Genomic DNA, 55,656 nt, shown 5'->3' with positions numbered 1-55,656 from the left:
AGCCACACGGCGACCTCGTCGGCGATGGGCTGTCCCGTCTCCAGCTCGATGAAGCCGAACTGGCCTCCCTGGTTGCACTCCAGGAACCACCAGATGCCGTCCGCGTCCTCGGCGAAGTCGAAAGCCGCGTAGGCGAGTCCGGTGAAGGCGAGATAGTCGTGGACCGAGCGGGCGATGCCCTGGGGCACCGGTGTGGGTTCCCAGCCGTTCTCCGTCTCACCGAACCGGCCGTCGACCTGCCCCGGCTCGGCGGCCTTGCGGGCGGCGAACAGCCGGGTCCCGATCCCGGTGAGCCGGATGTCGGCGCGTTTGGGGATGTAGCGCTGGAGCAGCGCGGGACCGGCCGCCACTCCGGAGAAGTCCGTGCCGGGTCCGACCAGTGTGGTGGGCAGGGCCGCCGGAGGCTGGCCCGGCGGCGGCCCGGAGGCCGATTTCACCACCACGTCCCCGTGTTCCTGGACGAACTGCTGAGCCACCCGGGGAGCGGTCGTGATGACGGTGGGCGGCACGGCGAATCTGCTGGTGTGGGCCACCCGCAGCTGCCAGGGCTTGTGCCGGGCCTGTTCGGCGCGGCGCGGGTGGTTCATCCAGCGGGTCGAGGCGGAGTAGAGCATGCCGAACAGGGCCTGCCTGGTCTCGGCGGTGAGCCAGGCCGAGGGTTCGGCGGCATGGGCCGCCGGCTCGCCCGGTCTGCGCACCCACACGGAGCGCAGGCCCCCCATGCTGAGCACATGGCCGTTGACCGACAGATAGCCGTCGAAGTCGCCGTGGGCGTAGTCGGCTGACAGCACCGCCTTGCCGGGCAGGTCGGCGGGATCGAGGCGCACCATGGGCACGCCCCGATCGTGCAGTCGCGCGACCACCATGTCGGCGGTGACGTCCTGTTCGGCCGTGAGTATGAGAACCGTCATGCGCGCGGCATCCGTCAGTCGTCGAAGTGCGTCTGGGAACCGGCGGTCGACGTCGTGGTGCCGGTCGCCATCAGCAGCGCGCGATCACTGACGGCCGGTCTGCCGTCCGGCAGCACGTTCAGTTGCAGGGACACGTCGAAGTGGTACGGGGGTATTGCGGCCGACTGCCCTGACGGCCGGGCGTAGTTGAGAGTGAACGGTCGCACGAAAGATCCTCCCGCGGTCGCGCGATGGCCAATACACACCCGTACGTGACACGGCCGTAAGGAATTCATCACTTTCTGCCACATCGGGGTGAAGGTCATCACATCGCGTCGTTTCTGAGCTTGCACATTTCGGATTTACTGGGGTGTCCGCTTGGTTCGCGGTCTCCGCGTGTCTCCTTGATTCCACGCAGACCTTAGGCCATAGCTTCATCCTCTGTGACATCAACGCCCCACCATCCCAGGAGAGTTCCCGGTGACCGCAGCCATCACCTCGTCCGAAGAATCCGCCGTACGGGCCGACGCGCAGGCCCTCGTCGCACGCGACGCACGGGACTTCGGCGCCTACGCACGCAACGGCGGCTGGGCCTTCGCGCTCAAGGTGGCGCGCAGCGTCCGCCCCGGCGGGCAGTCCGCGGACGAGACGGAGAAGGTGTCCGCGAAGGAGTTCGCGGAGCTGGCCGGATGCTCGCCGGAGCGGGTGATGCGCTACTACAAGGCCTGGGACAGGGCCGCGGACGACGGACTGGTTCCCCATTTCGAGACCCTGATGCCCGGCGCGGACGTCGAACTCCCGGACGGGGACGGCTGGTCGGCCTACTACGCCTCACGTTCGAGCGCCGCGTCCGAGCGCGGCGCCGCCATCTCGGAGGCGGCCGAGGCCGAGGGAATCCGCCCCACCAAGGCCCTGGAGGTGGCCGAGAACCCGACCGCGCTGCGGGCCGCGATCCTCGCCGACCCCTCCACGGCGAAGGCCGCGCGGGCCGCCCTGCTCGACCGCGTGAAGGAAGACCCGGCGCTCCAGACCGAGTTGGCCCGTGACATCGCCCGCACGGACGAACTGAAGAAGGCGGTCGCCACCGAGAACAGGGCGGCCGACCGCATCGGCTATGTGCGCCAGATCGCGGAGAAGGGGCAGATCAGGACGCCGGCCGGGCAGACCCTCGACGCCCCGGCCGAGCTGCGTTCCGAGGCCGAGCGGCATCTGTCCCTCCTCGACGAGCTCGACGAGGGCGAGGACGCGGGCGAGTGGGCCACGGAGGCGTACGACACGATGAAGAACCTCGTCGTCGAGACGGTGGAGGCCGACCCCGAACTGCGCGTCCAGGAACGCCGGACGAAGTTCTACAGCAGCCTCCAGAAGGCCACGAAGGTGTTCGAGGAGCTGACCTTCGACGACGCCGACGACATCTACGAGGACGACATGGTGCAGCGCCTGGAGGAGCTCCAGCAGGCGATCGGCACGGCCATCGCGGCACTGCGCGGGGCGGCCGGACGAGAGTGAGCCCGCCGGACGGATGTGCGAGGGCCCGGCTGAGTACCCGTACTCATGTCACCGCCCACGGGGTGCACCACGATGGGGCCCACCTGGACCAAGGAGGCCGCCATGCCCGGATCAGCCCTCGCACCGCACGGCCGGATCCACACGCCCTCGAAGCGCGCCCCGGGCGGGGCCCTTCCGGCCGCGCTCCTCGCGGTGGTCGTCGCGGGCATGGCACTCTCCGCGTGGCACGCCAAGGACGGGACGACCTGGCTGCTGGAGACCGTGTGGGTGCTGGTCGGGCTGCCGCTGGTGGTACTCGGCAGACGGCGGTTCCCGCTGACGAGCCTGCTGTACTGCCTGCTCGCGGCGCACGCGCTGGTGCTCGCGGTGGGCGGCCACTACACGTACGCGCAGGTGCCGTTGGGCGACTGGGTGCGCGACACGTTCGGGCTCGACCGCAATCCGTACGACCGGTTCGGGCATCTCATGCAGGGCTTCGTACCGGCCGTCCTGGTGCGGGAGGTGCTGAGCAGGACGTCACCGCTGCGCGGAAGCAGGTGGCTGGCTCCGCTCACGGTGTGCGCGTGCCTCGCCTTCAGCGCCCTGTTCGAGATGTTCGAGTGGGCGGCAGCCGTGATCGGCGGCCATGGCGCCGACGCCTTCCTGGCCACCCAGGGCGATGTGTGGGACACCCAGTGGGACATGTTCTGCGCCCTGATCGGCGCGACCGTCTCGGTGCTGGTGCTCGGCCGGGTGCACGACCGGCAGCTCGACGCGCTCGCGGCGCCGCGGCCCTCCGGGAACTGAGGGCCGTCGGCGCCGCGGGACGGCGGGGGCACGGTGAGGACCGGACGACGCGGGCACGGCGGGGCCGGACGGCCTGGGTCCAGCGGGGGGCCGGACGGCGCGGGATCCGGCGAGGGGGCCGGACGGCGTGGGGTCCGGTGGGGGCCGGACGGCCTGGGTCCGTTGGGGGGGGGCCGGACGGCGCGGGTCCGGCCCGCTGTCACCAGCGGCTCTCGACCTGCTCCTTGATCCGGCGGTCGTAGAGCTCGTCGATGGCGTCCAGCGTCGCGCGGGACAGCTCCGGCAGCTTCGCGGCCTCCGCGTTGGCGTGGGCCTGCTGGGGCGACCTGGCTCCGGGGATGACCGTGGTCACGCCGGGCTGCGCGATGATCCACCGCAGCGCCAGCTGGGCCGGCGTGTACCCCTCGGGAGCCAGGGCGGAGAACTCGGCCGCGGCCTCGACGCCCGTCGCGAAGTCGACACCGGAGAAGGTCTCGCCCTGGTCGAAGGCCTCGCCGTGGCGGTTGTACGTCCGGTGGTCGTCGGCGGCGAAGACGGTGTCCTTGGTGTACTTGCCGGAGAGCAGCCCGGAGGCCAGCGGCACGCGCGCGATGATGCCGACGCCCGCCTCCCGGGCGGCCGGCAGCACCTGGCGCAGGGGCTTCATACGGAAGGGGTTGAGGATGATCTGGACGCTCGCCACGTTCGGGCGGGCGATGGCGGCCAGGGCCTCGTCACAGGTCTCGACGCTCACGCCGTACGCCGCGATCCGCTCCTCCTCGACCATCGTGTCGAGGGCGTCGTACACCGCGTCCGAGGAGTAGACGGAGGTCGGCGGACAGTGCAGCTGCACCAGGTCGAGGCGGTCGACGCCGAGGTTGCGGCGTGAACGGTCGTTCCAGGCACGGAAGTTGTCCAGGACGTAGTTCTCCGGGACCTGGTCGGCACGGCGGCCCATCTTGGTGGCGACCATGACGTGCAGGTCCGGCCGCCCGCGCAGGAAGCCCGCGATGGTCTCCTCGCTCCGCCCGTCGCCGTACACGTCGGCGGTGTCGAAGAAGGTCACTCCCGACTCGGCCGCCGTCTCCAGCACGGCCAAGGCGTCCTTGTCGCTCACGTCGCCCCAGTCGGCTCCCAGTTGCCAGGTGCCGAGACCGATGACGGAAGCATGCTGGCCCGACCTGTCGAATGCGCGCTCGTCCATGGCGCCAGTCTGCCACCTCCCCCGGACCGAACCGGACGTCCTCGCTCCGCGCGCCCTCGCGGGCCGGTGCCCTCACCCGCGGACCCGGCCGCGTTCGCGGCTGCCCGCCATGCGCCAGACGGCCCGCTGGCCCCGCAGCGTGAGCGCGCCCACCACGATCAACACGGTCACGTTGATGAGGAGTTGGACGAACGACCCGCGCGCCTCGGTCCAGCTGCCGAAGGCGGCGGAGACGCTGAGGTCGGCCGCGGCCGGGATGGTGGTGACGGAGATGAAGACACCCAGCAGGGCGCTCGTCCTGGCCTCGCTCAGGGAGACGACGCCGACGATGCCGGCCAGCGTGGCGACCGCGAACGAGAAGAAGTCCGGTGTGGAGATGAGACGCGAGACCGGGCGTACGTTCAGGTCGAACGCCCTGGACTCCAGACCGAAGCCGCGGATCATCAGGGCGAAGAGGAACGTGACGGCGATCGCCAGCGCGAACCCGGCCGCCAGGGCGGTCAGCCCTTCGCGGACCCGCCTCCCCGAGCGCCGGTCGATGCCGAGCGCGACGCTCACGATGGCACCGTACTCGGGTCCGACGACCATCGCCGCGACGATGAGGATCTGGGAGTTGGTGACGATGCCGACCGCTCCGATGAGACCCGCGACCACCAGGTAGAGGTAGAAGCTCGGCGCGTACGTGCCCTGCGCGCGGATCCGGGCCTCGACCTCCTCCCAGACCGGCGCCCGGGACAGCACCCCGAGCCGCTCGGCGCCCGCCCGCCTGGCGTGGCCGGTGAACGCCATGTCCACGGGCTCGATGACGACGGAGCCCACCTCGTCGAGGCGCAGCTCCCGCAGTCCGCGCAGGACGTTGTTCGCCCCTCCGGTCAGCACGTCGCAGGCGAGGGCGTCGCCGTCCGGCTTCCGGGCGGCGCCGGGCTGCACCACGAGGTTCACGACACAGGGGTCGGCCGCGAGCAGGGCGGTCACGGCGCCGGTCAGCGCGGCGGGACTCACCATGCGCACATGGATCAGGTCCATGCGGGTACCTTCTGTCGCTGATCACGGCCGCCGTCCCACCCGGCGAGGCACTCGGGCGGGGGCGCCCGGGCGGTTGCGCCGCCGGTACGGCCCGAGGTCGTGTCCGGCTACACCCGCGCCCCGTGCACGTGCTTCGGCTCGGCCAGCAGCCCGTAGATGACCAGCAGGGACACGAGCATCGTGAACAGCGACCACCACGGGTAGACCGGCAGGAAGATCATCTGCGCGACCAGACAGAACGCGGCCAGGCAGACACCCGCCAGCCGCGCGCCCCTGGAGCCCACGAGCACACCGAGGCTCAGCACCGCCATGACGATGCCGATGGCGACGAAGATCCAGCCCCAGGCGGTGTAGTTGAGGATCAGCAACCGGTTGCCCCCGGAGTACACCTTCGAGTAGTAGCCGTGGTTGAAGACCGCCACGAAGCCGGTGAGGAGGTTGAACAGAGCACTGACCATCAGCAGGACTCCGGCGAAGGCCACCCAGTGCGAGCGCTCCATCGGCGGTACGAGGTCGTCTGGCTCGGAATCTTGTCGCTGCATGACAACCATGAGATCCAGCCGGAGGGCGGAGCGCAATCCACGCTCGACCGTTGGTGTCGTACGAGGCCGGCGGGGCCGTCGGGGTGCGGGCCGCGCCGCACACCGTCAGCCCGGCCGCACGGGCTCCGGTGTCCGGGCCGGACCGAGCAGGATCGCGGTGTCACGCGGCCCCGGCCGCGGGGTACGGGTGTCGGTGACGGGGTCGAGCCGCCCGTCGGGGCGTACGAGGAACAGCAGCGTGTGTCCGTCCGGAAGGCCGGCCCCGGTGGACCGGGAGACGATCCGGGCGCCGTTCGCGTAGCGGCGGGCCAGTTCGAGTCTGCTCAGCCCGGCCCCGAACAGGGTGTCACCGCTCGTGTAGGGGGCGACCACGCCGTGGCTGAGACCGGGCGGCCCCAGCCGGTGGACGAAGCCGTCGACCGTGCCGCGCAGGGTCTCCGAGGCCAGCGCGTTGAAGTCGTCCTCCTCGGTGAGCAGCAGAACGCCGGTGATCCCCTCCAGCTCCGCCCCCTCGCCGGTGGCCGCGGCGAGCAGCTCACCCGGGGCCAGGCCGAGCCCCGCGTCCCTGATCCGGTCGCGCTGCTCCTCCCGTCCGGCCCACATCAGCACGTCGAGACCGGCGGAGCGCAGCGCGCGGCCCAGGTCGACCGCCCAGGGGTCGCCGCCCACGAGCAGCGGGCGGGCCCGCGCGGGGCGCAGCACGCCGAGGCGCCGGGCGACGGGGTGCGCGCTCAGCCCGTACAGCGTCACCGTGGCGACGATCACCAGGAAGGTGGCGGGCAGGATCTTCTGGGCGCCGCCCACGTGATCGGCCACGAGCGTGGCCGAGAAGGTCGAGGCGGTGGACGCGGCGACGATGCCGCGCGGGGCCATCCAGCCGATGAACGCCCGCTCGCCGCGCGGCAGATCGGTCCGGACGGTAGACAGCAGGGCGACCAGGGGTCTGACCACCAGGACCAGGGCGGCGACGAGACCGAGCGTGGGCAGGATGATGTGGCGCAGGGACGCGGGGGTGACCGTGGCCGAGATCGAGATGAACAGCAGCCCGATGATCAGCGAGACCAGGGTCTCCAGGAAGGGGCGGCGCGCCGGGAGGGCGACACCCGGCAGATTGGCGAGGGCCATCCCCATCACGATCGCGGCGATGAGCCCGGTGTCGTCCCGGATCGCGTCGCACAGGGCCGCCACGCCGACCGCGGCGGCGAGTTGCGCCGTGGTGCCCAGGACCTCGCCCAGGTGCAGCCGGGTCAGGAGGAGCCACAGGACGGCGGCGCCCACCGCTCCCCCGATCAGTCCGACGGCCGAACTCGCCACGAACTGGCCGATCTTGCCCCGCACGTCGCTGCTGCCGCTCGCGACGACGGCGTGGAAGACGAGGGCGCCGAGGATGCCGCCGACCGGATCGATCAGCGAGCCCTCCCAGATCAGGATCCGCTGGAGGCGTTCGGTCGGGCGCACGAAGTGGAGCAGGGGGCCGACGACGGTGGGTCCCGAGACGACGAGGATCACGCCGAGCATGACCGCCGAGCTCTTCGACAGGCCCAGCAGCGGTACCGCGAGCACGGCGGTGACGGCCCAGGTGATCAGGACGCCGATCCAGATGAGCCGGGCCACGACCCGGTGCATATGTCCGTGCAGTCTGCTGACGTCCAGGCCGAGTCCGGCTTCGTAGAGGATCACGGCGACGGCGAGGGAGACCATCGGGGAGAAGGCGTCTCCCAGCAGTTTGTCGGGGTTGACGATGTCGGTGAGCGCGCCCGCGGTGAAGCCGACCGGCAGCAGGACGATCAGGGCCGGGATGCGCAGCCGGCTCGCCACGAGCTGGGAGCCGACGGCCAGGACGGCGATCAGCCCGAGGCCCTGGAGGATCTGGTTCTCCGTCATGGCTGCCTCCCTGCCGCTGGTTTCGGCCGGCGGTCGGTTCGCCGCGGTCCGTTGTCCGGGAGTCCGTCCCGGGGCGAATGAAGGAGGACCGTACGAGTCGCCGCGCTGTCCGTCCGCTGTCCGCTGTCCGCTGTCCGCTGTCCGGGGAGGCTTCGGGTGCGGCGGCCCCGCACCCGAGGCAATCACTCCCGCCGGGGGTCGGCGACGGCCAACTCGCCCCGCTCGGCCGTTGGGAGTAGCCGGGTCCCTCAGGCGGAGCAACGGCCCGGCGTCGGGACCCCGCCGCCCCGGCGGTCCTCGCCTCGGCCCGGCACGCACGGCGCCCCGGAAGTGATCCGGGGCGCTGTTCCGCGGCAGCCGCTTCCCTCGCCGCGGGACACGAACCGGCGGTGCCGGTCGGCGCGGTGGCCGGCGGTTTCCGTGTCTCTCCAGGACAGGAGTCACCGACCCGGAACCAGAGTGCCCCCTGATGCGGGCGGGGCGGGTGTGGTTCGCCATCACGTCATCACCATGTAAGGAACCACACACCCGACGCCGGACCGCGAACGCCTCATACGCCTCATACGCGTCATACGCGTCATACGCGTCAACACCACGGACAGGAAGCCGAGTTCAGAGTGACGACCGTCCTGATTGTTTCAACTCATCGTGCTTACAGGCCAATTGACGGGGTTCTTTGCTTCACATCTTGACGTCTTTGGTGCAGACCTTTAGGTTCACCCATCACCACGGCCCCATGGATGAGTTTGACGTTCACGGACGTGAACCCCCCACCAGCTCAGGAGTGTCCCGCATGTCCAGATTCCCCCTGCCCGGATCCCGAAGAGGGCCCCGGCGCCGTCGAACGGCCAGGCTGCTGGCGGTGACCGCGCTCGTGACGACGACGGCATCGGGCCTGACGGCCGCCTCGCCGAACGCCACCGCGCAGACCGCGCAGACCGCCGCGATTCCGGCCGACTGGGCCACCGTCGTCAACGCGGGCAGCGGCAAGTGCGTCGACGCCCGCGCCGCGGCGACGGCCGACGGCACGGCGGTGCAGCAGTACACCTGCAACGGCAGCCAGGCACAGCAGTGGCGGTTCTCCGCCACCTCGGGCGGGTACTCCCAGGTCGGCAACCGGGGCGACGGCACCAGGACCTGGGACGTCACCGGTGTCTCGACCGCGGACGGCGCGCCCGTGCAGCTGTGGGCGTACGGCGGCGGCGCGAACCAGCAGTGGCAGGCCGTGGCGGAGACCGGCGGCGCCTACCACTTCGTGAACCGGAACAGCGGCAAGTGCCTCGACGTCCCGAGCGCCTCCACCTCCGACAGCACCCAGCTCCAGCAGTACACGTGCAACGGCACGGCGGCCCAGTCCTTCTACGTGAACGCGGCCGACGCACAACAGCCTCCCGGAACACCGGACCTGGGCCCGAACGTCACCGTCTTCGACCCGTCGACGCCGGCCGCGACCATCCAGAGCAGCCTCGACTCGGCGTTCGCCCAGCAGGAGACCAATCAGTTCGGCACCGCCCGCAAGGCGTTCCTCTTCAAGCCCGGCACCTACAGCGCCGACGCGAACGTCGGCTTCTACACCCAGGTCGCGGGCCTCGGCCTGTCCCCCGACGACGTCGACATCCGCGGCGCGGTGCACGCCGAGGCCGACTGGTTCCAGGGCAACGCGACCCAGAACTTCTGGCGTTCGGCGGAGAACCTGTCGGTGACCCCCACCTCCGGCTCGGACCGCTGGGCGGTGTCGCAGGCGGCGCCGTACCGGCGTATGCATCTGCGCGGCAACCTGGCGCTGGACGACGGCGGCTGGTCGAGCGGCGGCTACATGGCCGACACGAAGATCGACGGTCAGGTGAACTCCGGCTCGCAGCAGCAGTGGCTGTCGCGCAACACCGAGTGGTCGAACTGGACCGGGTCCAACTGGAACATGGTGTTCGTCGGCGCGCGGAACGCCCCCGCGAACAGCTTCCCGAACCCCCCGTACACGACGGTGGGCCAGACGCCGGTCTCCCGCGAGAAGCCCTTCCTGTACGTCGACACGGCGGGCGCCTGGAAGGTCCTCGTGCCGTCCGTACGCACCGACTCCACCGGAACCAGCTGGAGTTCGGGCACCCCCGCGGGTACGTCCCTGCCGCTGTCCGACTTCTTCGTGGTGAAGCCCGGAGCGACGGCGGCGCAGATGAACGACGCGCTGGCCCAGGGGAAGAACCTGCTGGTGACGCCCGGGGTCTACCACCTCGACCAGACGCTCAGGGTCACCAGGGCCGACACCGTGGTGCTCGGACTCGGTCTGGCCACCCTCGTCCCCGACAACGGCCTGACCGCCATGACGGTCGCGGACGTGAACGGCGTCCAGCTCGCCGGGCTGCTGATCGACGCGGGCACCACCAACTCCGCGCAGCTGCTGGAGATGGGACCGAGCGGCTCCTCCGCGGACCACAGTGCCGACCCGAGCTCCCTGCACGACGTGTTCTTCCGTATCGGCGGCGCGGGCGTCGGCAGGGCGACCACCAGCCTGACCGTCAACAGCGACGACGTCATCGGCGACCATCTGTGGCTGTGGCGCGCGGACCACGGCAGCGGGGTCGGCTGGACGAGCAACACGGCCGACACCGGGCTGGTCGTGAACGGCGACGACGTGACCATGTACGGCCTGTTCGTCGAGCACTACCAGAAGTACCAGACCGTGTGGAACGGCAACGGCGGCCGCACGTACTTCTACCAGAACGAGATGCCCTACGACCCGCCCAACCAGGCCGCGTGGATGAGCGGTTCGACGCAGGGCTACGCGGCCTACAAGGTCGCCCCCTCCGTGACGAGCCATCAGGTGTACGGCTTCGGCAGCTACTGCTACTTCAACGTCAACCCGGCCGTCGCCGCGGAGCACGCCGTCGAGGCGCCCGTCACCGCGAACGTCCGCTTCAAGGACCTGGTGACCGTGTCCCTGGGCGGTACCGGAACCATCCGCCACGTCGTCAACGACCGGGGCGGACCGTCCAACTCCTCCACCAACGTCGCCGACCTCGTCAGCTACCCGTGACCACCCCTGACACGTACGGGAAGGAGAACCGGATGCGCCTCAGCGAATCCGTACCGGCGCGCGATGTCCGGCGGGTCCCGGTCCCACGGGTCCTCGTCCTGCGGGTGCTCGTCCTGCTGGCGGCCCTGCTCGGCCTCGCGTCGCCACCGGCCGCGCGCGCGAACACCACGGCGGCCCCGTTCAAGGTGCTCGCCCTCTACAACGGCACCTACGACGCGGCCCACATCAGCTTCGTCCACGAGGCCGACGACTGGTTCCCCAGGCAGGCCGCCGCCAACGGCTTCACCTACACGGCCAGCAACGACTGGGACCTGCTCGCCAATGGGGGCGTGAAGGCGTACCAAGTCGTCCTGTTCCTCGACGACCTGCCGCAGACCGCGGCCCAACGCGCGGGATTCGAGCAGTACATGCGCGGGGGCGGCGGCTGGATGGGCTTCCACGTCTCCGCCTTCACCACCGACGCCCAGAGCTGGTCCTGGTACCACGACCAGTTCCTCGGCAGCGGGAACTTCAGGTCCAACACCTGGGGACCGACCACGGCCGTCCTGAAGGTCGAGGACCGCACGCATCCCTCCACCGTGAACCTGCCCGCCACCTTCACCTCGTCGGTCAGCGAGTGGTACAGCTGGTCCAACGACCTGCGGCAGAACCCGGACATCCGGATCCTCGCCTCGGTCGACCCGAGCAGCTTCCCGCTGGGCACGGACCCGAACCAGTCGTGGAACAGCGGGTACTACCCGATCCTGTGGACCAACACGAAGTACCGGATGCTGTACGCGAACTTCGGCCACAACGCGATGGACTACGCGACGAACACCACGCTGTCGTCGACGTTCGCGAGCACGACCCAGAACCGGTTCCTGCTGGACGGGCTCAAGTGGCTCGGCGGAGCGGACACGTCCGTGCCCCCGGCGGACCCGATCCCGGAGACCACCTGGTACTCCGCGGCCGGCACGGGCAACGGCACCTGCTTGGACGCCCGTTCGGCCGGCACCGCGAACGGGACCGTGGTCCAGCAGTACGCGTGCAACGGCACCGGGGCCCAGCAGTTCCAGTTCCGTCCGACGGACAGCGGCTACACACGGATCGCGCTGCGGCCGGCTCCGCAGCAGGTCGTCGATGTCACCGACCGCTCGGCGGCCGACAACGCGCCGCTCCAGCTGTGGAGTTGGTCCGGCGGCCAGAACCAGCAGTGGCTTCCGGTGAGGGAGGGCCCGGGGCGCTATCACTTCGTCGCCCGCCACAGCGGCAGATGCCTGAGCGCGGCGGCCTCCGCGGCGAACGGCGTCCAGCTCACCCAGCGCGGGTGCGACGGATCGGCCGCCCAGAGCTTCACGCTCACCGCTCAGCCCTGACGGACGCGCGGGGGGTGGCTCCGCCGCATCGGCGGCGGAGCCACCCCCCGCGACACCCCTCGGTCAGGTCGGCCGGCGGCGTGGGCTCACACCCTGCGCCACCGTGCCATCGCGAACGAGAACAGTCCGAACAGGACGAGACCGGCCGCGACGCAGGTCAGCAGCCACGGGCCCATCGGCGCTCCGGCGAAGGACCGCAGTGTGCCGTCCATCCCCTTGGCCTGGTCGGGCCGGTAGTCGACGGCGGCGCGGACCGCGAAGGCTCCCGCCCCCGCGAACACCACACCCCGCGCGGCGCCGCCGCCCACGCCCGCCGTGTCCACGGCCCGGCGGACCCGCCGTGACATCTCGCCGAGCTTGAGGTGCTTGTGATACTTGCGCATCACGGCCCGTACCGCGATCCAGCCACCCGCGACGACCAGGCCCACCCCGGCGGCACCGACGATCCACTGGCCGCCGGGCATCCCCAGCGCCTTGGCCGTGACGTCACGGGACTGCCGGTCGCCCGAGCCGCTGCCGCGCGCGCCGGCCGCGAAGGCCAGCACGGAGTAGGCGACGAACCCGTAGAACACGCAGCGAGCGGCCGCCATCAGGCGTTTTCCCGCCTTGCCGCCGTCCTGTCCCGCGCCCCCGAACACCGCCTCGGACAGCCGCCACAGCGCCATGCCGACGAGCCCGGCGCCGAGGGCCCACAGCAGAACCGAACCGAACGGCTTCGTGGCGATCTCCTGAAGGGCACCGCTCCGGTCGGCCTGCCGGCCGCCGCTGTCGCCGAAGGCGATGCGCAGGGCCAGCAGGCCGACCAGGACGTAGATCACCCCCCGGGCGATCAGCCCGGCGCGGGCCGCGCCGTCACGTGCCGAGCCCGTCGCCGCGCGGCGGACACCGACGTCCCCGCCCCGGGCCATCGCCCCGGCGTTCACACGGACCGCGTCTCGTGCGCCGTACCCGAATCCAGCCGCAGCTTCATCTGAACCTCCTGGTCACCGGCCTCCGTGCCCAGTTCGTGCACGGTGAAGGCGGCACCGAGGGCCTCCCGCAGCCGCTGTGTCGCCCGGGGACCGCCCTGTGCCTCCACAGTCGGCTGCCCCGAAAGTTCCACGACAGGCCCGGCGGGACCACCGGGATCACCCGCGGTGTCGAACAGCACGGTCCACACCGTCGGCCGGCCGCCCACGGACTCGTGCGGCTCGTCCGCCCTCTCCCGGTCCGCGGTGAAGCGGCCGCACAGGACGCCGAGCACCGCTTTGGCGTCGGTCGCGGAACAGTCCCCGAGCATCACGTGGACCGTTGACGCGGGCAGTTGTTGCACGCTCATGAAAACCCTCTCCCTCGCGTCTGCGAACAGACGGGCACGCCCACGGACGGGCCCGCCGTGACGCTTGTCCGAGTACCCCTCGAACACGCGTGAAACGAGGAACGCAGGCATTGCTTGCGCCAATACCGGCCCAGGTCAGAAGGGTCGGTGAGCTATGTTGAGTTCTCGTGGGACATGAAGGAGGACGCGCACCGGTGCCATCGCCGCAGCAGGCACGCGCACAGGCATCCGCGATCACCTCGGGAAAGACGGCGCCCGAGGCCGACGTGGCGCCCACGTCCCAGCTCAGGGAGCTGTTCGACGGCCCGCGGCTCTCTCCGGGCCAGCGGCGCATCGCCCAGTATCTGATCGAGCACATCACCGAAGCCGCTTTCCTGTCGATCACCGACCTCGCCGAGCGGGTCGGCGTGAGCCAGCCCTCCGTGACCCGTTTCGCGGCGGCCGTCGGCTTCAGCGGCTACCCCGCGCTGCGCGAGAGCCTCCAGGCCATCGCGCTCAGCACCCTGGGCAGCACTCCGGGCACCCCGGCCGAGGTCACGAGCAACGAGCTCCAGGCCGCGGTGGACGCCGAGATCGAGAACCTGGAGAACCTCAGGCGGGACTTCACCGACCCGGACCAGATCATCCGCGTCGGCCGGGCGCTGTCGCAGTCGGCGCCGCTGACGGTCCTCGGGCTGCGGATCTCCGGCTCGCTGGCCGAGTACTTCGCGTACGCGGCCCGTCGCATCCACCCGGACGTGCGGGTGGTGACGCGCGGCGGCTCGGTCGCGTACGACGCGCTGCTCCAGTCGCGCGAGGCGGGCGGCACCTGGGTCCTGGCCTTCGGGATGCCCCGGCACGCCCACGAGACGCTCACGGCGATGCGGGTCGCGCGCAGCGCCGGCCTCCAGGTGGCCCTGGTCACCGACCTCGGCCTCGGCCCGCTGGCCGACGAGGCGGACGTCACGTTCGCCACCGGCACCGGTTCCCGGCTCGTCTTCGACTCGTACGCCGCCCCCGTGGTGCTGTCCGCCGCACTGCTCCAGGCCATGACCGACGCCGATCCGGAGCGCACCCAGGCGCGCCTGGAGGAGTACGAGCAGGTCGCCGAGCAGCACCAGTTCTTCCTGCGCGACTGACACCGTCCCGTCCCACATCCGGCCCCGGCCGCATCACGGGATCATTCACAACAAAGCACGCATGAATGTTTTCATGCCCTTGCGCTTACGGCGGCATATATAAATACTTCTTTCGGATCGTGCCCCGGAGGCTTCCTGGTCACGACCCATGAGCACTCGGGGCCCTCCGCTCCTACCCGCATCGGGTCCCGGGTGTTCGAGCGGGTCTCGCCTGCGAGACCCGTGGTGGCGGCCCCGGTACCCCTATGCCGGGGCCGCCCCCAGAGTCCCCCGCCGACGTACCCCGGAAGCGATGAACATGGCCCTGACGTATTCACCGATCACCTCGGACTGGCCGTGCCAGGTCAAGACCCCCGGCAGCTTCGACTGGGAGCGCTCGGCGGTGAAATGGCTGCGCGAGCTCGTACCGAGCCGTTACGCGAGCTACCCCGTCCTGCACAAGCACCCCGTCCTGCTCGCCCGCCACGCGCACCTCCAGGTGCAGCAGGAGATACGGGTGGCCCGCACGGCACTCCAGACCGCCCGCTCCGAGCTGCCCGGCCTGGGCCTCCAGGAGGGCGTGATCGAGCACTCCATCAAGATGTACGCCGCCGAGGTGATGCAGCTCCAGCACATCGCCCGCAGCATCCGTACGGTGTCCCAGGCGCTCGTGGACCACGCCCACCAGCGAAACTGATCTCCGGGCCCCTGCCGAGGCCCGGCAGGACCGAGCCCAGGGAGACGGCGTGGACAGTGCAGGCAAGCGGACCGACGGCGTTCGCGGAGGCGGTGGAGCCCCGGCGGCCGCGCCGCTCGACGTGCGGTGGATCCACGGCTCGCCCTCGGCCAAGCACAACACGGACCCCGACATCCAGGTCCACGCCTACGACGAGAACACGGTCGTCCTGCGCCAGAACATGGCGGTCGACTACGAGGCGCCCTTCATGTTCCTGCTGTTCGGGACCGCGCGGGCCGTCCTGATCGACACGGGCGCCACGGCCGCCGCCGACCACTTCCCGCTGCGCCGGGTCGTCGACGAGGTGATGGAGTCCTGGCTGGCCGTGCACCCCCGTGACGACTACGGGCTGCTGGTCCTGCACACCCATCCGCACGGCGACCACATCGCCGGGGACGGCCAGTTCACCGGCCGTCCCGGAACCGAGGTCGTGGACGCCTCCCTCGACAGCGCCTGGGACTTCTTCGGGTTCCACGACGATCCCGACGCCGTCGCCCGGGTCGACCTCGGCGGCCGGGTGCTGGAATGCCTGGCCACGCCCGGGCACCACGAGGCAGCGGTCACGTTCTACGACCCCTGGACCGGGATCCTGTTCACCGGCGACACGGTCTACCCCGGACGTCTGTACGTCGAGGACTGGCCGGCCTTCACCCGTACCGTCGACCGGCTGATCGACCTGTGCGAACGGCGCCCCGTCACCCATGTACTGGGCTGCCACATCGAGATGACCCGGGAACCGGGGCGTGACTACCCGGTGCGCACGACGTACCAGCCCGACGAGCCACCGCTCGAGATGACCACGGAGCAGCTGCTGGACCTTCGCCGGGCCGTCGAAACCGTCGGCACGCGGCCCGGCAGGCACGTCTTCGACGACTTCGTCATCTGCCGCCGCGACACCCGGGAGTGAGGGAAGCAACGCCCGGACGGCCCTGCCGGAGCGGTAACCGGGGCAGGAGCGGGCACACGGGTGGGGAAGGCCACCCGACGACTCTCTGGACGGACGCATGGACTCGACCTCGTGGACCCTGGTCCTCGTCATCGGCGCGGTACTCGCGGCCGCCGCGCTCGCGGTGGCGCTCGTACTCCTGCGCCGGCTCGTGCGCACCCGCCGTGATCTGCGGCGGGCCGGACTGCCGACCGGACCCCGCTGGGTGTTCTGGGGCGCCGTCGTCTATCTCGTCCTGCCGACCGATCTGCTGCCCGACCCCATATACCTGGACGACATCGGCGTCATGCTGCTCGCCCTGCGCTCCCTGCGCGCCGCGGCACCCCCTGTACCCCTGCGGGCGACGGCCTCCGCCCTGCGCGGCTCCGGCCGCCCGATCACACGCCGGTCGCGGGAACCGTAGGACACGGGCGGTCCGTTGAGCGGTCGACGGCCCGTGTCCTGCGCCCCTGGCGGGAGGGCACGGATCACGACATCGACGGGCGGCGGCATGAGCGAGCTGGTTCCCGGGGGCAACACACCCCTGCCGGACGGGGTCCTGACCTTCAGCGTCCCGGGCCCCTTCGACCTGTCCGCGCTGATCACCGACGACGGCGGCAAGGTGCGCGGCGACGGCGACTTCGTCTTCTACAACCAGCCGGCCGCGCCCGGCGTCCGGCTCGAAGGCGACCGTCTCACCGTCGATCCCCCGCGGCTGCGGCCCGGAGCGACGCGGGTCACCCTCCTCGTCAGTCCCGCGGATCTCACCACCGCCCTCGGCCGGCTGCCCGCACCCACGGTTCACATCACCGCGTCGGACGGCCGCTCCCTCGCCCGGTTCACGCCGCCCCGGCCGCAGCGGGAGACCCTGCTGCTCCTCGCCGAGCTCTACCGGCGCGGTACGGCCTGGAAGGTCCGTGCGCTCGGGCAGGGCTACGCCGACGGACTCGCGGGCATCGCCCGGGATTTCGGCGTCGATGTCACCGAGGACGGCCCGCCGTCGGCCGGCGTACCGGAATCCGGCGTGCCGGGAGCCGGGTCCGTCGCGGCCGCGCGGGGCGGGTCTCCGCGAGCTTCCCGGGGCCACCGCGGCGCGGGCACGGGCCCCGGCTCGGGCTCGGGCCCACGCCCCGACCCTGGAACCGAGGATTTCCTGGGTCCGGTGAACTCCGCTCGTGCCGCCGCCGGTTGCCCGCCCGTCCGCCTCGACGACCGGCTGACCGCCGCCGCGCGGGACCACGCGGGTGCCATGGCGGCCCGCGGCTCGCTCGGAGTGGAGAGCCCGGACGGCGTCAGCGTCTACCACCGGGTCGTCTCGGCCGGTTACCCGTACCTGACCATCGGCGAGCATCTGGTGTCCGGGCCGCGCTCCCCGCGGGAGTTCGTCGAGTACTGCCTGTCCGCCGACCAGCCACGGCGCACGCTGTGCGATCCCGCCTTCGACCAGGCGGGGATCGCCCGCGTCCCCGACCCCCGCACGGGCGACGTGTACTGGACGGCTTTGTGGGCGCGGCCGTTCAGCCCCGCGGGCCTGGAGCGGACGGCACGCGAGGTCGTCGCGCTCACCAACACCGAGCGGGCGGCGGCCGGGCTGCCGCCCCTCGGCACCGATCCGACGCTCACCATCGCCGCCCAGGCCCACAGCGCCGACATGGTGGCCCGCGACTTCTACGCGCACGTCTCCCCCGAGGGGAGCCAACCGTGGGACCGCGCCGCCGCGGCGGGGTGTACCCGGGGTGCCATCGGCGAGAACATCGCCTGTGGACAGCGCTCCCCCGCCGAGGTCGTCCGGGGCTGGATGGACAGTCCCGGTCATCGCGCCAACATCCTCAAGCCGGACTTCACCCACATAGGCATCGGCCTGGCCGGGGGCAGCAGGGCGGGCACGTACTGGACCCAGCTCTTCGGCGGCTGAGCCGACGTCGGCCCTCGGTCTCCCGGACGGGCGAGTCGAGCCCGTCCTCGACGGGTGGGTGTGGCGGGGCGGCCCCGGTGCGGCTGCTTTCCGCCAATTCGCCGATTCCGGCCCGCCGTTTCCGCTCCATCCCCCGGCAATGCGACAGGTGGGCCGCTTCAGCGCGTACAGATGGTGCCGTCGCCCGCGTCCGCGGCGCGGTCCGGGCCGGGACGCGAGCCGGCAGATGGCACTCGGGAGAAAGCACATGGTCTCAGCAACGGCGGTTACGGGGACGGCGCTGGGCGCGGTCATGGTGTCCCTGCTGGCGGCCCCGGCACAGGCCGGGACGCCCACGGGCGCGGGGCACGCCCGCACCGGACGGACCGCGGTGGCCGCCGCCGCGCCGGACGACGCGGGTCTGCGGGCGATCCTGCGGACGGCACTCGCCCAGGGGGCACCCGGCGCGATGGCCAGGATCGACGACAACGGCACGGTGCACCGGCTGGTCGCGGGGGTCGACGACCGGGCCACCGGGCGGACCATCAGCACGAACGACCGGTTCCGCGTCGGCAGCGTCACCAAGTCCTTCTCCACCGTGGTGCTGCTCCAGCTGGTCGACGAGGGCAGGCTCGAACTCGACAAGCCGGTCGACACCTATCTGCCGGGACTGCTGCCCGACGACCGGATCACCGTGCGGCACGTACTGAGCCACCGCAGCGGTCTGTACGACTACACGAACGACATGTTCGCCCGGTCGGTCTCCGGCTTCGAGGCGGTCCGCAACAAGGTGTTCGGCTACCGCGACCTGGTGAGACTGTCGTTGCAGAAGCCGCGCACCAACGCGCCGGGTGCCGCCTACTCCTACTCGAACACCAACTTCGTCGTCGCCGGCATGCTGATCGAGAAGCTGACCGGACACACCGTCGCCACCGAGTACCAGAAGCGCATCTTCACCCCGCTGAACCTGAACGACACGTTCTACGTCCATCCCTCGACCACGATCCCGGGCCGCCACGCCAACGGGTACCTCACGTCCGACACGGCGGGGGCGCCCCCGGTGGACGCGACGAAGCAGACGGTCTCCTGGGCCCAGAGCGCGGGTGCCATCATCTCCACGCCGCACGACCTGGACACCTTCTTCTCCGCCCTGCTGCGCGGCAGGCTCATGTCCGCCGCCCGGCTCACCGAGATGACGAAGTGGACCCGGGTCAACAGCACCACGTCCTACGGACTCGGGCTGCGCCGCCGTGACCTGTCGTGCGGGATCTCCGTGTACGGGCACACCGGCACCGTGCAGGGCTACTACACGTACGCCTTCACCACGAAGGACGGCAGGCGCAGCCTCACCGCGCTGGCCAACACCTCCAACAACACGGCCGTGCTCAACACCATGTACCGCACCCTGGAGCCCGCGTTCTGCGGCACGTCCGCGGCCAGGTCCGCCGCGCGCAGTGCCGTCCCCGGCGCGGCGCCAATGGAGGACCACGAGGACATCGCGCCCTCCGTCACCCGCGACTGACGCGCGGCGGGTCCGTGCCGCGTCTCATCCCCGGGAGTTCGGCCGCCGGTGCGGCGGCTGGTCCGGGGCGGGGCGCGGCCGCTGCGGCGGTATGGGCAGGCTGCGCGGCTTGTCGGCGTCGACGGTGAGGGTTTCGCGGTGGTGGCGGATCTCCAGCGGGCCGCCGGACGCGAGCGTGTAGGTGGCGGCGTCCTGCCCGATCTCCACGCGCAGCCGGCGGCCGAGGACCTCCAGGGAGAAGGCCAGGCGGCTGAAGCGTTCCGGCAGCCGGGGCGCGAACTCCAGGGTGTCCCCGTGGTGGCGCAGCCCGCCGAAGCCGGCCACCAGCGCCGTCCAGGTGCCGGCGAGCGAGGCGATGTGCAGCCCGTCGCGGGTGTTGTGCTCCAGGTCCTCCAGATCCATCAGCGCGGCCTCGACCAGATAGTCGTAGGCGAGGCCGGAGTGGCCGGTCTCGGCGGCGATCACGGCCTGGCAGCAGGCCGACAGGGAGGAGTCCCGGACGGTGAGGGGCTCGTAGTAGGCGAAGTCGCGGGCCTTGTGCTCCTCGTCGAAGAAGGGACTGCACTTGTACAGGGCGAGGACCAGGTCGGCCTGTTTGACGACCTGTTTGCGGTAGATGTCGAAGTACGGGAAGTGCAACATCAGCGGGTACTGGTCGGGGCGGGTGGCGGTGAAGTCCCAGCGCTGGCCGCGGGTGAATCCGGCGTGCTGCTCGTGGACGCCCAGTTCGTCGTTGTACGGGACGTGCATGGCCTCGGCCGCGTCGCGCCAGGCGGCGCTCTCCTCCTCGTCGACGCCGAGCTCCGCGGCCCGGCGGGGGTGCCGCTCGACGGCGTCGGCGGCGGCCAGGAGGTTCGCGCGGGCCATGAGGTTGGTGTACGTGTTGTCGTCGGCGACGGCGCTGTACTCGTCGGGCCCCGTCACCCCGTCGATGTGGAACCCGCCCCGGTGGTCGTGGTGGCCCAGGGAGCGCCACAGCCGTGCCGTCTCGGTCAGCAGCTCGACGCCGGTGTCGCGTTCGAAGGCCGTGTCGCCGGTGGCGGCGGTGTAGCGGACGACGGCGTCGGCGATGTCGGCGTTGACGTGGAAGGCGGCGGTGCCGGCCGGCCAGTACGCCGAACCCTCCGGTCCGGCTATGGTCCGCCAGGGGAACGCGGCTCCGCGCAGGCCGAGTTGGGCGGCCCGTTCGCGGGCGGCAGGAAGGGTGTTGCGGCGCCAGCGCAGCGCCTCGGCGACGGCGCCGGGCGAGGTGTAGGTGAGCAGCGGCAGGACGAAGGTCTCGGTGTCCCAGAAGGCGTGGCCGTCGTAGCCGGAGCCGGTCAGGCCCTTGGCGGGGATGGCGCGCTGTTCCGCGCGGGCGCCCGCCTGGAGCACGTGGAAGAGGGCGAAGCGTACGGCCTGCTGGATCTCCTCGTCGCCGTCCACCTCGACGTCGGCGCGGTCCCAGAAGTCGTCCAGGTAGGAGCGCTGTTCGTCCACGAGCCGGGACCAGCCGCTGTGCCGGGCGGCGGCGAGGGCCGCGTCGACCTGGTCGCGCAGGGCGGGCAGGGAGCGGGTGGCCGACCAGCCGTAGGAGACGGTCTTCTCCAAGCGCAGTGCGCTGCCCGGCTCCAGCACTGAGGTGACCGTGAGGCGGGCGAGGTCGTCGCCGCTCTCGCCGCTCAGGGTGGTCCCTTCGGGTCCCGTGACGGTGTGGTCGGCGGCCGCCGCGACCCGCAGGCCGCTGTGCCGGGTGCGGTGCAGGAGTCGCAGACGGCCGCCCGCCGCGAAGTGTTCCTCCGCCTCCAGCGGCGCGTCGAGGGCGACGGCCGTGCGCGGATCGCCGTCGTGGCCGGGCAGTTGTTCGTTGGCGACCAGCTCCGACTGGACGACCACCCTGATCGGGCTGTCGACGGGCTCGACCTCGTAGGCGACGGCCGCGATCGCCCGCTGGGTGAAGGAGACGAGCCGGGTGGAGCGCACCCTGACCGTGGAGCCGGCCGGTGAGGTCCACTCGCAGGTGCGGGTGAGCAGCCCGGTGCGCAGGTCGAGAACGCGCTCATGGGAGCGCAGCCGGCCGTAGCGCAGGTCGAAGGGTTCGTCGTCGACGAGCAGCCGGACGATCTTGCCGTTGGTGACGTTGATGACGGTCTGTCCGGACTCCGGATAGCCGTAGCCCGCCTCCGCGTAGGGCAGGGGATGCGTCTCGTGGACGCCGCCGAGGTAGGAGCCGGGCAGACCGTGGGGCTCGCCCTCGTCGAGGTTGCCGCGCCAGCCGATGTGGCCGTTGGCGAGAGCGAACACGGACTCGCTCTGCGGCAGCAGGCCGAGGTGCAGTTCGCTCTCGCGCAGGGCCCAGGGCTCGACTCCGTACGACGCGTGCGTGATCACGCGCGCTCCCCCAGTTCGTCCAGATCCTCTACGACGACGTCGGCGCCGTGGGCGCGCAGGGCGTCGCTCTGGCCCACGCGGTCCACGCCGACGACGTACCCGAAGTGGCCGGAGCGGCCCGCGTCCATGCCGGCGAGCGCGTCCTCGAAGACGGCCGCCCGGGACGGATCGACCCCGAGGTCCTTCGCCGCGGCCAGGAAGGTGTCGGGGCGCGGCTTGCCCGGCAGCCTCCGCTCGGCGGCGACGACACCGTCGACCCGCACGTCGAAGAGGTCCTCCGCCCCCACCGAGCGCAGGACGTCGCGGCAGTTGGCGCTGGAGGAGACGACGGCGGTGCGCAGGCCGCGGGCCCGTACCGCCTCGATGTAGCGCAGGGTGCCGTCGTAGGCCTCGACCCCGTCGGTGCGGATCATGTCGAGGAGGAGCTCGTTCTTGCGGTTGCCGAGGCCGTTGACGGTGGCCCGGTCCGGCGGGTCGCCGGGGGTGCCCTCGGGGAGTTCGATGCCGCGTGAGGCGAGGAAGGACCGTACGCCGTCGGCGCGGGGCATGCCGTCGACGTGGGCGGAGTAGTCGGCGTCGTCGAAGGGGCGGAAGCCGTCGCCGTCGCGTTCCCGCAGGAAGTCGTCGAACGTCCTCTTCCAGGCGGCCGCGTGGACGACCGCGGTCTTCGTGATCACCCCGTCGAGGTCGAAGAGGCACGCCAGGATCTGTTGCGGCAGGCCGAGCTCAGTCATACGAGGAGTCTGCCCCCGGGATCCGTCTCCAGCGGGTGTCGAGCGCCACATCACCGCCCTGGCCCAGGGTGATACTTGAGGGCATGGAGATCGCTGTTGCCGTGCCCCGGTGCGGGCTCGTATGACCGAGGCGTGCGCGTCCTTCGAGGAGTTGGCCGAGCGGGCCGCCGCGCTGGTGCGGCCCGGCCGCCGCGCCCTGCTCGGGATCGCCGGGAGTCCGGGGGCGGGCAAGACGACGCTCGCCGAACGGCTGGCCGCGCGGCTCCGCGAGGTCGCGCCGTTCCGTGTCGCCCATGTGCCGATGGACGGGTTCCATCTGGCGGACGCCGAACTGGACCGGCTGGGCCGCCGGGACCGCAAGGGCGCTCCGGACACGTTCGACGCGGCGGGGTACGCGGCCCTGCTGCGCAGGCTGCGCGAGGACGAGGAGGAGCTCGTCTACGCGCCCGGTTTCGAGCGTGTCCTCGAACAGCCGCTGGCGGGAGCCATCGCGGTGCCCCGGGACGCCCGTCTGATCGTCACCGAGGGGAACTACCTGCTGCTGGGCGAGGACGCGTGGCCGCGGGCCCGCGCGCAGCTCGACGAGGTGTGGTTCTGCGAGCTCGACGAGACCGAGCGCGTCCGCAGACTGGTCGCACGGCACGAGGAGTTCGGGAAGGACCACGGCACGGCGGTGGCCTGGGTGCTCGGCACGGACCAGCGCAACGCCGATCTCGTCGCCGCGACCCGGGACCGCGCCGATCTGGTGGTCGGTCCCGCGGTCGTCGGGCAGCGGGCCGGCGGGGGCTGAGCCCCGCCTGGCGCCGGACGGGCGGGAGCCGGGTCGGCGCCGGACGGGCGGGGTCGGCGTCGGACGGGCGGGAGCCGAGGCGGCGTCGGACGGGCGGGAGCCGAGGCGGCCGTACGACCTTCCCTGCCTCCGGCCGTGGTCGGGGAGGCCGGGGCGGAGGGAGCGACCGTCACCGCGCCACCGCCCCGGCCGGTCTCAGGGGGCCGCCGTCCTGGATTCCAGGTCGGCCCGGGTGTCGTTGCCGTAGACGCCCGACTCGTCGCCGCGGATGCCGTACCAGAGCTGGAAGCGGGCGACGGCGGCACGGAGGGTGGCGTCGTAGGTGCCGTCGGTGCTGCCGTGTTCGTACACGTTCGGGATCCGGCGCAGCCGTTGCTGAAGGGCCGTCACCTCGGGACCGCTGTCACCCTCGCGGAGGGTTCCGGTGCCGTCCGGATCAGCGGCACCGGCGCCGGACCCCACGGTCGAGGAGTGTCCCGCCGCTCCCGTGGAGGCGTCGCCCCGGTCGGCGCCCGGCAGCAGGAGTGCCAGCGCGAAGCCGGTCAGGCCCGCCGCCACGATCCCGAGAGTGATCGCGGCGCGGCGCAGTCCCGCCCCGCGCGGCGGGCCGTGGGCACCCTTGGGCCGGTCCGCGGCCGGGTGCCCGCCGATCGCGGACGACTCGGGGGCCGTGGCCGCCCCGGAAGGCGGCGGGGTGTCGGCCGTGTAGTCCTCGCCTTCGAGAACCGGGGGCAGTTCCTCGGTCTCCTCCTCCTCGAGGACGGGCAGGAGCCGTACCGCGGGTGCCGGCGCCGGGAGCGGTTCGAAGCCGTCGTCCGCGTCGTCCATCCCCTCCTTCTCGCGCACCTGCCGCAGCAGCTCCGCGAGCGATTCGGAGCGACGGCGGCGCTCGATGTGCGTGGGTTCGATCACGGAGCGCCCGGAGGACCCCCCGCGTTCGGGCCGTGTCGGCACACTGCTCTCCTTCCGTGCACGCGGTCTCCCGCCGTCCCTGTGCACTGATACGCGGGCACGGGCCGGGGCGTTCACCGCTCGGTCACACCGGTGATCACGCCGGAAGGTCCGCCGCCGCGTCCGGTTAGGAAGGGGTGAACTGAGGCTCCCTGAGCGGTTGTTGGCCTCCGTCCGTCCCGTACGGCCCCGCACGGACGCCGGACGCGCCGGTCTTGGACGTTCCATGAACCGAGTTGGCGGAAGGTTGACCAATTCCGTGGCGATCACTGACGGACGCGTCTATAGGGTCGGCCGCATGCCCCCACAACCCCCGAGGTCACCGGCGTTGCCGGTGCTCCCCTACCGGAAACCCACCCGTGACCGGGACTACTGGGTCTTCGACGACGTACTGCCCGACCCGGATGCCGTGCGGGCCCGGTGTGTCGACAGGGACGACTGGACCAAGGGCCATCCGTACACCGCGGAGAGCTGGCCGGGCATGCGGACGATGCCCGGTCTGGAGCCGGACGAACTGGCACGCGTGGAGCGGCTCGTGCGGAAGGCCACCGGGGCGCAGAAGCTGTGGCAGCAGTCGACTCCCTCGGGCGCCACGCTCAACCACAACTGCGTCCAGGTCGTCGGCAGGGACGAGGGGGAACCTCGTCCCCACACCGATTCCCGTGCCCTGTGCCGTTACGCGGCGGTGCTCTATCTGAACCCGAACGTCCCCAAGGACTGCGGTACGGCCTTCTTCCGCCAGGCCCTGCCCGGCGGGCGGCTGGGCGGCAACGTCGTCGTCGCCCCGCACAACAATCTGGTCGAGGCGCTCGGAACACGGTTCGTCCCGCCGGACTCCTTCGTCGAGGACATCCGCGTACCGCACCGCTACAACCGACTGCTCCTCTACAACGCCAACCTGATGCACAGCGCCACCGCCTACTGCGGCACCACCATGGACGACAAGCGGATGACCGCGGTCTTCTTCTGGATGGCGTGATCGGGAGCCGGCACCCGCCGGGCCCCGTGAGCCTGTACGGCCCCGGACCGTCGAGTCCGGGGCCGTTCCGCGTCCCGCCACCCGTGTCTTCCGGGGCGTTCCGCGTCCCTCCCGCCGGCGTCCCGGATTACCAGGCGAAATCCGGGCATTCCCAGGCGGCCGCCGGATTACGTTCCCGCCAAGTCCTGGTGGCCGACAGATGTGCTCGTCATGATGGGCGCATGACCTTGGCCTCCAGAGCCATGACGCGACTGGCCGACTGGCCGGACCTCGCGGAGTCCCCGCCGAGTTGCGGCACGGGGCGGGCACTGTGCGCGGCGCAGTGCGAGATCATCCACTTCCACTCGGATCACGATGTCGACCTGCACCTCACCGACCGGGCCATCCGGCGCTTCGAGGAACACCTCAGGACGTCGACGGCCGTCCGCATGGTGCCCGGTTCCCGCTGGGTGACCATCCATCTCGAGGTCGACTCGGACATCGACCTGCTGCTGACCCTGGTCAGCGTCGCCCTGCAAGCCCACCGGAACGGGCACATGGCGGGCGACGACATCTTCTCGCCGACCTGCAACGACCACTGACCGTACCTGCGGGCGCGCCGGCAGGAGGACGTCGAGCCTCGGCACTCGTGCGGGAACGAGTGCCGAGGCTCTTCTCACCGTGTCATCCGGGGGGTGATGACAGCGGTGCGTCAGGGGCGGGTGCCCGTCACGCCCTGCGGCGGGCGGCGGCGGTGACGGCGCACCGGCCCCGGGGACAGCCCCGGCCACATAGTCGATCACCACTGATGGACTGTCAACTCGACTCCGTGCAGGGGCAGTTCGCGAACACGTGCTTCTCGGCCACCCGGGTGGCCCGGTGCTCCGAGGTCCGGGACGAACACCCGGGGCGGGTCGGGCCGGACATCCCCGGTGAAAACAGTCAGGGAACTCAGTTCCCTGCCCGGAGTGCACCGAGTGCCACCACCTCGGCTTCGATGCTAGTTTCCGACCATGAACGAGGCACCGGGGCGCCGGGAACCCGCCGACGCGACCACCGTCAAGCCGCCGATGCGGGACGCCCTGGTGGGAGCCGCTTTCCAGCTGTTCCTTGAGCGCGGCTACGAGGAGACGACCGTCGACGACATCGTGGCGCTCGCCGGGGTGGGCAGGCGGTCGTTCTTCCGCTACTTCCCGTCCAAGGAGGACGTGGTCTTCCCCGACCACGAGCGCTGCCTGGCCGACATGACGGCCTTCCTGGCCGAGGACGCCGGGGCCCAGGACCCGGTGCAGCGCGTGTGCGACGCCGCCCGGCTCGTGCTGCGCATGTACGCGGAGAACCCGACGTTCTCCGTCCAGCGCTACCGCCTGACCAAGAAGGTGCCCGGACTGCGGGCGTACGAACTGTCGGTCGTCTGGCGGTACGAGCGCGCCCTCGCCGACCATCTGCGCGGGTGCTCCGCCGGGGCCCGCGGGGACACCCTGCGCGCCGACGTCGTCGCCGCGGCCGTGGTCGCCGCGCACAACAACGCCCTGCGTTCCTGGCTGCGTTCGGACGGGACCGGGGACGCCGAGGCGGCTGTCGACCAGGCACTCGGATATGTGCAGAACACCTTCGGTTCGGCGCCCGCCGATCCGGCGCGCACGGAACCGGCGCGCACGGAACCGGAGGACGTCGTGGTCGTCGTCTCGCGGCGCGGAGCACCCATGTGGCGGGTGGTCCAGGAGATCGAGTCGGCCTTCGCTCGGGACTGAACGCGGAGCGGCCGCCGCACTCTTGTTTATTTTGAGGGTACGGAGTGCCTTGTCGGGTGACACTCAGTGCCATAACCTGTGGTCGTGCACGGCACTCCGCGCACATCAGATTCCGGCCGAGCGCAGGGAGATGACATCGTGTACCACCCAGGAATCGCCCTTCACCCGGGCCTCGGAGCCTCGGCGGATCTATTCGACACGGGTTCCGCGGAACGCCTCGACACCGCTTCGGCCGAACGTGCCGGGGACGTACTGCACTTCCAGCGGTGCCACTGGTGCGGCACCGCGATGTTCAACCGCCTTCTGTGTCCCGTGTGCGCGGGCAGCGATCTGCGTACGGAGGCGAGCGCCGGGACGGGCGTCGTACGCCACTCCACGGTGATCCACCGCAACACCCCGGCGGCCCGCAACGTCTCCCTCATCGAGATGGCGGAGGGCTTCACGGTCCGGGGCCGGGTCATGGGTTCGCCCGCCACCATCCACAGCGGCGACCGGGTCCAGCTCTCCACGGCCCAGGACCCGGTGCGCCGGCAGCCTGTGTTCCAGCTCGTCGACGGCCCGTACGGCGGCGGCTGGGGCTGAGAGGCGTCGCTCAGGGCGGGCCGGTCGACAGGCCGCCCCGGCGCCGGACCGCCTCACGTCACCTCACATCACGAGGTCAGGGTGATGCGGATGCCGACCGTGCCGCTGTCACCGCGGCGCAGCCGGCTGCCGAGCAGGGTCAGACGGCCCATCACCCCGTACTTGCGGGCGAGGAGTTTGCGGTACCGCGCGGTCTCCGTCGCGTCCAGGATCTCCGCCGTGGCAGGGACCGCGTCGCCCGTCGGCCTGCCGCGCACGTCGCAGGGACCGACGAGGACATCGGCGCGGTTGCGGATGCGCTTGACCTTCCAGCTGTCCGCCACGGTCCAGGCGCCGAGCGCCGCACCGTCCCGCACCACCCACACGGGCGTGGCGACCCCCGTGCCGTTCTTTCGGAAACTCGTGATCAGCAGGTACTTGCCCGATCCCAGCGTGTCCAGCGTGACCTCGTCCATGGCCGAAGTGTAGGCGCGCCGGTGAACCGCCCCCGACGCGCCCGGGCCGTCCGGGTCAGGACAGCTGACCGTCGTAGTCGGGCAGCTTGAACGTGCGCTCCGCGTGGCCGCCGACCAGGTCGGTGGTGTTGTTGCCGACGTTGGCGATGATCGTGTAGCCGAGGGACTCGATCTCCGCGCGCTTACCGGTCTTGTAGGCGCCGACCTCGTCGAAGAGGTCCGGCAGATCACGTACGTAGAGCCCGTCGACCGGATAGCCGACGGTCTTGAGGTTCCACTTCGTCTCGCTCGCGATGATGCCCGGACGGGCCGTCACGAAGAAGACGGCGACGCCCCGGGAGTGCGCGTAGCGGGCGAGCGCCAGCGAGGCCTTGACCGCCGGCGTGGGCAGCTCGTACCACGGGTGGAAGTCGGTCTCCAGCGTGGTGTTGTCGATGTCGAAGACGACCGCCAGCTTCCGGCCGCCGGCGTTCGCGGTGCGCTGCTCGACGTACGGCACCGCCTGGTCGATGACCGCCTGGACGTCGCTCTGCCAGGTGGCGTAGTCGACTCCGGCCGTCGCGGACGCGCTCGCCACCGCCTGGGCCGGGGCCGCGGCGGCGGACCCGGCCGCGGTGACCGTCCCCCCGATCCCGAGTGCCACGACCGCCGACATCACGCCCATCCGGCGCACCACACCGCGTCTCGTCATGCCTGTCCCCTTTTCACATCTGTCCGTAGGAACGCGTGAGTCGGTCGAACCCACACGCCGAGGCGGCGACGGTGCCTGGCTCCGTCGCCGTGGCGGAAATGATCCTGGCAGCCCGTGTACGGCGGGGGAAGAGGTAGTTACTGATCGGTAGAGATCGCGTGCTTCACACGCCCCGGGGTACGCGCGGTGAGTGGCACACGTCCGCGACCCGTGTGAGCCTGGGCTCGCGGCTGGCACCAGTTGAGAGAGGCTGCTCTGATGCAAGGACCGAACATCGTCATTGTCGGTGCGGGATTCGCAGGAGTCGAGGCCGCCAGGAGCCTGGAGAGGACACTCACCCCGGGCGAGGCCAGGGTCACCCTGATCAGTCCCACCGACTACCAGCTCTATCTGCCCCTGCTGCCCCATGTCGCCGCCGGCGTCGTCACCCCCCAGTCGGTGGCACCCTCGCTGCGCCGGATCCTGAACCGCACCGCGCTGGTGCCCGGCGGCGTGATCGGTGTCGATCCGCAGGCCAAGGTGTGCGTCGTCCGGAAGATCACCGGAGACCTCGTCGATCTGCGCTACGACTATCTGGTCCTCACCCCGGGAAGCGTGACCCGCACCTTCGACATCCCCGGTCTGGCGGAGGAGGCGCGCGGGATGAAGACGCTCGCCCAGGCCGCCTATCTGCGCGACCACGTGATCGCCCAACTCGACCTGGCGGCGGCCACGTCGGACCATGCCGAGCAGGCCTCGCGGCTCCAGTTCGTGGTGGTCGGCGGCGGCTACGCGGGCACCGAGACGGCGGCCTGCCTCCAGCGTCTGACCACCGCGGCGGCACGGCGCTACCACCCCCGCATCGACCCGGACCTCATCAAGTGGCATCTGGTCGACCTCGCCCCGAAGCTGCTGCCCGAGCTCGGGGACAGGCTGGGCGCCGACGCGTTGCGGACGCTCAGCGACCGCGGGGTCCAGATCTCCCTGGGCACGTCCGTCGCCTCCGTCACCAAGGACGAGATCACCCTCACGGACGGGCGGGTGCTGCCCTCGCGGACGCTGGTGTGGACCGCGGGTGTCGCGGCGAGCCCGCTGGTCGACTCGCTCGGCGCGGAGACCGTGCGCGGACGGATCGTCACCGAGCCCGACTTCAGGGTTCCGGGCCTCGACGGGGTGTTCGCGCTGGGCGACGCGGCCGCGGTGCCCGACCTGGCCAAGGGCGACGGCTCCCCCTGCCCGCCCACCGCTCAGCACGCGGCCCGGCAGGGCCGGCACGCGGCCAAGGTCCTGACGGCGAAGCTGCGAGGGCAGCCCACTCTGCCGTACCGGCACAAGGACCTCGGTCTGGTCGTCGACCTCGGCGGCCACGACGCCGTGTCCAAGCCGCTCGGCATCGGCCTCAAGGGCGCGCCCGCACAGCTCGTGGCCCGCGGATACCACCTGTACGCCCTGCGCACGGGCGCGGCCCGGTTCCGTACGGGTGCCAACTGGCTGCTGAACGCGGTCGCGGGCGACGACTTCGTCCGCACCGGCTTCCTCGCGGACCGCAAGGCGACCCTGCGGGACTTCGAGCGTACGGACGTGTATCTGACGCGGGACGAGGTGACCGCCAGGACGCGCGCTCTGACGTAGGACTGTCCGACACCTCCCGTCTGTCCGGAGGGGCCCCGCGCGCGCTCACGACGCGAACCGGCCACCTCGGTGAGAGCTCCGGAAGGCGGTGAACGCGCGGGCCGGAGCACACGTATGAGGGGAGGGCCCTCGACCGGGGCCTTCGGCGGCGGGTACGCCGCCCCGTACGGCTTCGGGAGCCCACGCATGAGGCACGCACGACGACGGATCGTCCGACGGGGGGCGCGTCTCGCGGCCGTCGGCGGGCTGCTCTGCGGAGGGTTCATGGTGACGCGCGCCATGGCGAGCGAACCGTCCGACGCCGCGCGTACCACCGTGAGTTCGGCGCAGGCCGCGGCGGACAAGGGCGAGGGTCTGGTGTCCCGGCTGGGCGCCACGCGGACGGCAGGCAACTGGATAGCCGCCGACGGCCGTCCCGTCGTCGCGGTCACCGACGCGGACGCGGCGGACGCCGTGAAGCGGGCCGGGGCCCGGCCGAAGGTCGTCAAGCACAGCATGCAGGACCTCAAGTCGGCGGCCCACGACCTCAGTTCGGCGCCGCGGGTGCCGGGTACCGCCTGGGCGGTCGACTACAAGAAGAACGAGGTGGTGGTGCAGGCCGACAGCACGGTCTCCGCCACCGACTGGAAGCGCATGACCGAACTCGCCCACGGCATCGGTGATTCGGTGCGCATGCAGCGGACCCAGGGCACGTTCACCACGCGGGTGAACGGCGCGCAGGCGATCTTCTCGACCGGCGGACGCTGCTCGGCCGGGTTCAACGTGAGCAACGCGCAGGGCGAGTTCATCCTGACGGCCGGGCACTGCGGACCCGCCGGATCGGTCTGGTTCTCCGACAACACCGGCCGCCAGCAGGTGGGCCGCACGATCACCACCGCGTTTCCCGGCAACGACTTCTCGCTGATCCAGTACGACAACGCGCAGCAGGCCGGGGCCGGGACCAACGTGGTCGCCATCGGCGGCGGCAACGGCGTACGGATCACCGGCGCCGCCGATCCGACCGTGGGCCAGCGGGTGTTCCGCAGCGGCAGCACCAGCGGACTGCACGACGGGCAGGTGACGGCGCTCAACGCGACGGTCAACTACCCGGAGGGAACGGTCACCGGGCTGGTCGAGACGACGGTGTGCGCCGAACCGGGCGACAGCGGCGGCCCGTTGTTCTCCGAGGGCATCGCGCTGGGGGTGACCTCGGGCGGCAACGGGGACTGCAAGAGCGGTGGCACGACGTTCTTCCAGCCCGTCACCAAGGCGCTGACGGCGCTGGGAGTGACGCTCGCGGGTCAGCCGGCGCAGGGCGCGTCCGGCGGTGCGGCCCAGCAGTCCCCCGCGACGTCCGCTTCGGCCATGGCCTCGCAGGGCGGAGCGCCGGGTGCGGCGGCTCCGGGCGCGGTGGAGACGGTGGGCGGGGAGGGGGTCGCGCAGACGTTCGTCGCCGAGCTCACCGACCCGAACAATGTCGGGCCCGGTCTGCTCGTCATCGGGGGGAGCATCATCGCGTTCGTGGCGACCCGCTTCATCCGCACCGAGCAGGACCGCAACGCCTACCGGCGGCAGTATTCACAGAGCTGGGGCTGAGCGGTCGGGCGCCGGAGCGCCGTCGCCGAGGTGTGAGGCGAGGGCTCCCCCGAGCGGGGAGCCCCGCCGATGGCGGAGAGTCAGGCGGCCTGGGTCGCCGAGGACGACGGGGCGGCCTTCGCCCACTCCAGGACGAGGCGCTGGTACTCGCGCCGCTCGTCCATGTTCAGCGACCCACCTGCCCGGAACCAAAGAGCCCGGATCTCCTCGTTGACTTCGGCAGCGGATCGCTGAGTGTCGTTGTCAAGAGTGGTGCACATGTCGTGAAGCATACGGCCCTTGACGTGAAGATGATGTGAGTAAAGACCCACCGGGAGACATAACGGACCGTGAAGCTCGTCACTCGGTCAGGTGCCGGGCTTGCGTCCGTACACGTAGACGTCGTCGCCGTTCTTGAGCAGCGACCAGTACTTCTTGGCCGTGGTCGGGGTCATGTTGACGCAGCCGTGCGAGCCGGGCGGGTTCCACATGCTGAGCCCCACCGAGTGGAAGGCCTGGCCTCCGTCGAAGAACTGGCTGTAGGGCATGGACACGTTGTAGATGGTCGACACGTGGTCGATGTCACGCCAGTAGATCTTCTTCAGGCCGGTGCGGGTCTCGTAGCCGTCCCTCCCCGTGCGGACCGGGACCGGACCGTAGACGAGGCGGCTGCCGTCCTGGATCCAGCTGAGCTGGAGCGTGAGGTTGACGCAGGCGATGCGGCCCTTGTTCACCGGGCACGTGCCGTCCCGGTTGGGATTGCTCCCCACGGCCTTCTGCTTGTTCATGAGGTCCATCACGCCCCAGGTGACGGGGCCCGCGTACCCGATGTTCGGGGTGATGCCGTGCTTGTTCTGGAAGGCCTGGATCGCCTTGCAGTCGGCGGCGGACTGCCGGCCGTCCACGGGCCGCCCGAGGAACTTCTCGACCTGCTTCTGGTACGGACCGGCGGCCGTCGTGCAGCTCGCGGCCTGCGCGGGCGTCGAGCCCAGGGCGAGGGTGAGCGGTGCCACCAGTCCGGTGAGTCCGAGCGCGACAGCTCCTCTTCTGCGTATGTCCCCCATGGCGGGCCTTCCTGTCGTGACCGTCGTTTTGTCTGCCTGCTAGACCGCCCTTGAGGGTATTGCGTTGTACGGGCCGCCGGACAGCGACGAAACCGTGACATTCCTCGCCCGGCAGGATCGGTCCGCTTTCCTCGAAGTGGACCGGTCGCGGGGCGGGCGTTCCTTCTAGGCTGCCGTCATGCACCCCGCTCTCTCCGGCGACCTCGACCGCCTCCCCGAACTCCTCCAGGCCGCAAGGGACTTCGCCGTCCGGGAGGTGGCCGGCCTGGACGGCCGTCCGGTCGCCCGGCTCGGCAAGGCGCCCGCCCCCGATCCGCTGCCGGCCGCCGGCGCGGGCGCCGAGGGGGCCCTGGCCCGGTTCGCCGGGCGCTGGGCCCCGGGGTTCTCCGGCTCCGCGGGCCCGCGCTACCTCGGGTTCGTCACCGGCGGCGCGACGCCCGCCTCGCTCGCCGGGGACTGGCTGACGGGCGCCTACGACCAGAACGTCTCGGGCGCCGCCGGATCCTTCGCGAGCGCGCTCGAACACGAGACGCTGGGCTGGCTGCGCGAGCTGTTCGGGCTCGGCGAGGAGCATCGCGGGGCGTTCGTGAGCGGCGCGACGGTGTCGAACACGGTCGGGCTGGCCATCGCGCGGGAGTGGCTCGGCGAGCGTCTCGGGGTGAGGGTCGCGGACGAGGGGGCGGGCGCGCTCGGCCGGGTCGACGTGCTGTCGGCCACCCCGCATTCGAGCGTCGCCAAGGCCCTGTCCGTACTCGGCCTCGGTCGCGGCTCCCTGCGCCGGGTGCCGGTGCTGCCCGGCAACCGCGAGGCCGTGGACGTCGAGCGCCTCGACGCCGCCCTGACCGCGCTGGGCGGACGTCCCGCCGTCGTCGTGGCGAACGCGGGGACCGTGAACACCGTCGACTTCGACGATCTGCGGGCCGTCGCCGCGCTCCGGGAACGCCATGACTTCTGGCTGCACGTCGACGCGGCGTTCGGTGGATTCGCCGCGCTCTCGCCCGAGTTCTCCTCACTGGTGGCCGGTCTGGACGAGGCCGACTCCGTCTGTGTCGACCTGCACAAGTGGCTCAACGTCCCCTACGACGCGGCCGTCCAGTTCACCCGCCGTCAGGACCTCCAGGTCCGGGTCTTCCACAACGCCTCGCCCTATCTCGGGCTTCCGGGCGGCGACCCCGACTTCCTTCACCTGACGCCGGAGAACTCGCGGCGGCTGCGCGCGCTGCCGGCCTGGTTCTCGCTCGCCGCCTACGGGCGCGAGGGGCATCGCGAGATCGTCGAGCGGAACGTCGCGCTCGCCCGGCGGCTGGGCGAGCGCGTCGCCCGTGCCCCCGCGCTGCGGCTGCTCGCGCCGGTGCGGCTGAACGTCGTGTGCTTCACCCTCGCCGAGGATCCGACGGAGCGGCGGGTCCGCGCGCTGGCCGACGCCGTCGCCGCCTCGGGCGAGGCGTTCGTGACGACGACGTGCTACGACGGAACCCACGGGCTGCGCGCCGCGTTCAGCAACTGGCGTACGTCCGAGGCGGACACGGACCGGGTGTTCGCGGCCGTGGAACGCCACAGCGCGGAACCGCGGCTGTGACGGCCCGTGGTCCTCGCGTCAGGCGGGCTGCCAGAGTTCGACCCGGTTGCCCTCCGGGTCGGTGACCCAGCCGAACCGGCCGACACCGTCCATGTCCTGGGTCTCCTCCGCCACGTCCGCTCCCCGGGCGCGCAGTTGCGCGAGCATGGCGTCCAGGTCGCGGACCCGGAAGTTGAGCATGGTCTGCTGGGCCGGTGACCCGAAGTAGCTTGTCCCGGACTCGAAGGCGGCGAACACCGTCGGGCCGGCCTCGGGCCGCCACAGGCCGTTGTCGTCGGCGTCCAGTCCGAGGCACTCGCGGTACCACGCCCCGAGGGCGGCGGGGTCGGCGGCCCTGAGGAAGTATCCGCCGATTCCAAGCACACGTTCCATGCCGTCATCCTGTCAGGAAGGGAACCCCTCGCACCGGCACCACACCCGCCGCCCATCTCAGACCGCGTCGCCGCCGCCGGTGACCGCCTCCCGGAAACCGTGGTTGACGGCCAGCAGACCGCCGTCGACGCACAGGGTCGTACCCGTGATCCAGGACGCGTCGCGGGAGGCCAGGAAGGCGACGGCGGCCGCGATGTCCTCCGGTTCACCGACCCGGCCGAGCGGATAGAGCCGGGACGCGGCGGCGAGGTCCTCGTCGCGTCCCTCCCAGGCCGTGGTGCGGACCGTTCCCGGCGCCACCAGGTTGACCCGGACACCCCGTCCCGCGGCATGGCCCGCCAGGGTGCGCGTGAGCGACATCAGCCCCGCCTTGGCCGCGCTGTAGGCGTGGTTGCCGAAGTCCTGGAGGCCGTTGACGGAGCCGATGGTGACGATGGCACCGCGGCCGGAGGCGACCAGGTGCGGCAGGGCCGCGCGGGCGCAGCGGTAGGCGCCGGTCAGGGTGATGTCGAGGTCGCCGGCCCAGGCCTCGTCGCTCTCGTCCTCGAAGAGCGGGGCGTCCTGACTGCACCGGTAGGCGTTGTTGACCAGGACGTCGAGGGAGCCGAAGGTCTCCACCGCGTACGCGACGGCGGCCTCGACCTGTGCCCGCCGCCCGACGTCGCAGCCGAACGCCTCGGCGCGCGAGCCGAGTTCGCGCAGCGCGGCGGCGGTCCTCCCGGCCTCGGCCTCGTCCACGTCGGTGACCAGGACCTGAGCGCCCTCCTCGGCCAGCCGGCGGGCGGTCGCCGCGCCGATCCCACGGGCCGCGCCGGTGATCAGGACCCCGTACCCCTCGAAGCGCCTCGTCGCTGTCATGGCTGGGAAGGTACCTCCATGATCGCCGCGGCGACAGAGGCCGGTCCGCACGGGCCGCTCGTCAGCGGTACCCCGTGGTGTCCGCGGGCTTCCCCTTGTCCTGCACCTCGACCAGATAGCGCCAGGCGTCCGGACGGCTGCCGTCCCGGTCGGTGAAGCCGTACACCCCGGCGAGCTGCCCGCTGGAGAGTGACTGCCCGTTCCAGCGCGCGCGTTCGGGGTCGGCGGCCAGCGCGGCGACCGCGCGTCCCACGTAGAACGGCGTCTCGGAGATGGCGAAGTGCGGCTCGTGCGCTTCGGCGTCGTGCCAGTTCTCCTCGGTCACTCCGAAGGTCTCCAGCATGATCTCCGAGCGCATCCAGCCGGGGGTGAGCGCGACGGCGGTGGCGCCGCGCGGGCCCAGTTCGTGTCCGAGGGCGAACGCCATGCGCAGGACGGAGGACTTGGCGAGGTCGTAGAAGAAGGAGACCCGGTAGGTGTCGCGGTTGTACTCCGCGGTGCCGTCCGTCATCTCGACGACGAGACCGCCGGGGCGGCGCAGCAGCAGGGGCAGCGCGTGATGGCTGGTGATGGCGTGGGTCTCGACGGCGAGCCGGAGCATCCTGCGTCCGTTGTCGAGGTCGTGCTCCCACAGGGGTGTGTCCCATTCGAAGAGCTTCTCGGCGCCCCAGATGTCGTTGACCAGGACGTCGAGGCGGCCCTGCTCGTCGGCGATCCGGGCGACGAGGGACTCCACCTCGGCGGGGACGAGGTGGTCGGTGGGGACCGCGATGCCCCGTCCGCCCGCCGCGGTGACCAGGTCCGCGGTGTCCTCGACGGTCTCCGGCCGGTCGTACTCCGAGCGCCGCTCGCGTGTGGTGCGGCCGGTGACGTAGACGGTGGCGCCGGCCGCGCCGAGTTCCACCGCGATCCCGCGGCCCGCCCCTCTGGTCGCTCCCGCGACCAGCGCGACCGTGTCCCGCAGTGTGCCTTCCGACGGCCCTGACATGTCCGACCTCCGTGCGCGTGGCCTTCACGGGCGTTCACCCGTGTCGCTCCGAGCGTCTCGTGGAAGCCGGACATCTTCTGTCAGGTATCCGTGTGGCGTTCCCGCCGTGTCGCCGGGGGCGGCGGCACGGGGTCAGTGCCCTCGTTCGATCCAGGCCTCCAGGTGCGGCGCCTCCGCTCCGATGGTGGTCGTGTCGCCGTGTCCGGTACGCACGACCGTGTCGGCCGGCAGGGTGAGCAGCCGGTCGCGGATGGACTCGATGATCGTCGGGAAGTGGGAGTAGGACCGGCCGGTCGCGCCGGGGCCACCCTGGAAGAGGGTGTCACCGGAGAACAGGGTGCGAAGGCCCGGGTCGTAGAGGCAGACCGCGCCGGGCGCGTGCCCCGGGGTGTGCAGCACGGTCAGATCGGTGCCCGCGGCCTCGATCACCTGGCCGTCCTGGAGCCAGGCGTCGGGCATGCGGTCCGGGTGGGTGAGCTTCCACAGCGGCAGGTCGTCGGGGTGGAGCCAGATGGTGGCTCCGGTGAGCTCGGCCAGGGCGGGAGCCGCGTCGATGTGGTCGTTGTGCGCGTGGGTGCACACGATCCCGCGCAGCCGGCGGTCGCCCACCGCCTCGGCGATGGCCGCTGCGTCGTGCGCGGCGTCGATCACGACGGCCTCGTGGTCGTCGCCCACGATCCATACGTTGTTGTCGACCTCCCAGCTTCCGCCGTCGAGCTCGAACGTGCCCGAGGTGACGAGGTGTTCGACGCGCGCGGCCATCAGAGGACCACCACCGAACGCAGCACGTCGCCGTGGTGCATCCGCTCGAAGGCCGCCTCGATGTCGTCCAGGGCGATCGTCTCGCTCACGAACGCGCCCAGGTCCAGGCGTCCTTGGAGGTGCAGGTCGATGAGCATGGGGAAGTCGCGGGAGGGCAGACAGTCGCCGTACCAGGACGACTTGAGCGACCCGCCCCGGCCGAAGACGTCGATCAGCGGGAGTTCGAGCTTCATGTCGGGCGTGGGCACGCCGACGAGGACGACCGTGCCGGCGAGGTCGCGGGCGTAGAAGGCCTGCGTGTACGTCTCGGGCCTGCCGACGGCCTCGATGACGACGTCGGCGCCGAAGCCGCCGGTGAGTTCGCGGATCGCCTCGACGGGGTCGGTCGAACGGGAGTTGACGGTGTGCGTGGCGCCGAGCTTCTCGGCGGTCGTGAGCTTGCGGTCGTCGATGTCCACGGCGATGATCTTCGCCGCGCCCGCGAGCCGGGAGCCCGCGATCGCCGCGTCGCCGACTCCGCCGCAGCCGATCACCGCGACGGTGTCGCCGCGTCCGACATTGCCCGTGTTGATGGCGGCGCCGATGCCGGCCATCACTCCGCAGCCGAGGAGTCCGGCGACCGCAGGGGAGACCGCCGGGTCGACCTTGGTGCACTGTCCGGCCGCGACCAGCGTCTTCTCGGCGAAGGCGCCGATGCCGAGGGCCGGGGACAGTTCGGTGCCGTCCTTGAGCGTCATCCTCTGCTTCGCGTTGTGGGTGTCGAAGCAGTACCAGGGGCGTCCGCGCAGACAGGCCCGGCACTGTCCGCACACCGCGCGCCAGTTGAGGACGACGAAGTCGCCGGGCGCCACGTCCGTGACTCCGGCGCCGACCGACTCCACGATTCCGGCCGCCTCGTGGCCGAGCAGGAACGGGAAGTCGTCGTTGATGCCGCCCTGCTTGTAGTGCAGGTCCGTGTGGCAGACCCCGCAGGCCTGGATCTTCACCACGGCCTCGCCCGGCCCCGGATCGGGCACGACGATGGTCTCGACGCGCACCGGCTCGTTCTTGCCCGGCGCGATCACGCCCCGTACTTCCTGCGGCATGTGAGTAAGCCCTTCCCTAGGTGGACCTTCCGTCGACCGACCCTACGGTGTGACCGGCCGGTAGAGGGCCAGCCGGTCCGCGACGACACCTTCCTCCGGGCACGTACCGCCCCGGGCACGCACTGCCCCGGGCACGCCCCATGCCCCTCGCAGACCCGAGCCCCGGCAAGACGCCCCCGCCCTCGCCTCGCCGCCTCCGCGCGGTCGGCACCGCACGGACGGCACCGCACGGACGGCACCGCTCACCCCCGCGTCCGGATACCCCCGGGGGTACCTCTGGTGGATATACCCCCGGGGGTAATTTCACCGGGGCGGACCGAGCCGGGAAGCCCTCGGGTTTTCCGCGGGAGAGGAGTGCAGCCGTGTTCTTCGTCGACACCATCGAGGTGGCGGGCCTGGGCAACCGGAGCTATCTGGCCGGAGGCCCGCGCACCGCCGTCGCCGTCGATCCGCCCAGGGACGTCGAGCGGGTGATCGCGGCAGCGGCCCGGCGGGGCGTGCGGATCGCGTACGTCGTCGAGACGCACCTGCACAACGACTACGTGAGCGGCGGGCGGGAACTGGCCCGGCTCACCGGGGCGGCCCACCTCGTCCCGGCAGGCGCCCACGTCACGTTCCGGCGGGTGCCCGTGGCCGACGGGGACACGGTGGAGGTCGACGCCGGGCTGACCCTGCGGGCCCTGGCCACGCCGGGACACACACCGCACCACACTTCGTACGCCCTCCAGGAGGACGGACGGGCCGTCGCGGCCTTCACCGGCGGCTCCCTGCTCATCGGCACCGTCGGGCGGCCCGATCTGGTGGAGCCGCGGCTGACCGGGGAGCTGGCCCGGGCGCAGCACGCCTCGGCGCACCGGCTGGCCGCGGAGCTGCCCGACGACACCGCCGTCCTGCCCACCCACGGCTTCGGCAGCTTCTGTTCCGCCGGGACCGCCGAGGGCGACGCGACGACGATCGGGCGCGAGCGCGCCGGGAACGAAGCGCTGGTCAAGGACGTCGACACGTTCGTCGCGGACCTCCTCGCCGGACTCGACGACGTGCCCGCGTACTACGCCCACATGGGCCCCGCCAACGCCCGTGGCCCCGCCCCCGTCGATCTGACCCCGCCCGCGCTCGCGGACGCCGCGGAGATCGCCGCGCGGCTGGCGGCCGGCGAATGGGTCGTGGACCTGCGCAGCCGGCTCGCGTTCGCGGCGGGGCATGTCGCGGGAGCGGTCAACTTCGAGGCCGACGGACAGCTCGCCGTCTATCTGGCCTGGCTGCTCCCCTGGGGCAGGCCGGTCACCCTGCTCGCCGAGTCCCCCGAACAACTCGCCCGGGCACAGCGCGAGTTGGCGCAGGTCGGCGTGGACCGTCCGGCCGCCGCCGCGATCGGGTCGCCCGCCGACTGGGTGCGCGAGGGGGAACGCCCACGCACCTTCCGGCGCGCCTCGTTCGCGGAACTGGCCGAGGCACACGACTCCCCGGGCCGGACCGTGGTCCTGGACGTCCGGCGCGACTCCGAGCGGGCCGCGGGCCATGTCGTGGGTTCGGTGCACATCCCCGTCCACCAGGTGCGCGACCGGCTCGGGGAGATACCCGCCGGGACCGTCTGGGTGCACTGCGCCGGGGGCATGCGGGCCGCGATCGCCGCCTCGCTGCTCGACGCGGCGGGCCGGGACGTCGTGGCCGTCGACGACGCCTTCGCCGCCGCGGCCGCCTCCGGCCTGCCCATGACCCAGCCCTCGACGACTCCCGTCTCCGAGGACCCCGCGGCGTGAGCGTCCTGATCCTCGCCCTGGCCGCCGGAGCCGTGACCGGGCTCGCGCTCGGGGCGCTGGGCGGCGGCGGCAGCGTACTCACCGTGCCCGCCCTGATCTATCTCCTCGGATTCACGCCCTCGGCCGCCACCACCGCGAGCCTGGTCATCGTCACGCTCACCTCGGCGACCGCGCTGTCGGCGCACGCCCGGGAGGGCACGGTCCGCTGGCGCGCCGGCGCGCTGTTCGCGGCGGCCGGGCTGATTCCGGCGGTACTGGGCGGCGCGGTCTCGGGGCTGCTGCCTCCAGCGCTGCTCACCGGCGCGTTCTCCGTGATCGCGGCGCTCGCGGCGGTCCGGATGCTGCGGCCTGCGGCGGAGCCGGGGGCCGCGCCCGCCGGGACCGGCCGGATCACCACGGCGGGCGCCGGTCTCGGCGCGGTGACCGGGGTGCTGGGCGTGGGCGGCGGCTTTCTCGCCGTACCGGCCCTGGTGAACGTCGTCGGGCTGCGGATGCGGGCCGCCGTCGGCACCAGTCTGCTGGTGATCACGGCGAACTCGCTCGCCGCGCTGCTCGCCCGCGCGGGAACGGCGCAGAGCCTGGACTGGGCGGTGGTCGCGCCGTTCGCCGGGGCCGCCGTCCTCGGCGCCTGGGACGGCAAGCGGCTCGCGGGCCGGGTCTCGGGCGGCACGCTGCGGCGGATCTTCGCCTGGGCGCTGCTCGGCGTGGCAGCGCTGATGCTGCTGGACGTCGTGCTGTGAGGGTCAGGCGAGCGAGAGGAAGAGCTTCTCCAGGCGGGCCCGCATCTGCTCGCTGCTCTCGCCGTTCTTCGCGCCGTTCTCGACGTCGGTCAGACACTGCTGGAGCCCGGTGGCGATGATCGCGAAGCCGGCGCGGTCCAGGGCGCGGGAGGCCGCGGCGAGCTGGGTGACCACCTCCTCGCAGTCACGTCCCTCCTCGATCATCCGGATCACTCCGGAGATCTGTCCCTGCGCCCGGCGCAGCCGGTTCAGCACCGACTTGAGCTCGGCACCCGCGAGTTCCAGTTCCACGAACACTCCTCCGTCCATACCCCTAGGGGTATCGTACTCCGCCCTGCGGGGCACCCCCGAAGAGCAAGGATGACACTCCGCATGCACACCCCGATCTCCCTCGACGCCGACCAGGCCCACGGCCGCCTCGGCGAGCTGACCGTCATCGACGTCCGCACTCCCGGCGAGTACGCCTCCGGCCATCTGCCCGGCGCCCTGAACATTCCGCTGGACCGGCTGCGCCGGGCGCTGCCCGTGCTCGGGAACGCCCGTACCGAACTGCTGCTCGTCTGCCGCTCCGGTGCCCGCTCGGCGAACGCCTGCGCCCTGCTGGCCAAACACGGTGTGCCCGCCGCGACGCTCACCGGCGGCACCGGCGCGTGGGCGGAACGCGGACACGAACTGCACCGCCCGGCCACCGGGACCCGGGCCGGCTGGTCCATGGAGCGCCAGGTCCGCCTCACGGCGGGCACGGTCGTTCTCGCCGGCCTCGGCCTCGGACTCCTGCACCCAGCCTGGCAGTTGCTCTCCGCCGGTGTCGCGGGCGGACTCGTGTTCTCCGCGCTCACCGACACCTGCGGCATGGCCGCGCTGCTCGGCAGGCTCCCGCACAACCGGCCCCGCGCGGCGGACCTCGACGCCACGCTGGCGGCACTGGAGGAACGCGTCGCCTGAGTCTTCGGGCCGTCACGGCGGTCGGGGCGGGCGGGGGCGGGTCGTCGACGTAGCCTGAACGCCCCGCCTCAACTCCCGCAAGGAGCACCGTGAGCCTGACCGAGACCGCGCCCGAGGCGCCCGCGTGGCGCCTGCTGCTCGGGTACGTACGACCGCATCGCCGTGCCCTGTTCGCGGGCGCGCTGCTGGCGCTCACGACCGGGGCCACCGGACTGCTGCTGCCGCTGGTGGCACGCGGGCTCATCGACGACCTGTCGCACGACAAGTCGATCGGACGGGCCCTGCTCGGCATGGCGGCCCTCGTGGTGACCAACGCGACGCTGGGAGCGCTGGGTTCGTACGTGCTGCGGCGCACCGCCGAGTCGGTGGTGCTGGGCGCGCGGCGCACGCTCTCGTCGTATCTGCTGCGGCTGCGCATACCCGCCGTGGACCGCAGCGAGCCGGGTGATCTGATGGCGCGCATCACCTCCGACACGACCCTGCTGCGCGAGGTCACGACCGACTCCCTGGTCGGCCTCGGCACCGGCGGCCTCACCCTCGTCGCGACGGTGGTGATGATGGGCCTGGTCGACGTGGTGCTGCTCGGTGTCACGCTGGGCGTGGTGCTGTGCGCGGGCACGGTGCTCGGTCTGATCCTGCCCCGCATCAACCGGGCGAGCAGGCGGGCGCAGGACGCCGTCGGGGCGATGGGGGCCTCGCTGGAGCGCACGCTGGGCGCGCTGCGGACGATCAAGGCGTCGGGTGCCGAGCACCGGGAGGAGCGGAGCGTCCACGAGGCGGCCGAGGAGTCCTGGCGGCAGAGCGTGCGGGCGGCCAAGTGGTCGGCGGCCGCGGGCAACACGGCCGGTCTGGCCATGCAGATCGCCTTCATCACGGTCCTCGCGGTGGGCGGCGCCCGGGTCGCGACGGGCGCCATCCACGTCGGCACCCTGGTCGCCTTCCTGCTGTACGTGTTCTACCTGATGTCCCCGATCCAGCAGGTGGTCGGCGCGGTCACGCAGTACCAGAGCGGCGCCGCCGCGCTCGCCCGTATCCAGGAGGCCCTGCGACTGCCCGCCGAACCCGCCTCCCTGCCCGCGCCGCTGCCCGCGCCGGACGCGGAACCGGCGGCGCTCGCCTTCGAGGACGTCCGGTTCCGGTACGCCGACGACCTGCCGTACGTCCACCGCGGCGTGACGTTCACCGTCCCCGCCCGGGGCCTGACCGCGTTCGTCGGCCCCTCCGGCGCGGGCAAGACCACGGTGTTCTCGCTCATCGAGCGGTTCTACGAGCCCGAGGCGGGCGTCATCAGCGTGGACGGCCGCGCGCTCGACGACTGGGAGCTGCCCCGGCTCCGGTCCTCCATCGGCTACGTGGAGCAGGACGCGCCGGTGCTGTCGGGCTCCCTGCGCGACAACCTCCTGCTCGGCAATCCGGAGGCCGGTGAGGGCGAGCTGACCCGGGTGCTCAGGACGACCCGCCTCGACGGCCTCGTGGCCCGGCTGCCCGGAGGCCTGGACACGCTCGTCGGCCATCGCGGCACCAAGCTGTCCGGCGGCGAACGCCAGCGTGTCGCCATCGCGCGGGCCCTGCTGCGCCGCCCCCGGCTGCTGCTCCTGGACGAGGCCACCTCGCAGCTCGACGCCGTCAACGAGGCCGCGCTGCGCGACACGGTGGCCGATGTGGCCCGTACGACCACGGTCCTGGTGGTCGCGCACCGGCTGTCCACCGTCACCTCGGCCGACCGGATCGTCGTGATGGACGCGGGCCGTGTCCGCGCGGTCGGCACCCACCGCGAGCTCGTCTCGGCGGATCCGCTCTACGCCGAACTGGCCGCCACCCAGTTCCTCGCGACCGCCGGATGACACGGGCACGCCGGTCGCGACCGGGCACCGCGCTCCGCCGAAGAAGCCCGCGGGGGTTCCTTGGCGAGGGCCCGGCTCTCCTCTAGGGTGATGTCTTCCTTCCCGCCCCGGGGGGCGGTCGTGCGCACGCGGCCGGCCCCGACCGGGCGGCGAGGCACGCCCCACCCGATCCACAGGCGACTGATCATGGTCATGAACCGACACGCGCCCGGGCAGGCCGACCCCGGGATCATCTTCGCGGCCCCCACCGGCACACCCGCCGGCCTGGAAGTGATCTCCCTGGCCGCGCTGCGCGCCCGGGCCCGTGCCCGGGGCGCCGATCTCGGCGCGCCGCAGCGTCCGGGCTTCCACCAGATACTGACCGTCGCCCGCGGCGCCCTGCGCCAGACGGTGGACTTCACCGGGCACGACGTCGAGCGCGACTCCTGGCTGTGGACGCGCCCGGGGCAGGTCGTGCAGTGGGGAGACCTCGCCGGGGCCGAAGGGACGCTGATCGCCTTCGAGCGGGACTTCCCGGGCGCGGCGACCGTCCGGACGGTCCGGCTCGACGATCCGCACGCCCGCGTGCTGCGCGTCCCGGGAGGCGAGGCGGCCACCTCCCTGCGGGTGGCGGCGGCGCATCTCGAACACGAGTTCCACTCCGCCGGGCGGCTGCCGCGCGACGCGCACGGCGCCGTACTGCGGCACCTGCTGGATGTGCTGGTCCTGCGGCTGGCCCACCCGGACGGGTCCGACAGCCGGGTGGACGGGTCCGACAGCCGGGCCACCCCGCCCAGTGAAACCTTTCTTCGCTTCCGTGCGACCGTCGAACGGGATTTCGCCCACACGCGCCGGGTGGACGACTACGCCCTCACCCTCGGCTACTCGGCCCGCACCCTGTCCCGGGCCGCCCTCGAAGCGGCGGGGATCGGCGCCAAGGAGTTCATCGACCGCCGGGTGATCCTGGAGGCCAAGCGGCTGCTCGCGCACACCGACCTGGCCGCCGCCCACATCGCCGACAGGCTGGGCTTCTCCAGTGCCACGAACTTCGCCAAGTACTTCCACCAGCGCGCCGGACAGCCACCCATCGCGTTCCGCACGGCGGTCCGCGGACGGGTGGACTGATCCGGCGTTCGGCTCTCGGCTCTCGGCTCTCGGTTCCCGCTAGCCCTGGATGCCCGGGAGCAGTCCGGTGACGGGGGCGGCGAGGTCGGTCACCTGGTGCAACTGGTTCAGGTCGTTCAGCCGGTTCAGGCCGGCGAGCTGGGCGGAGGGCCGCGGAAGCTGGGCCTGCGCGGCGGCGGGCAGGTCGCTCGTCGCCAGCGAGTCGAGCGTGGTGATCGGGTTCAGCTGCCCGGCGTCGTGGGCCCCGGAGCCCGCGGCCGTCGCCATCGGCGCGGCGAGCCCGGTGACGCCGACGGCGAGACCAACGGCGGCGACGATACGTCGTGTTGAGATCATGCAACCAGCAACGGCGCGGGCCCCGCGGCGGACACGGCCCGGCACCCGGGCTCACCCGAGAGGCGGATCGCGCGTCTGCGTTTGCCGTGGGCCGCGAGGCGGAGGAGGCTCGATACCGAGGCGCTTCGCGGTCGGCTCGTGACCGGCCCGCGCCTTCCTGAGGAGGACACCGCCCGAGGAGGTCACCCATGGGCACAGCGACAACCCCCGCCTTCGACACCGAGGCGCTGCGCCGGGGCATCGAAGGACACAGTGCGGCGGATCTGCTGTCGCTCTACGCCGACGACGCGGAACTGCGCATCGTGGACCGCAACACCCAGCCGAGCCACCCGATGGTCAAGCACGGCCGTGCCGAGATCGCCGAGATGCTCAACGACGTCTACAGCCGGGACATGACGCACAGGATGGACCAGTGCGTCGTCCAGGGCGACCACGTCGCCTACACCGAGACCTGCGTCTACGCGGACGGGGTACGGGTGATGAGCACGTCGATGATGTCGTTGCGCGACGGCAAGATCATCGAGCAGACGCTGGTACAGGCATGGGACGAGTAGGGAGGAACTGGCCGAAGGTCCAGGTCACGTCTCGTGTGACCTGGACCTTCTCGGCGGGCGCCGCGCTGGGGAGATCCCGTCCCGACCGGTCCCGGCGGCGGGCGGTGACCGCCGCCGGGCTGCGGGTGTCCGCCTCCCTGCTGGACTCGCTGCTGCGGACCGCCCGTTCGCGTTCACGACCGCCGGCACCCCGCCCGCCCCGCAGGCTGCGGATCCGGCCCCGGTGAACCGTGGCCGCCGGGTGCCGCTTCCCGTACGCCCGCGCCGCCTTCAGAGCTGGGTCGGAACCGCTGCCGGGACGGCTTCCCCCGCCCGGAGGAGCATCGGGGAGGCCCGGTCCACGAGGTCGTGCAGGAGCGCCGCGTAATCGGCGTCGCCGCCGAGTTCGCGCAGCAGGGCATGGGCCCGGTCGCGGAAGACGCCGATGCCCTCCTCGTAGCGGCGCAGCACGTCCGGTGCGAGCAGGATGCCGATGAGGGCCGCCGCCGCGTCGGTCGAATGCCGTGCGGCGGCGTGCAGTTCCAGGACGTGGCCCGCGGCTTCGCGGCCCGCGCTCTCCACGGCGCACGCCAGCAGATAGGTCACCGTGCCGTTCGCGAGGTCCTCGTTGCGGCCGGTCAAAATGTCCTGCTGATCGTTGAACAGCTGCCACAGGACGCCGAAGACGTTCCCGAACTCCCGCCAGAGCTCGACTCTTTCGTCCGGCCGGCAGGCCAGCCGCGCGGCCATGGCGGTGACCATGCTGTACGGCGCGCCCGACTTGCCGAGGTACGCCGTGACCACGGCCTCGCGTGTGGCCGTGTCCACGTCCGCGCGCAGATCCCTCAACTGCCCCTCGGTGGCGCCTATCCAGCACCTGACGATCTCCGCCGACAGCGGGGCGCGCGCCTCCTCGGGGATGCGCGGCGACTGGACCATGAGCAGGGGAAGGGGAATTCCGCCGATGACCGTGGCGAGCAGTGCCTCGCTCTCGCGGAGGCCTCCGGCGGCGAAGACGGCCTGGCCGTCGGCGAGGTCGTCCAGATAGCACGCGGAGGTCCACCACAGTTCGTGGACCACGGCCAGGGGAACGGCCGGTCCGGGGGCTCCGGTCTCCACGGCGTGGACGATCAGCGGCAGCACGCAGTGGGGGTAGGCGAAGGTCCGGTGTTCCAGGAGTTCGGCGACCGCGGCCCGCACGGACGGGGCCGGACCCAGCGTGTCGAGCGCGCGTTCCCGCTCCGCGTCGATGTCCGCGGACATCTCCCGATGCAGCTCCTTGTACGACTTCGCTCGCACGCAGCCCACCCCCACCACTCTTTTGTTCGAGCACCGATTCGATCATTCGCCATGATGGCGAGCCAGAGCAACTTTGCGCCATGGCCGGTTTGTTGAGGAACCGGCGCCCGCCGGTGAAGCGCGGGTCCGCCGGACGCGAACCCCCGCCATACTGGCCCTCGTGCGAGTAGCGATCATGACCGCGGGTTCGCGGGGCGACGTGGCGCCGTTCACCGGTCTCGGTCACGGTCTGGTGCGGGCGGGGCACGAGGTGACCCTGGTGACGCACGGATGCTTCGCGGACCTGGTCGCGGGCTCGGGGGTGAACTTCCACGCCCTGCCCGTCGATCCGCGGGCCGAACTGGAATCCGAGCGAGGGCGGCGGCTCCACCGGAGCGTGACCGGCGCCGGAAAAATCTTCCGGCTCGCGGAGCTGGCCCGGTCGCTCGCCGGACGGCTGACCGGCGACATGATCGCGGCCGCCCGCTCCAGCGACGCGCTCCTGCTGTCCGGTTCGCTGGGCCCGCTCGGCCACTGCGTCGCCGAGGGACTGGGTCTGCCCAGCATGGGGGTGCATCTCCAGCCGCTGGCACCGACGCGGGAGTTCACCCCGCCCGTGGCCGGCGTCCGCTCCTGGGGCCCCGCCGTCAACCGGGCCGCGGGGTACGGGGTGAACCTGGCCGTCGAGCGGGTCTTCGCCCGGACGGTGCGGGACCTGCGCGGGCAGTTCGGTCTGCCGCCCCTCGGCCCCGTCGCGGCCCGCCGCGCCAGGGAGCGGGGCGCCTGGCCGGTGCACCACGGATTCAGTCCCCTGGTGGTGCCGCGGCCGCGGGACTGGAGACCGGGGCTCGACGTGGGCGGTTACTGGTGGCCCTACGACGGCGAGGACGCCCGGCTCCCCCCGGCACTGTCGGACTTCCTGGACGCGGGCCCGGCTCCGGTCTTCGTGGGCCTGGGCAGCGCGACCGTCCCCGATCCCGGCCGGCTGAGCGGCGAGATCGTCCGTGCCCTGCGCGCCGCCGGGCTGCGCGGGGTGATCCAGCGGGGATGGGGCGGGCTGCACGCGACCGGCGAGGACATGTTCACGGTCGGCGAGGTGCCGCACTCCGTCCTGTTCCCCCGGATGGCGGCGGTCGTGCACCACGCGGGGGCCGGCACGACGGCGGCGGGTCTGCGGGCGGGGGTCCCCGCGGTGCCCGTGCCGGTCCAGTTCGACGAGGGCTTCTGGGCGGGGCGGCTCGTCGCGCTCGGGGTCGCGCCCGGCGTCCTGTCGCCAAGGGGCCTGCGGGCCGAAGGGCTGGCACCGGCCCTGGTCCGGGCGACCACGGACCCCGCGTTCCGGCGGAACGCGCGCGACCTGGCGGAACGCCTTCGCGCGGAGGACGGCGTGGCCCCGGTCGCCGAGGCCCTGGCCCGGCTCGGACACCCCGGACGCTCCTGAGGACCCCGCAGGTCGGAGCGGTGGTCCAGGCGGCCTCCTCGCTCGTGCGGGGGCCGGGCTCTCTCGCGAACCCGGGGTCCCGTCCTTCCCGGGGCCTACGGGTTCGCGGCCCCGCCCGCGCCCCAGCCGGCGGGACGCAGGATCCCGAGCAGCTGGCGGACCAGCTCCTCCACCACCTCGTCCAGGGTCGCGTCGACCCAGCCGGCGTTCCAGTCGTGCAGCAGTCCGTTCACGCTGCCGATGAAGGCGGTGGCGGCCAGCCGGTAGTCGCGCGGCGCCGCCTCCCGGCGGGCGACGGCACCCGCCGCCTCGCCGCAGATGAACTCCACCCAGCGGGCACGGCGTGCCAGCCGCTGCTCCTCCAGCCGGGCGCTCACGCCGATGATCTCGACGAAGGTGATCCGGATGCGGCGCGGATCGCTCGTCACGTTCGCCGCGTAGGCGCGGAAGAGCGCGGTGGCACGCTCCGCGAGCGGAAGGTCGCGCGCCTCGGCCAGCGCGGCCAGGGCGGCTTGCTCGGCCCAGTCGTTCACCTGGAGGTGGAGGGCCGCCAGTACGTCTTCGAGGCCGCGGAACTCCTCGTAGAACTGGCGCGTGGACAGTCCCGCCGTCTCGCTGAGGGCCGCCACCGTCGTGGAGCGGTACCCGGGGCCGGCTCCGAACAGCTCGAGCCCGGCGTCGAGAAAGCGGCGGCGGCGCTCCGCCCGCCGCTCCTCGGCCGTCCTGCCGCCGTACCGCCCGGTGGGCTGTCTGAGTCTGCCCGCCACGCGCACCTCCCCTGGACGCCTGCACGAACCGATGTTCGCCCCTTCGGCGATTTTCTCCCGCACCGCCCCTTGTGAAGAGGCTCCCCGAGTCCTTACTTTCCAGTAAGTGCACTTTGAAAGCGGGCGTGTTCAGATTGCCGCTTGTCATGCTCTTGCCATTCGCGCGTCTCGCGCACAGCACAGCACGCTCCTGGTCCACCGTGCCGCCACCCGCACTCCCCCACTACGACAGGGACCTGCTCATGTCCGTCCACGGAGTCAGACACCTCTGCACGCTCGCCGCCGCCCTGACGCTCACCCTCGGCGGTACGGCGACCGCCGCCTCCGCCGTCGGCGCGCAGGCGCAGGCCACCGATCTGCGGGAGGTGATGTTCGTCGGCAACAACTGGGAAGGGACGGCGGACGTCATCAGGTCCTCAGGCGACTTCGCGAAGGTCGGCCGGATCGACGTCATCCCGGACAAGGCCGAGCGGCTCGCCGCGATCAACGCCGACCCCATCAAGTGGGCCTACTTCATGGGCATCCGCAATGGCGTCGGCGAGGGACACGACCAGTTCGTCGACGACATGTACTCCACACCGGACGGCAGGTCGGTGGTGGTCTCGCGGCCGAGCTTCGCCGACGTCGTGTCGATCGACCTCGCCACCGGCCGCATCAACTGGCGTTTCCCCGTGGCGGGTTACCGCTCCGACCACATGGCCGTGTCGCCCGACGGGACCCGGGTGGCGGTGTCGGCCTCCACCGCGAACACCGTGCACGTGCTCGACATCACGACCGGCGCGCAGCTCGGATCCTTCGCCACCGGTGACAAGCCGCACGAGAACATCTTCACCCACGACGGCAAGTACATCTGGAACATGGCGATCGGTGACGTCACCACCGCTCTCGACGACCCCTGGCTGGACTGGACGAAGGGCGACCGGAAGATCACGGTCGTCGACGCGGCCACCTTCAAGCAGGTCAAGGTGATCGACATGCGTCAGCGCCTCGACGCGATCGGCCTCAGGGACTTCTCCGACGCCGTCCGCCCCGCGGTCTTCTCGCCGGACGAGTCCAAGCTGTACTTCCAGGTGTCGTTCTTCAACGGCTTCCTGGAGTACGACGTGGCCACCGACCGGATCACCCGGGTGAAGACCCTCCCGAAGAACCCCGCCACCAGCAGCGACCGCACGACCTGGGTCAACGACTCGCGCCACCACGGCATTTCGATGAACCCCTCCGGCACCAAGCTGTGCGTCGCGGGGACGATGGACGACTACGCGACGGTCGTGGACCGCGCGACCCTCCAGGAAGGACCGCTGGTCCCCGCCTCCAAGCCGTACTGGGCGACCGTGAGCGGTGACGGCAAGGACTGTGTCGTCTCCGAGAGCGGCGCCGACCAGGTCACCGCCATCGACTTCGAGACGGGACTGAAGACGGTGTCGGTGCCGGTCGGCGACCACCCCCAGCGGGTCCGGCTCGGCCATGTGCAGGCGAACTGGACGGGACCGAGCGCAAACTGACGGTCTCTCAGCCAAAGCGGGCGGCGGCCCAGGCGGCGAGTTCCGCCCGGGCCCCGTTCAGCAGCGCGGTGGACGGGGCGCTCGCCCCGTTCGTGACCAGCGCGTAGTGCACGGTTCCCGAGCCGGACGCGGTGAGCAGGAGGCGGCGGCTTCCGGTGCCGCCCGGTTCGGGAGCCACGGCGACGGGCGTGGCCGTGGTGTAGGCGGGCGGGGAGAGCGTCGCTCCGAGGTCGGACACCACCGTCGTGGCCGCCGTGGGGAAGGAGGCCGGCAGATGGAGTTCCGTCGGGGCGGTGCCGCTGCCGGAGCGCCACACGAGCAGGCCGTACTGCCCCGTTCCGACCAGCTGGGAGACCTGGGGCAGGGTCGAGGGAATCGGGTTCCAGGTCAGCGTGGCGGAGCCGTCGCGGGAGCGGTCCTCGTAGGTGAAGGCGAGGGCGGAGCCCGCGGTGGCCGAGGGATAGAGGCGGTCGAGGAGCCTGGCGTCCTGGCGCAGTACGGGCGTGCCCGAGTCGTCGAGGCGCACGGCGGACATGTCCTCGTCGTTCCAGGCGTCGCCCGTGGTCAGGACCTTGCCGGGGTTGTCGTTCATCAGCTCGCGGTGGCGGCCGCTGTAGAGGTCCCACTGCCACTGGGTGCCTGACAGGACCGGTCCGGACGCGGCCGCCCCGGACCACCAACCGGCGCCGGTGAGACGGGAGTCGAGGGCCTGGTACATCGCCTTGTCGACGGTGGGGGCCTTGTCCGAGACCGTGCCGGAGAGCGGGTGGCCGAACTCGGAGACGAGGGCCGCCGTCCCGGCGGCGCCGGCCCGGTCCCGCACCGTCCCGAAGTCGCCGGTGTACTGGCCGTCTCCCGCCTTTCCCCACATGAGAACGCCCGAGATGGCCTTCTGGTCGTAGAAGTGGGTGTTGAAGACATAGCGCGGGCCGAGCGTGCCCGCGTCGAGCAGTCCGCCCTCCTGCTTCTGGGAACCGATGTTGGCGTTCCAGAAGAGGTTCGGTTCCACGAAGGCGGGCTTGTCCTGCCAGCCGGCCGCGTCCATGCGGGCCCGGAACCTCCCGTAGAACGGCCAGAGCAGGTCGCGTTCCCAGGTGCGGCTGGTCTGGCCCGAGTCGTAACTGCCCGCGTAGGGCTCGTTGTACGGGTCGAAGCCGGTGACTCCCGCGAACTCGGCGGGGGTGAGGTGCTGGGCGATGTACGTCATGCCGGCCTGGGCCGTGGCCAGGAAGGCGTCCTGGAGCCCGTAGGAGTTGTGCCAGAAGTCGTACTGTGCCGCCTTGACGGCGTTGTTCTGGGTGATGTTCTGGCCCCAGAAGAGACAGATGCCGCAGGACTCCTGGGGGTAAGCGCCGGCGGTCACGGCCCACTTGGGGGCGCCGTCGCCGGAGTACCAGCTGCCCGTGTTGAACAGGTACCGGGAGTAGAGGTCCTGGTGGAAGTCGGGGAGGACACGGATTCCCGCGTCGAGGAAGGCCCGCATCTGGTCGGTGGCCGCGGCGAGATAGGCGGTGTCGACCTGGCCGCGCACCGGTTCGGCGTGCGCCCAGGAGAGCAGGAAGCGCACGGAGTTGCCGCCGCCGAGGGCCCGCAGCGCGGTCGCGGACTTCACCGCGTCGGCGACCGAGGAGAAGGGCAGTCCGCCGTTCTCCTCCAGCTTGGTCTCGCCGGAGACGTTGTAGCCGCGCAGGACGACCTCGCGGCCGAGGCCGTCCGTGAGGCGGCCGTTCGCGACCGTGAGGGCGGCGGCCGCCGGCTGGTCGAACCAGAGGGAGTCGGGGAGTCCGTCCGCGGCGGCGGGCCGGGTGCCCGCCGCCGTGAGGAATCCGGTGAGGAGTACGAGGACGCCGAGCAGACGCGCACGTAACTTCGTCATGTACACAACAGTCCTGCCGCCTCCGGGAGGCGTCAACACCTCTGACTCCTGAGTAAGTTTCTCGTTTCACCGCCCTCGCTCGCGGTGCCGCGGGCTCGGCCGGCGGCGGGTGAGGCGCCGGTGCGGCCCGCGCCTCACCCGCCGACCCTGCGGGTCAGGTTCAGCAGGTACTCCTTGCGGTCCAGCGGGTTCGGATCGGTCCGCGGACGGTCCGGGACCGCTCCGTGCGCCACGGGCGCGTAGTGGTCGAAGGCGCACTCCAGCTCGCCCTCCCCCCGCGTCAGCCCTGGCAGTTGCTGCTCCAGGTCATGCGCCCGCGCCACCGGCAGCACCCCCTCCAGCACACACGAGGACCCGTCGATCCGTGTGGACCGCGGCACGGCTCGCTGCCGGGCCAGCACCGGCAGTACGGCGCCGAGCGTGTCCGCGGGCGCCTCCAGCCGGAAGCGGTGCATCGGCTCGTACACCCGGCTGCCGGCCTCGCGCAGTGCCGCGATCAGCACCAGCGGGGTCAGCCCCCTGAAGTCGGCGCCCGTGCTGGACATGCTCTTGTCGAATTTCTGGTGGGCATGGCTCTGGCGGGGTGAGTAGCCCGAGTGCGTCATCGTGACGACGCAGTCGGTGACCCGCCACCCGTGCAGCCCCTGCCCCAGGGTCTCCTCGACGGTGTCCTCGACCGCCTTGAAGAACGCGTACGGCATCGATCCGAGTTCGGCCTCCAGCCGGAACTCCACACCGGAGCCGACCGGCGCCGGGTCGATCCGCAGTCCGACGGTGGCGAGGAAGGGATTCCCGTCCTTCTTGTTGAACTCGACCGACGCCCCCGTGCCCTGGGGCCGTTCGACGCACAGCGGGGTCGTCCCCCGGAAGTGGACGTCGATGCCGTACTCGTCGGCGAGGGTCGCCTGGAGAACCTCCTTCTGCACCTCGCCGTAGAGCGACACGGAGATCTCGCCGCGCGATGCGTCGTGCCTGAGGCCGATCAGCGGGTCCTGCTCGGCGAGTTGGGTGAGCGCCGTGTGCAGCGCGCCCCGGTCGGCGGGACGGCCGGGCGAGACGACGGTCTCCAGGGTCGGCGGGGCGAAGTGGTGCCCGCCCGCCGACGAGGGCCACGGTTCGCCGAGGGGGTCGCCGGTGCCCGGCCGGGGCCGCGGTTGGCCCAGGGTGTCGCCGGTTCCCGGCCGGGGCCATGGTTCGCCGTTGATGCCGCCGGTCCCCGGCCAGGGCCGCGGTTGGCCGAGGGTGTCGCCGATCCGGACGGTGGCGAGCCCCCACAGCTTGCCGATGCGTCCGGCCGTCACGGACGCCTCGCGGCTCGCCGACCCCTGGTCGAAGACACTGATCGCGGTGACCTTCCCCTCCTCCCCGTCGCGCAGGGTGATCCGGTCACGGGTCCGCAGGGTCCCCGAGAACATCCGCGCGTACGCGATCTTCTCCCCGGCCGCTCCCCGCTCGACCTTGAAGACGGTGGCCGACACCGGTTCATCGGCGTCCGCCCGTGCCGGGGGCAGCAACTCCCTGATTCCGTCGACCAGTTCGGTGACGCCCGCGCCCGTCGTGGCCGATCCGAAGAACACCGGGTGCACCAGGGCCCGTCCGGTCTGCCCCACGAGCGCGGTGCGCAGGCGTTCGTCCGGCACGCCGCCCTCGACGTACGCGGCCAGCAGTTCCTCGTCGTGCGCGGCGAGCGGGTCGAGCAGACGCGGGCGCAGCCGGTCGGCGGAGTAGGGGGCGAAGTACGCGGCGGGCGTGCCCCGTTCGGCGGGCTCGCCCATCGGAACGATCGCCGGGGTGAGGCGCTCGGAGATCTTCGCCAGGACCTCCTCGTGCCGGGCTCCGCGGCGGTCGATCTTGTTCACGAAGATCAGCGTGGGAATGCGCAGCCGCTGGAGCGTCCGCATCAGCACGCGGGTCTGCGCCTGGACGCCCTCCACGGCCGACACGACCAGGACCACGCCGTCGAGCACACCGAGGACCCGTTCCACCTCGGCGATGAAGTCCGGGTGACCGGGGGTGTCGATCAGGTTCACCGTGAGGTCGCCGACCGCGAAGGAGACGACGGCGGACTTGATCGTGATGCCGCGCTGCCGCTCCAGTGCGAGGAAATCGGTCCGGGTGTTCCCGTCGTCGACGCTGCCGATCTCGTCGATGACCCCGGCCGTGTACAGCAGCCGTTCGGTCAGGCTTGTCTTACCGGCGTCTACGTGCGCCAGGATTCCGAGGTTGAGCATGTGCACCGGGTGTCATGTCCTTCGAGACGAGAGGGATTCCTTCCTGGGTGGACATGAACGGTGCGCGCATGAGCTGCTCCTCGATCCCGGGTGGACACGTCCCCTCAGTGCAGCAGTGGGCCGCCCGGGAAGGCAACGCATTAACGCTCAACGAAACCTCGCCGCGGGGCGGATCCTTGAAGGTGACCGGATCCTGGTCCTCGAAGGTGACCGGATGCTCGCTGGGCGCTGCCCGACGGCGAGAGGAGCGGACGATGCGTGACATCCTCCCCGCGCTGCACGGGTGGTACGCGGCCGGATCGCCCTTCGGGCTGGCCACGGTGGTGGCGGTCGGCGGCAGCGCGCCCCGGGACCCGGGCGCGGCCATGGCGGTGGGTCCGGGCGGCGAGGTCGTGGGCAGTGTGTCCGGTGGCTGCGTCGAGGGAGCGGTCCTCGAACTGGCC

General features: G+C 71.9%; 54 protein-coding genes (2 of these 54 only partly in view). 28 read left to right on the top strand and 26 right to left on the bottom strand.

The window, feature by feature from the left end:
* Both tgmB and tgmA read right to left on the bottom strand, forming a co-directional pair.
* On the bottom strand, positions 1-911 hold the 5' portion of the coding sequence (gene tgmB / locus WJM95_RS29975; protein ID WP_339133371.1) for an ATP-grasp ribosomal peptide maturase. The gene continues 43 nt to the left of window position 1, outside the view; the window shows 911 of its 954 coding nt (coding positions 1-911); the start codon lies at positions 909-911; the stop codon falls past the left edge of the window.
* Positions 912-925: 14 nt separating this feature from the next.
* Positions 926-1,117 carry a putative ATP-grasp-modified RiPP gene (gene tgmA, locus WJM95_RS29970; protein WP_037617579.1) on the bottom strand — a complete coding sequence of 64 codons (192 nt, stop codon included), beginning with the start codon at positions 1,115-1,117 and terminating at the stop codon, positions 926-928.
* A 253-nt stretch (positions 1,118-1,370) separates the two neighbouring features.
* Here tgmA and WJM95_RS29965 point away from each other — a divergent pair, with 253 nt between their 5' ends.
* Together WJM95_RS29965 and WJM95_RS29960 are read left to right on the top strand one after the other, a co-directional pair.
* A complete protein-coding gene (locus WJM95_RS29965; RefSeq protein ID WP_339133366.1) occupies positions 1,371-2,399 on the top strand; it encodes a hypothetical protein in 1,029 nt (342 codons plus the stop codon).
* Positions 2,400-2,606: 207 nt separating this feature from the next.
* Positions 2,607-3,185, top strand: coding sequence for a DUF2238 domain-containing protein (locus WJM95_RS29960; RefSeq protein WP_339135942.1), 579 nt, complete (start codon positions 2,607-2,609; stop codon positions 3,183-3,185).
* Between the two features lie 199 nt (positions 3,186-3,384).
* Here WJM95_RS29960 and WJM95_RS29955 read toward each other — a convergent pair whose 3' ends face one another.
* The 4 genes from WJM95_RS29955 to WJM95_RS29940 all read right to left on the bottom strand — a co-directional run bounded on the left by WJM95_RS29955 (position 3,385) and on the right by WJM95_RS29940 (position 7,820).
* Positions 3,385-4,368, bottom strand: a complete 984-nt coding sequence (locus tag WJM95_RS29955; RefSeq protein ID WP_339133364.1) for an aldo/keto reductase — start codon at positions 4,366-4,368, stop codon at positions 3,385-3,387.
* 72 nt (positions 4,369-4,440) lie between these two features.
* Entirely contained in the window at positions 4,441-5,394 is a 954-nt protein-coding gene (locus WJM95_RS29950) for a DUF389 domain-containing protein (RefSeq protein WP_339133362.1), read from the bottom strand.
* A gap of 107 nt (positions 5,395-5,501) precedes the next feature.
* Entirely contained in the window at positions 5,502-5,936 is a 435-nt protein-coding gene (locus WJM95_RS29945) for a hypothetical protein (protein ID WP_339133360.1), read from the bottom strand.
* 105 nt (positions 5,937-6,041) lie between these two features.
* A complete protein-coding gene (locus WJM95_RS29940) occupies positions 6,042-7,820 on the bottom strand; it encodes a cation:proton antiporter (protein ID WP_339133358.1) in 1,779 nt (592 codons plus the stop codon).
* A gap of 793 nt (positions 7,821-8,613) precedes the next feature.
* Here WJM95_RS29940 and WJM95_RS29935 point away from each other — a divergent pair.
* Both WJM95_RS29935 and WJM95_RS29930 read left to right on the top strand, forming a co-directional pair.
* The gene (locus tag WJM95_RS29935) at positions 8,614-10,851 is read left to right on the top strand and encodes an RICIN domain-containing protein (protein WP_339133356.1); all 2,238 of its coding nucleotides are present in this window, start codon (positions 8,614-8,616) and stop codon (positions 10,849-10,851) included.
* Between the two features lie 32 nt (positions 10,852-10,883).
* Entirely contained in the window at positions 10,884-12,206 is a 1,323-nt protein-coding gene (locus WJM95_RS29930) for an RICIN domain-containing protein (protein ID WP_339133354.1), read from the top strand.
* Positions 12,207-12,292: 86 nt separating this feature from the next.
* Here WJM95_RS29930 and WJM95_RS29925 read toward each other — a convergent pair whose 3' ends face one another.
* Together WJM95_RS29925 and WJM95_RS29920 are read right to left on the bottom strand one after the other, a co-directional pair.
* Positions 12,293-13,114 carry a DUF1206 domain-containing protein gene (locus tag WJM95_RS29925; protein WP_339135940.1) on the bottom strand — a complete coding sequence of 274 codons (822 nt, stop codon included), beginning with the start codon at positions 13,112-13,114 and terminating at the stop codon, positions 12,293-12,295.
* Positions 13,115-13,125: 11 nt separating this feature from the next.
* A complete protein-coding gene (locus tag WJM95_RS29920) occupies positions 13,126-13,524 on the bottom strand; it encodes a hypothetical protein (RefSeq protein ID WP_339133352.1) in 399 nt (132 codons plus the stop codon).
* Between the two features lie 194 nt (positions 13,525-13,718).
* Here WJM95_RS29920 and WJM95_RS29915 point away from each other — a divergent pair, with 194 nt between their 5' ends.
* The 6 genes from WJM95_RS29915 (at position 13,719) to WJM95_RS29890 (ending at position 19,698) form a co-directional block, all read left to right on the top strand.
* A complete protein-coding gene (locus WJM95_RS29915) occupies positions 13,719-14,642 on the top strand; it encodes a MurR/RpiR family transcriptional regulator (RefSeq protein WP_339133351.1) in 924 nt (307 codons plus the stop codon).
* Between the two features lie 292 nt (positions 14,643-14,934).
* Positions 14,935-15,318 (top strand): hypothetical protein, encoded by a 384-nt coding sequence (locus WJM95_RS29910; protein ID WP_339133349.1) that lies wholly within the window; start codon positions 14,935-14,937, stop codon positions 15,316-15,318.
* Positions 15,319-15,367: 49 nt separating this feature from the next.
* Positions 15,368-16,264, top strand: a complete 897-nt coding sequence (locus tag WJM95_RS29905; protein ID WP_339133347.1) for an MBL fold metallo-hydrolase — start codon at positions 15,368-15,370, stop codon at positions 16,262-16,264.
* A gap of 97 nt (positions 16,265-16,361) precedes the next feature.
* Complete coding sequence (locus tag WJM95_RS29900; protein WP_339133345.1) at positions 16,362-16,706, top strand: YkvA family protein; 345 nt, start codon at positions 16,362-16,364, stop codon at positions 16,704-16,706.
* Between the two features lie 87 nt (positions 16,707-16,793).
* On the top strand, positions 16,794-18,197 hold the full coding sequence (locus WJM95_RS29895) for a CAP domain-containing protein (protein WP_339133343.1): 1,404 nt from the start codon (positions 16,794-16,796) through the stop codon (positions 18,195-18,197).
* 247 nt (positions 18,198-18,444) lie between these two features.
* Positions 18,445-19,698, top strand: a complete 1,254-nt coding sequence (locus tag WJM95_RS29890; RefSeq protein ID WP_339133341.1) for a serine hydrolase domain-containing protein — start codon at positions 18,445-18,447, stop codon at positions 19,696-19,698.
* A 24-nt stretch (positions 19,699-19,722) separates the two neighbouring features.
* On the opposite strand, the gene WJM95_RS29885 is transcribed toward WJM95_RS29890, so the two are convergent.
* Both WJM95_RS29885 and WJM95_RS29880 read right to left on the bottom strand, forming a co-directional pair.
* Positions 19,723-22,068 (bottom strand): glycosyl hydrolase family 65 protein, encoded by a 2,346-nt coding sequence (locus WJM95_RS29885; protein ID WP_339133339.1) that lies wholly within the window; start codon positions 22,066-22,068, stop codon positions 19,723-19,725.
* Positions 22,065-22,802 carry a beta-phosphoglucomutase family hydrolase gene (locus WJM95_RS29880; RefSeq protein ID WP_339133337.1) on the bottom strand — a complete coding sequence of 246 codons (738 nt, stop codon included), beginning with the start codon at positions 22,800-22,802 and terminating at the stop codon, positions 22,065-22,067. Before WJM95_RS29880 ends, WJM95_RS29885 begins: the two co-directional genes overlap by 4 nt.
* A 121-nt stretch (positions 22,803-22,923) precedes the next feature.
* Here WJM95_RS29880 and WJM95_RS29875 point away from each other — a divergent pair, with 121 nt between their 5' ends.
* Positions 22,924-23,592 carry a nucleoside/nucleotide kinase family protein gene (locus WJM95_RS29875; RefSeq protein WP_339133335.1) on the top strand — a complete coding sequence of 223 codons (669 nt, stop codon included), beginning with the start codon at positions 22,924-22,926 and terminating at the stop codon, positions 23,590-23,592.
* Positions 23,593-23,787: 195 nt separating this feature from the next.
* Here WJM95_RS29875 and WJM95_RS29870 read toward each other — a convergent pair whose 3' ends face one another.
* Positions 23,788-24,546, bottom strand: coding sequence for a peptidoglycan-binding domain-containing protein (locus WJM95_RS29870; protein WP_339133333.1), 759 nt, complete (start codon positions 24,544-24,546; stop codon positions 23,788-23,790).
* Between the two features lie 295 nt (positions 24,547-24,841).
* On the opposite strand from WJM95_RS29870, the gene WJM95_RS29865 reads away from it, so the two are divergent.
* The 4 genes from WJM95_RS29865 (at position 24,842) to WJM95_RS29850 (ending at position 27,837) form a co-directional block, all read left to right on the top strand.
* Positions 24,842-25,522 (top strand): DUF6445 family protein, encoded by a 681-nt coding sequence (locus WJM95_RS29865; protein WP_339133331.1) that lies wholly within the window; start codon positions 24,842-24,844, stop codon positions 25,520-25,522.
* A 221-nt stretch (positions 25,523-25,743) separates the two neighbouring features.
* Positions 25,744-26,103: a luciferase family protein gene (locus WJM95_RS29860; protein ID WP_339133330.1), complete on the top strand. Its 360-nt coding sequence runs from the start codon at positions 25,744-25,746 to the stop codon at positions 26,101-26,103.
* 468 nt (positions 26,104-26,571) lie between these two features.
* On the top strand, positions 26,572-27,255 hold the full coding sequence (locus tag WJM95_RS29855) for a TetR family transcriptional regulator (RefSeq protein WP_339135938.1): 684 nt from the start codon (positions 26,572-26,574) through the stop codon (positions 27,253-27,255).
* A 252-nt stretch (positions 27,256-27,507) separates the two neighbouring features.
* The gene (locus WJM95_RS29850; RefSeq protein ID WP_339135936.1) at positions 27,508-27,837 is read left to right on the top strand and encodes a hypothetical protein; all 330 of its coding nucleotides are present in this window, start codon (positions 27,508-27,510) and stop codon (positions 27,835-27,837) included.
* 68 nt (positions 27,838-27,905) lie between these two features.
* Here WJM95_RS29850 and WJM95_RS29845 read toward each other — a convergent pair whose 3' ends face one another.
* Both WJM95_RS29845 and WJM95_RS29840 read right to left on the bottom strand, forming a co-directional pair.
* Positions 27,906-28,292 (bottom strand): PPOX class F420-dependent oxidoreductase, encoded by a 387-nt coding sequence (locus WJM95_RS29845; protein ID WP_339133329.1) that lies wholly within the window; start codon positions 28,290-28,292, stop codon positions 27,906-27,908.
* 55 nt (positions 28,293-28,347) lie between these two features.
* Positions 28,348-28,983, bottom strand: a complete 636-nt coding sequence (locus WJM95_RS29840; RefSeq protein ID WP_339133328.1) for an HAD family acid phosphatase — start codon at positions 28,981-28,983, stop codon at positions 28,348-28,350.
* Positions 28,984-29,241: 258 nt separating this feature from the next.
* On the opposite strand from WJM95_RS29840, the gene WJM95_RS29835 reads away from it, so the two are divergent.
* Both WJM95_RS29835 and WJM95_RS29830 read left to right on the top strand, forming a co-directional pair.
* Positions 29,242-30,594, top strand: coding sequence for an NAD(P)/FAD-dependent oxidoreductase (locus WJM95_RS29835; protein WP_339133327.1), 1,353 nt, complete (start codon positions 29,242-29,244; stop codon positions 30,592-30,594).
* Positions 30,595-30,780: 186 nt separating this feature from the next.
* Positions 30,781-32,169 carry a S1 family peptidase gene (locus WJM95_RS29830; protein ID WP_339133326.1) on the top strand — a complete coding sequence of 463 codons (1,389 nt, stop codon included), beginning with the start codon at positions 30,781-30,783 and terminating at the stop codon, positions 32,167-32,169.
* An 80-nt stretch (positions 32,170-32,249) separates the two neighbouring features.
* Here WJM95_RS29830 and WJM95_RS29825 read toward each other — a convergent pair whose 3' ends face one another.
* Both WJM95_RS29825 and WJM95_RS29820 read right to left on the bottom strand, forming a co-directional pair.
* Complete coding sequence (locus WJM95_RS29825; protein ID WP_339133324.1) at positions 32,250-32,441, bottom strand: hypothetical protein; 192 nt, start codon at positions 32,439-32,441, stop codon at positions 32,250-32,252.
* A gap of 75 nt (positions 32,442-32,516) precedes the next feature.
* A complete protein-coding gene (locus tag WJM95_RS29820) occupies positions 32,517-33,212 on the bottom strand; it encodes a L,D-transpeptidase family protein (RefSeq protein ID WP_339133322.1) in 696 nt (231 codons plus the stop codon).
* Positions 33,213-33,390: 178 nt separating this feature from the next.
* Here WJM95_RS29820 and WJM95_RS29815 point away from each other — a divergent pair, with 178 nt between their 5' ends.
* Positions 33,391-34,791: an aminotransferase class I/II-fold pyridoxal phosphate-dependent enzyme gene (locus WJM95_RS29815; protein WP_339133320.1), complete on the top strand. Its 1,401-nt coding sequence runs from the start codon at positions 33,391-33,393 to the stop codon at positions 34,789-34,791.
* An 18-nt stretch (positions 34,792-34,809) separates the two neighbouring features.
* Here WJM95_RS29815 and WJM95_RS29810 read toward each other — a convergent pair whose 3' ends face one another.
* The 5 genes from WJM95_RS29810 to WJM95_RS29790 all read right to left on the bottom strand — a co-directional run bounded on the left by WJM95_RS29810 (position 34,810) and on the right by WJM95_RS29790 (position 38,856).
* Complete coding sequence (locus tag WJM95_RS29810) at positions 34,810-35,163, bottom strand: VOC family protein (RefSeq protein ID WP_339133318.1); 354 nt, start codon at positions 35,161-35,163, stop codon at positions 34,810-34,812.
* A gap of 57 nt (positions 35,164-35,220) precedes the next feature.
* Positions 35,221-36,021: an SDR family NAD(P)-dependent oxidoreductase gene (locus WJM95_RS29805; protein ID WP_339133316.1), complete on the bottom strand. Its 801-nt coding sequence runs from the start codon at positions 36,019-36,021 to the stop codon at positions 35,221-35,223.
* 61 nt (positions 36,022-36,082) lie between these two features.
* Positions 36,083-37,009, bottom strand: coding sequence for an SDR family oxidoreductase (locus WJM95_RS29800; protein ID WP_339133314.1), 927 nt, complete (start codon positions 37,007-37,009; stop codon positions 36,083-36,085).
* A 132-nt stretch (positions 37,010-37,141) separates the two neighbouring features.
* On the bottom strand, positions 37,142-37,771 hold the full coding sequence (locus tag WJM95_RS29795) for an MBL fold metallo-hydrolase (RefSeq protein WP_339133312.1): 630 nt from the start codon (positions 37,769-37,771) through the stop codon (positions 37,142-37,144).
* On the bottom strand, positions 37,771-38,856 hold the full coding sequence (locus tag WJM95_RS29790; protein ID WP_339133310.1) for an S-(hydroxymethyl)mycothiol dehydrogenase: 1,086 nt from the start codon (positions 38,854-38,856) through the stop codon (positions 37,771-37,773). Before WJM95_RS29790 ends, WJM95_RS29795 begins: the two co-directional genes overlap by 1 nt.
* 362 nt (positions 38,857-39,218) lie before the next feature.
* Between WJM95_RS29790 and WJM95_RS29785 the strand changes: the two genes are divergently transcribed.
* Both WJM95_RS29785 and WJM95_RS29780 read left to right on the top strand, forming a co-directional pair.
* Complete coding sequence (locus WJM95_RS29785) at positions 39,219-40,616, top strand: MBL fold metallo-hydrolase (RefSeq protein WP_339133308.1); 1,398 nt, start codon at positions 39,219-39,221, stop codon at positions 40,614-40,616.
* The gene (locus tag WJM95_RS29780; protein ID WP_339133306.1) at positions 40,613-41,356 is read left to right on the top strand and encodes a sulfite exporter TauE/SafE family protein; all 744 of its coding nucleotides are present in this window, start codon (positions 40,613-40,615) and stop codon (positions 41,354-41,356) included. The genes WJM95_RS29785 and WJM95_RS29780 overlap by 4 nt, the downstream gene beginning before the upstream one ends.
* Before the next feature lie 3 nt (positions 41,357-41,359).
* Here the strand turns inward: WJM95_RS29780 and WJM95_RS29775 are convergent, their stop codons facing one another.
* A complete protein-coding gene (locus WJM95_RS29775) occupies positions 41,360-41,647 on the bottom strand; it encodes a metal-sensitive transcriptional regulator (RefSeq protein ID WP_339135934.1) in 288 nt (95 codons plus the stop codon).
* A gap of 81 nt (positions 41,648-41,728) precedes the next feature.
* On the opposite strand from WJM95_RS29775, the gene WJM95_RS29770 reads away from it, so the two are divergent.
* From WJM95_RS29770 to WJM95_RS29760, 3 genes are all read left to right on the top strand, one after another.
* The gene (locus tag WJM95_RS29770) at positions 41,729-42,301 is read left to right on the top strand and encodes a rhodanese-like domain-containing protein (RefSeq protein WP_339133304.1); all 573 of its coding nucleotides are present in this window, start codon (positions 41,729-41,731) and stop codon (positions 42,299-42,301) included.
* Between the two features lie 89 nt (positions 42,302-42,390).
* Positions 42,391-44,145: an ABC transporter ATP-binding protein gene (locus tag WJM95_RS29765; protein ID WP_339133302.1), complete on the top strand. Its 1,755-nt coding sequence runs from the start codon at positions 42,391-42,393 to the stop codon at positions 44,143-44,145.
* 192 nt (positions 44,146-44,337) lie between these two features.
* Positions 44,338-45,249 (top strand): helix-turn-helix transcriptional regulator, encoded by a 912-nt coding sequence (locus WJM95_RS29760; RefSeq protein WP_339133300.1) that lies wholly within the window; start codon positions 44,338-44,340, stop codon positions 45,247-45,249.
* A gap of 39 nt (positions 45,250-45,288) precedes the next feature.
* Here the strand turns inward: WJM95_RS29760 and WJM95_RS29755 are convergent, their stop codons facing one another.
* Entirely contained in the window at positions 45,289-45,585 is a 297-nt protein-coding gene (locus WJM95_RS29755) for a hypothetical protein (RefSeq protein WP_339133298.1), read from the bottom strand.
* Positions 45,586-45,773: 188 nt separating this feature from the next.
* Here WJM95_RS29755 and WJM95_RS29750 point away from each other — a divergent pair, with 188 nt between their 5' ends.
* Both WJM95_RS29750 and WJM95_RS29745 read left to right on the top strand, forming a co-directional pair.
* Positions 45,774-46,139 (top strand): nuclear transport factor 2 family protein, encoded by a 366-nt coding sequence (locus tag WJM95_RS29750; RefSeq protein ID WP_339133296.1) that lies wholly within the window; start codon positions 45,774-45,776, stop codon positions 46,137-46,139.
* Between the two features lie 35 nt (positions 46,140-46,174).
* Positions 46,175-46,366, top strand: coding sequence for a hypothetical protein (locus WJM95_RS29745; RefSeq protein WP_339133294.1), 192 nt, complete (start codon positions 46,175-46,177; stop codon positions 46,364-46,366).
* Positions 46,367-46,409: 43 nt separating this feature from the next.
* On the opposite strand, the gene WJM95_RS29740 is transcribed toward WJM95_RS29745, so the two are convergent.
* A complete protein-coding gene (locus WJM95_RS29740; protein ID WP_339133293.1) occupies positions 46,410-47,417 on the bottom strand; it encodes a hypothetical protein in 1,008 nt (335 codons plus the stop codon).
* Between the two features lie 175 nt (positions 47,418-47,592).
* On the opposite strand from WJM95_RS29740, the gene WJM95_RS29735 reads away from it, so the two are divergent.
* A complete protein-coding gene (locus tag WJM95_RS29735; protein WP_339135933.1) occupies positions 47,593-48,837 on the top strand; it encodes a glycosyltransferase in 1,245 nt (414 codons plus the stop codon).
* 95 nt (positions 48,838-48,932) lie between these two features.
* Here WJM95_RS29735 and WJM95_RS29730 read toward each other — a convergent pair whose 3' ends face one another.
* Entirely contained in the window at positions 48,933-49,604 is a 672-nt protein-coding gene (locus WJM95_RS29730; RefSeq protein WP_339133291.1) for a TetR/AcrR family transcriptional regulator, read from the bottom strand.
* A 242-nt stretch (positions 49,605-49,846) separates the two neighbouring features.
* Between WJM95_RS29730 and WJM95_RS29725 the strand changes: the two genes are divergently transcribed.
* Positions 49,847-51,106, top strand: coding sequence for a YncE family protein (locus WJM95_RS29725; RefSeq protein WP_339135932.1), 1,260 nt, complete (start codon positions 49,847-49,849; stop codon positions 51,104-51,106).
* Between the two features lie 7 nt (positions 51,107-51,113).
* Here WJM95_RS29725 and WJM95_RS29720 read toward each other — a convergent pair whose 3' ends face one another.
* Positions 51,114-52,982 (bottom strand): endoglycosylceramidase, encoded by a 1,869-nt coding sequence (locus tag WJM95_RS29720; RefSeq protein ID WP_339133289.1) that lies wholly within the window; start codon positions 52,980-52,982, stop codon positions 51,114-51,116.
* A gap of 134 nt (positions 52,983-53,116) precedes the next feature.
* Positions 53,117-55,213, bottom strand: a complete 2,097-nt coding sequence (locus WJM95_RS29715) for a translation factor GTPase family protein (protein WP_339133287.1) — start codon at positions 55,211-55,213, stop codon at positions 53,117-53,119.
* A 254-nt stretch (positions 55,214-55,467) separates the two neighbouring features.
* On the opposite strand from WJM95_RS29715, the gene WJM95_RS29710 reads away from it, so the two are divergent.
* Positions 55,468-55,656, top strand: partial view of an XdhC family protein gene (locus tag WJM95_RS29710; RefSeq protein ID WP_339133285.1) — the 5' portion only. Its footprint extends 1,248 nt past the window's final position; only the first 189 of its 1,437 coding nucleotides appear in the window; the start codon lies at positions 55,468-55,470; its stop codon lies off the right edge, out of view.

The organism is Streptomyces sp. f51 (assembly GCF_037940415.1).
Lineage (GTDB): Bacteria > Actinomycetota > Actinomycetes > Streptomycetales > Streptomycetaceae > Streptomyces.
Note: the sequence above shows the minus strand (reverse complement) of the source record. Positions and strands in the feature narration are given on the sequence as shown.

Excerpts from the sequence above, each read along its gene's own strand:
- WJM95_RS29960 (WP_339135942.1), top strand. The coding sequence starts at position 2,607 with ATGGCACTCTCCGCGTGGCACGCCAAGGACGGGACGACCTGGCTGCTG.
- WJM95_RS29955 (WP_339133364.1), bottom strand. The coding sequence starts at position 4,368 with ATGGACGAGCGCGCATTCGACAGGTCGGGCCAGCATGCTTCCGTCATC.
- WJM95_RS29950 (WP_339133362.1), bottom strand. The coding sequence starts at position 5,394 with ATGGACCTGATCCATGTGCGCATGGTGAGTCCCGCCGCGCTGACCGGC.
- WJM95_RS29945 (WP_339133360.1), bottom strand. The coding sequence starts at position 5,936 with ATGCAGCGACAAGATTCCGAGCCAGACGACCTCGTACCGCCGATGGAG.
- WJM95_RS29940 (WP_339133358.1), bottom strand. The coding sequence starts at position 7,820 with ATGACGGAGAACCAGATCCTCCAGGGCCTCGGGCTGATCGCCGTCCTG.
- WJM95_RS29935 (WP_339133356.1), top strand. The coding sequence starts at position 8,614 with ATGTCCAGATTCCCCCTGCCCGGATCCCGAAGAGGGCCCCGGCGCCGT.
- WJM95_RS29930 (WP_339133354.1), top strand. The coding sequence starts at position 10,884 with ATGCGCCTCAGCGAATCCGTACCGGCGCGCGATGTCCGGCGGGTCCCG.
- WJM95_RS29925 (WP_339135940.1), bottom strand. The coding sequence starts at position 13,114 with ATGGCCCGGGGCGGGGACGTCGGTGTCCGCCGCGCGGCGACGGGCTCG.
- WJM95_RS29920 (WP_339133352.1), bottom strand. The coding sequence starts at position 13,524 with ATGAGCGTGCAACAACTGCCCGCGTCAACGGTCCACGTGATGCTCGGG.
- WJM95_RS29910 (WP_339133349.1), top strand. The coding sequence starts at position 14,935 with ATGAACATGGCCCTGACGTATTCACCGATCACCTCGGACTGGCCGTGC.
- WJM95_RS29900 (WP_339133345.1), top strand. The coding sequence starts at position 16,362 with ATGGACTCGACCTCGTGGACCCTGGTCCTCGTCATCGGCGCGGTACTC.
- WJM95_RS29895 (WP_339133343.1), top strand. The coding sequence starts at position 16,794 with ATGAGCGAGCTGGTTCCCGGGGGCAACACACCCCTGCCGGACGGGGTC.
- WJM95_RS29890 (WP_339133341.1), top strand. The coding sequence starts at position 18,445 with ATGGTCTCAGCAACGGCGGTTACGGGGACGGCGCTGGGCGCGGTCATG.
- WJM95_RS29880 (WP_339133337.1), bottom strand. The coding sequence starts at position 22,802 with ATGACTGAGCTCGGCCTGCCGCAACAGATCCTGGCGTGCCTCTTCGAC.
- WJM95_RS29875 (WP_339133335.1), top strand. The coding sequence starts at position 22,924 with ATGACCGAGGCGTGCGCGTCCTTCGAGGAGTTGGCCGAGCGGGCCGCC.
- WJM95_RS29865 (WP_339133331.1), top strand. The coding sequence starts at position 24,842 with ATGCCCCCACAACCCCCGAGGTCACCGGCGTTGCCGGTGCTCCCCTAC.
- WJM95_RS29860 (WP_339133330.1), top strand. The coding sequence starts at position 25,744 with ATGACCTTGGCCTCCAGAGCCATGACGCGACTGGCCGACTGGCCGGAC.
- WJM95_RS29855 (WP_339135938.1), top strand. The coding sequence starts at position 26,572 with ATGCGGGACGCCCTGGTGGGAGCCGCTTTCCAGCTGTTCCTTGAGCGC.
- WJM95_RS29845 (WP_339133329.1), bottom strand. The coding sequence starts at position 28,292 with ATGGACGAGGTCACGCTGGACACGCTGGGATCGGGCAAGTACCTGCTG.
- WJM95_RS29840 (WP_339133328.1), bottom strand. The coding sequence starts at position 28,983 with ATGACGAGACGCGGTGTGGTGCGCCGGATGGGCGTGATGTCGGCGGTC.
- WJM95_RS29835 (WP_339133327.1), top strand. The coding sequence starts at position 29,242 with ATGCAAGGACCGAACATCGTCATTGTCGGTGCGGGATTCGCAGGAGTC.
- WJM95_RS29830 (WP_339133326.1), top strand. The coding sequence starts at position 30,781 with ATGAGGCACGCACGACGACGGATCGTCCGACGGGGGGCGCGTCTCGCG.
- WJM95_RS29825 (WP_339133324.1), bottom strand. The coding sequence starts at position 32,441 with ATGCTTCACGACATGTGCACCACTCTTGACAACGACACTCAGCGATCC.
- WJM95_RS29820 (WP_339133322.1), bottom strand. The coding sequence starts at position 33,212 with ATGGGGGACATACGCAGAAGAGGAGCTGTCGCGCTCGGACTCACCGGA.
- WJM95_RS29815 (WP_339133320.1), top strand. The coding sequence starts at position 33,391 with ATGCACCCCGCTCTCTCCGGCGACCTCGACCGCCTCCCCGAACTCCTC.
- WJM95_RS29810 (WP_339133318.1), bottom strand. The coding sequence starts at position 35,163 with ATGGAACGTGTGCTTGGAATCGGCGGATACTTCCTCAGGGCCGCCGAC.
- WJM95_RS29805 (WP_339133316.1), bottom strand. The coding sequence starts at position 36,021 with ATGACAGCGACGAGGCGCTTCGAGGGGTACGGGGTCCTGATCACCGGC.
- WJM95_RS29800 (WP_339133314.1), bottom strand. The coding sequence starts at position 37,009 with ATGTCAGGGCCGTCGGAAGGCACACTGCGGGACACGGTCGCGCTGGTC.
- WJM95_RS29795 (WP_339133312.1), bottom strand. The coding sequence starts at position 37,771 with ATGGCCGCGCGCGTCGAACACCTCGTCACCTCGGGCACGTTCGAGCTC.
- WJM95_RS29790 (WP_339133310.1), bottom strand. The coding sequence starts at position 38,856 with ATGCCGCAGGAAGTACGGGGCGTGATCGCGCCGGGCAAGAACGAGCCG.
- WJM95_RS29770 (WP_339133304.1), top strand. The coding sequence starts at position 41,729 with ATGCACACCCCGATCTCCCTCGACGCCGACCAGGCCCACGGCCGCCTC.
- WJM95_RS29760 (WP_339133300.1), top strand. The coding sequence starts at position 44,338 with ATGAACCGACACGCGCCCGGGCAGGCCGACCCCGGGATCATCTTCGCG.
- WJM95_RS29755 (WP_339133298.1), bottom strand. The coding sequence starts at position 45,585 with ATGATCTCAACACGACGTATCGTCGCCGCCGTTGGTCTCGCCGTCGGC.
- WJM95_RS29750 (WP_339133296.1), top strand. The coding sequence starts at position 45,774 with ATGGGCACAGCGACAACCCCCGCCTTCGACACCGAGGCGCTGCGCCGG.
- WJM95_RS29735 (WP_339135933.1), top strand. The coding sequence starts at position 47,593 with ATGACCGCGGGTTCGCGGGGCGACGTGGCGCCGTTCACCGGTCTCGGT.
- WJM95_RS29725 (WP_339135932.1), top strand. The coding sequence starts at position 49,847 with ATGTCCGTCCACGGAGTCAGACACCTCTGCACGCTCGCCGCCGCCCTG.
- WJM95_RS29720 (WP_339133289.1), bottom strand. The coding sequence starts at position 52,982 with ATGACGAAGTTACGTGCGCGTCTGCTCGGCGTCCTCGTACTCCTCACC.
- WJM95_RS29715 (WP_339133287.1), bottom strand. The coding sequence starts at position 55,213 with ATGCTCAACCTCGGAATCCTGGCGCACGTAGACGCCGGTAAGACAAGC.